Below are 56,353 nucleotides of genomic sequence, written 5' to 3'. Positions count from 1 at the left end.
GGCGCTCGCACGAACGTCATTCGAAGCGGAACAGCGCACGCGCCGAATCGCGCAACACGATGGTACGCAGCGATGCGTCGGGAATCCAGCGGTCGAGCGCTTCGCGCGATGCGCCGTAGTCCATCAGGCTTTGATGTTGCGTGTGCGGCCAGTCGCTGCCCCACACGAGCCGCGCTGCGCCGAATGAATCGAGCAAGGCGGACGTGAGCGTCTGACCGAGCGACGTGCCGGTTTCGCCTTCCACGCTGCGGTAAGCCGCCGATAGCTTGACCCACACGCGGCCGCATTGCGCCGTCGTCAGCAGATAGCGAAAGCCCGGATCGTCGGCGCCAAATGCCGGATCGGGACGGCCGAAATGATCGATCACGATTGTGCAGGCTTGTTCGAGCAATGGCGCGATAAGCATCGGCAAGTCCACGGCATCGCGATGAATCTCGACGTGCCAGCCGAGCGCGTTGACGCGCTCGAATAACGCTCGCCAACGCGCTTCACGCAGATCGGGCAACGCAAGCCCGATCAGATTGAGCCGCATGCCGACGACGCCGAGTGCCGCGAGGCGATACAACTCCGCGTCGCTGATCGAAGGATCGATAACGGCCACACCGCGAAAGCGTTGCGGATAGTGCTGCAGCACATCGAGAAAAAACGAATTGTCGGTGCCGAGAAAACTCGGTTGCACGAGCACCGCATGAGAGACGCCGTTGGTGCGCAAGTGTTCCGCATAGGCATCGAGCGTTGCGTCGTAGTCGGGTGCGTGTCGACGATGCGGTGCCAGCGGCAGGCCGCGCACGAAGACATGCGCGTGACTGTCGATCGCTTCGATGGCGGCAGGCTTCGATTCGAGCCATTGCTCATCGCCGAGCGTGGAATGAAGTGAACGCGTCATGGAAAGTTCAGACATGCTTGGGCGAACGCTCGTTCGACGCAGCTTGACCAGGCACAACAGCAATGCGACGGCCTTTCGTTTCAGGCAAGAGCAACGCGGCCACGACGACGAGTCCATAGGCCGCGCCCGCGTCGATGCCGATTGCCTGTCCGATCGGCATCGAATTGCCCATGTGGCCGACGAGCACCGGAAACGCCGCCGACACGACGCGTCCGAAGTTGTAGCAGAAGCCGACGCCCGTACCGCGCACGCCTTGCGGATAGAGCTCGTTGAAGAGCGCGCCGAGCGTTGCGGGAATGCCCGCGGAGAACAGACCGAGCGGGAAGCTCAATACGAGCATGGCAATATCGCCGATGGGCAGGAACACATAGACGTTGACCGTGACCGCGCAACAGACAGCGAAGAGAATCACGTTCTTCCTGCGACCGATCTTGTCTTGCAGCCATGCACTGACAAAGCATCCGATGATGAATGCCGTAATCACGACAGCCAGATAGCCGCCCGTGCCGAGCACCGACAAATGCCGCTCGGTTTTCAGGTACGTGGGCAGCCATGTGGTAATGGCGTGATAGCCGCCGTGCGCGCCGAGGCCGATCAATCCGCCGACGATCGTCGTGCGCAGCACAGAAGGATGAAAGATTCCAGCGAGAATGGCGAGAGCGCTCTGACGTTGTGCATGTTCCTTTTCGGCAGGTTTCGATTCACGCGGCGGCTCTTCGATATTGCGGCGCATATAAATGACGAGCACAGCCGGAATGAGGCCGACGGCGAACAGCACGCGCCAGGCCCAGTCGGGTGATACCCATGAAAACACGATTGCATAGAGCAGAACCGCACCGGCCCAGCCAAAGCCCCATGCGCTTTGCACGATGCCCATAGCTTTGCCGCGATGTTTCGCGCGAATCGTTTCGCTCAACAATACTGCGCCCGCCGTCCATTCGCCGCCGAAGCCGAGTCCCTGAAGCGACTTGAGCACGAGCAACTGTTCGAAATTCTGCGCAAAGGCGCTGAGAAACGTGAAAAGCGAAAACCAGAGAACCGTGACTTGCAAGGCCTTGACGCGTCCGATTCGATCGGAAAGCACGCCCGCGAAGAGTCCGCCCAATGCGCCCGCGACGAGCGTCGCGCCGCCGATCAGACCGGCTTGTCCTTTTCCGATGCCCCATGTCGCGATGAGTGTCGGAATGACGAGACTGAATAACTGCGTATCGACGCCGTCGAGCGCCCAGCCTGCAAAGCATCCCCAAAGCGTGCGTCTTTCCGCCGTGGAAATTTCACGGTACCAATTCATCTCGCGTCTCCTGTGCTGGCCTCTGGCCGGCTCTTGTTCAATATGCCACTGAATTCTAAAAACGAATCGCGGCCGCGCATACTATGGATACGTTCATCTTTCATAGCATTTTGATATGCTCGCAAGATGGAGACGCGCAACCTCAAATACTTTCTCGCGGTAGTCGATGCAGGCAGCGTCACGCGCGCGGCCGAGGTACTCGATATTGCGCAACCCGCGTTGAGTCAGGCGCTTTCGCGCATGGAGCGCGATCTTGGCGTGAAGCTTTTCGAGCGCACGCGACGTGGCGCGCAATTGACTCCGGCGGGCGACGCAATCGTCGAAGACATTCGATTGAGCGTGGCGCGCATTGACGCGGCATCGCATCGTGCGCGTGAAATCGGTGCGCAGCGCGGCGGCCGCCTGACGATAGGCTTTGCATCGGCGGCACTTTTCAGCCTGTTGCCTCGCGCGATTGCGGCGCTGCGCGAAGAGGTGCCGAACGTCGAACTCATGCTGAGAGAAATGAGCAATGCGGAGCAGGCAAGCGCGTTGGAGAAAGGAACGATCGATATCGGCTTGCTGCATACGCCTGTTGCCGTGGGCGGGCGCATGCGCGAAAAGTTGATCGTGAGAGAGCGCTTGCTCGCGGTACTGCCGATGTCTTTTGTTATTGGCGACGATGGAAAAGTCGGTTTGAAGGAGTTATCCGATGCAGGCCTCGTCTGGTTTCCGAGCGATCAATTGCCGGTAGTTCGCGCGGGCATCCTCAGTGCTTTTCGTAAAGCGGGTTGCGAAGCCAACGTCGTGCAGGACGCGAATCGTTCTCTGACGGTATTGGCTTGCGTCGCGGCCGGATGCGGCGCATCGCTCCTGCCGCAATCCGTGACTGCGTTGCAGTTCGCCGGCGTGCGCTTCTGCGACGTGCGCGACGGCGATAACCTGCCACCATTCGAACTCAGCGCAATATGGCCGATGCGTTCCCGCCCGACGCTCGCGGATCGCTTCGCGGCCTTGCTCGAAGCATGAGCGCATGATCGCATCGCAAGGAGACACGCATGAATGAAACATCGAACGATCTGCCGCTACCGGACGGCATTCGCGCGCGCATGATCGACAATGGCAATGGCCTTTCGATGCATGTGCTCGAAGCCGGATTCGATATCCCCGGTCGGCCTTGCATCGTGCTCCTTCACGGCTTTCCCGAACTCGCTTATAGCTGGCGCAAGATCATGAAACCGCTTGCCGATGCGGGCTTTCATGTCGTCGCGCCGGATCAGCGCGGTTATGGGCGCACTATCGGCGGTATTGCTTCATTCGATACCGATCTCGAAGAGTTCACATTTCCGAATCTGGTCCGCGATGTACTGGGTCTCGTGTCGGCGCTGGGTTATCGCAGAGTCGCATCGGTTATCGGTCACGATTTCGGCTCGCCCGTTGCCGCGTGGTGTGCATTGATTCGTCCCGATGTATTCGCATCGGTCGTGATGATGAGCGCGCCTTTTGCGGGGCCGCCCGCATTCGCCTTCAATACCGCGAACGACGATGCAAGGCTCGCGCGCGTCGAGACGGCGCAATCGCTCATGGCCGAAGCGGTCGCCGGGCTCGCGTCGCTCGATCCGCCGCGCAAGCACTATCAATGGTATTACTCGGGCGCGCAGGCGAATGACGACATGTGGCACCCGCCGCAAGGACTCGCCGCGTTCTTGCGCGCGTATTACCACATGAAGAGCGCGGACTGGCCGGACAATGATCCGCATCCGCTCGCATCCGTTTCTGCCGATCAACTGGCTTTGCTGCCCACGTACTACGTAATGAACGCGGATGCGACGATGCCGCAAACCGTCGCCGAACATTCGCCCGACGCCGATCAAATCGCCGGATGTGCCTGGCTGTCCAACCGCGATTTGAACGTCTATGCGAGCGAATACGCGCGCACGGGATTTCAGGGTGGACTGAACTGGTATCGGTGCGGCACCGATCCGAGTCTTGCTGCTGCACTGCGGATGTGGTCGGGGCGCACTATCGACGTGCCGTCATGCTTTATCGCAGGCGCGAGCGACTGGGGCTATTACCAGCGGCCGGGCGATTTCGAAGCGATGCGCGTGCTGGCCTGCACCGATTTTCGCGCGACGCATCTGATCGAAGGCGCAGGACATTGGGTGCAGCAGGAGCAGCCGAGCACCGTCGTCAGCCGCATACTGCGGTTTCTCCGTCAGAATGCGCCATAGAAATGTATCCATACGTGTATGAAGTTTCTTGTTGTAAGAGTGTCATCTGAATGAGTTGTCCGGCGGAACTTCATTGAAATCGCGGCTGTCCACGAGCCTCGCGGCCTTTTTTGTAGGTCGGCATGAACCGCGAGGAGAGTATCGATGGATAAAGGACGTGTTGCCGCGCTCGACGCTGGCCGGGCGCTCGCGATCGTCGGGGTAGTCGCAGTACACCTGTCGTTTCAGTTTCCCAATCTGCCGGGCACCGTCACGCTCATTGCGCGCATGGGCCAATACGGCGTGCAGTTGTTCTTCGTGATCAGCGCGATCACGATCTTCATGACGCTCGAAGTGGATCACGCGCGCTGCGCGGATGCGCGTCATGTCACGTTGCGCTTCTATATCAAGCGTTTCTTTCGCATAGCGCCGATGTACTACGCGGCGATCGCGGTCTATGGACTCATCAGCTATGGCGCGACGCGCTCGGGCATCGAACGCGCATGGATTCTCGGCGCACATGGGCCGATGGACGTGCTGCTCAACCTGGTCTTTCTGCATGCGCTTTCGCCGACAGCGATCAATAACGTCGTGCCAGGCGGATGGTCGATCGGCGTGGAGATGCTGTTCTACCTGATTGCGCCACTTCTATTTTTTCTCGCGATGAATCGCGCGCGCCTCTTGCTGGCTACGGTGTTGTTGCTCGGCCTCTCGTATGCCGTGATGTCGATGGCCGATTGCAACGGCACGCTCGATTGCAATGTCGCCAATAACACGTTCAGCTATTTCTGGCCGCCCGTGCAGGGTCCGTGCTTCATCGTCGGCATGTGGGCGTGGTATGCATTTCGCTCGCATCTTCTCGGCGCGTCCGACGTGACGGCGCGCGTGTCTTTACTGTATTTTTCACTGGCGCTGGCTTTTGCGCTCACGACCGCAGCGCTCGGCGTGTGGCTCGACAAGGCGCATGCGCTCGCGCCCGTATTCGCGGCATGCAGCGCCGTGGCCTTTCTGCTCTTCGTGTGTTCACGTCATGCCCGCAAGCATCGCGATAACAAGCATGCCGTGCCGCGCATCACACTCGTTCGACGCGCCGCCGCCGCGCTCGGCCGCGAAAGTTATGGTATTTATCTCTGGCACTTCATCTGCGTCTACGTGACGTTTCATTTCTTCGATCGCTCATTCGGACAGAAGAATGGAGAGACGTCGCTCGCGTTGTTCGGCGCGACGCTGATCGCGGTGCTCGTCGTCTCTTATGCATTGTCGCGTGTGTCGGACCGGCTGATTCAAGGGCGTGCTACACGCTTGTCGAGACGCCTGCTCGCATCGGTCGATCGACGCTTTCATCTGACGCGCGACGCCTGATCGCGAGGATAAGCATGAGCGCAGAACGCCTGACGGAAAGCCGGCATGGCTCGGCTTTCCCGCTGTCAAAGTACACGCGCGCGTTCATTCGATTCGCTCGCAAGCGGGGTGGCGTAGTGCTGGATATCGGCGCAGGTTATGGAACCGCGTCCCTGCCTACGTTAAGCAAACGCACGCGCGTGATCGCGAACGACATTTCCCGGGCGCAACTGGAGCAAATCCGGCAGGCTGCACCGGCCGCGTACGTCAGTAATCTCGTCTTGCTGGAAGGCGCGTTCCCGCACTACGAACTCGAAGCCTCTTCTCTCGACGTGATTCTCGCGTCTCACGTACTCCATTTCCTCGCGCCCGATGATTTCCGCACGGGCGTCGCCCGGCTATTCGATTGGCTCAAACCCAACGGCAAGGCATTCGTGCTGTGCTTCACGCCGTATCATCGTTTCATGGCGAAGATGATTTCCGACTACGAGCGGGCGATCGTATCGGGCAATGCATGGCCAGGATTGACGGAGGACTCGGATCGCTATGCACTCGCGCCAAAGCTATTGCCCGCGACAGTCAACCTCATGGACCCGACGATACTCGCCCGCGAATTCATGCTCGCGGGTTTTCGCATCGAGTGCGTGGAATTCACGCCGTGTCCTCGGGGCGTGAATCCGGAATACTTCCCTCTCGATGGCCGCGAGTGGGTCGGACTCGTTGCCTACAAAAGCGCCTGATTCGTCGTCGCTGGCGCGGGCAATTCGAACCGCCTTCCGCGCGTGCGATACAGCACGATGCTCAGAGCCAGCGTCGCAAGCTCGGTGATGGCGACGGTCATCCAGATGCCGCGCGGCCCGAACCATTCGGTCAGAAGCCAGAGCATCGACAAGAGCAGCAGCCAGCTTCGCAACAGGGCGACGATCATCGACGCGAGCGGCGCTTCGATGGCCGTCAGATAGCCGCTGATCGCTACGTTGATCGCGGCAGGCAGGAACGCGAGCGCGCACCACGGCAATGCGTCGCGCAGAAGCGCTTGTGCCGCAGGACTGTCGGGCACGAAGAGCGCCCCGAGCGGTTGCGCGAGCGCGAGGATCGCGAAAGCGGCGGCGAGTGCGAAGCCTGCCGTAACGATGACGCCGATCGAAAACGCGCGCGACACGGCATGCGCGTTGCCCGCGCCGCGCTGAAAGCTCACGATAGGCTGCATGCTCTGTACGAGCGCGACCATCATGACCGACGCGATCATCGTCATGTATTCCACGACTGCGAACGCAACGAGGCCGGTGTCGCCGAGCCAGCGCAATACAGCGTGATTGAACGCGAAGAGCGTGACGCTTGGCGCGATCTCGCCGAGAAACTCCGATGCCCCGTTATAAGCCATGCGCCATGCGTGATCGAGCCGCGTGAAAGCATGGGCAACAGGCCGAACGTGCCGGGCCTTGACGAAGTGGTAGGCGAGCATCGGCATGCAGGCGAGCGCCTGGCTGATGCCCGATGCGAGCGCCGCGCCACGCATGCCCCATTGCATGTGGCTCACCATCCACCATGTCAAGGCGACATCGGCGGTGCCGCCCGCGATCAGGCAGACGAGACCGAACTTCGCCGCGCCTTCGATTCGCAAGAACAGTTCGAGCGCATAACATGCGGTCGGAAACAGAACGAAAGGCGCATAGGCGTGCAGGAAGTCTTTCGCGAGCAGCGCAAGCTCGCCGCGCGCGCCCGTCCATTGCACGAAGGTATCGGCATAAAAATGGATCGCCATCGCGAATGTCACGCCGCATAGACCGAGCAGCCAGAGCGCCTGTGTGAATGCTTCGGCGGCATCGCGTTCGCGCTGCTCGCCGAGCAATCTCGAGACGAGCGTCGATCCGCCGACGCCGATCATCACGCTGAATGCGTAAGGCAGATAGAGCAACGGAACGAGCACATTCAACGCGGCAAGCGCATCTGGGCCGACATGGCGTCCGATGAAGATGCCGCTGATGACCGAGTGCATGCAGTACACCCATGCAGCTAGCACGGTGGGCACTGCATAGTTCGAAAATTGACGAATGAGAGAAGCGTTGTTATTGAAAGCCATGACTGACAACCAGACGTTACTCGCTAGGCACGCCCATAAGAATTCGCGACGCATCATGCGTGCGAATGAATGTTATGGCATGGCGCATTAGCGCAGAATGAGCGCGCCGAAGATACGCAGGCGGGCCGCAAATGATTGAAACGAGACTGCGTAGCGCGGGAGCGCTACGAGAGGAACTGCGACGTGCGTGAGGTACGAATGCGGTGTGAATGCCGCTTCACGCTTTCATGACGCCGTGATTGGAGCGGCGAAGGCGAATGAAGGTTCCTTATTGCCCTTTTAAGCGAATCATGATTCGCGCACCGGTCAGCCGCCTGATGCCTCCAGCGGCCTGTCGGCCTTGGCGCGCAAGCCATAGGCAGTCAACATGCGATACAGCGTGACGCGCGAGATGCCCAGTTCGTCCGCCGCTTCGCCGAGACGTCCGCGATGACGTAACAACGCCACGTCGATAGCCTGTCGCTCGGCTGCTTCGCGCGCTTGTGCGAGCGTCATCGGCGCGGCTTCCGCATATTCGCCCAGTTCGAGATCGCTGGCGAGAATCTGCCTTCCTTCCGACATGACGATTGCGCGACGCACGCGATTGATCAACTCGCGCACATTGCCGGGCCAGCCATAGTTATGCAGCGCTGCAATCGCGCACGGCGCGAAGCCGCGAAGCCGCCGGCTCGCGTCTTTTCTGAAGCGATCGAGCATGTGATTCGCAAGCAGTTCGATATCCTTGCCGCGCACGCGCAGCGGCGGCTCGTCGATCTGCAATACGCACAGGCGATGGTACAAGTCCGCGCGGAAGCGTCCTTCGAGCATGGCCGTCTGCATGTCGACGTGCGTCGCCGAAATGATGCGTACATCGACGTCCGTCGAACCTTGTCCGCCGAGACGCTCGATCTTGCGCTCCTGAAGAAAGCGCAGCAGACTCGCCTGACTTTCGAGCGGCAGATCGCCGATTTCATCGAGAAAGAGCGTGCCGCCGTCGGCCGCTTCAACGCGACCAATCTTGCGTTGATTGGCGCCGGTAAATGCGCCGCGCTCATAACCGAAGAGTTCCGACTGCAACAGATGCGCGGGAATCGCGCCGCAGTTGATCGCGACGAAAGGCCGCTCGCGCCGCACGGATCGCTCGTGAATCGCAACAGCGGTGAGTTCCTTGCCCGTGCCCGATTCGCCGGAGATGAAGACGGGCGCATCGGTCATCGCGACTTTTCGAATCGAGCGATAAAGCGCCTGCATTGCATCGCAGGAACCGACCATGCTGCCTTCCTTGCATTCGTCCTTGCGCGGATCGTTGCTCGCGGCATCGTGCAGCGAAACCATGCCGTATGCGTGTCCCACTGCATCGACGATTCGATCGGCGGTGGACGGCACGGTCACATAATCGAAACAAAAATCGCGAATGAGGCGGCAGATATCGGGGTTATCGACATGCTCGGCGTCGACCGTCGCGACCCAGCCGATCTGATAACTTGCGAGCATCGCGGTGAGCGCGGCCGCGTCCTGTGCAAAACCGCGACTGGTGAGATCGACGATACCCGCCGCTGCGCGTTTGCCGTGTTTGGCGGACTTGGGCGGCTTGGCCGGGTCGATGCGCTCGACGGTCCAGCCACGAGCGCACAAACGCTCGGAGACATCGTCCGATAATGCGCGGCCCACGAAGTAGAGCGTTCTGGCTTCCCCGTACATGGCTTTTTCCCGGCTTTTATAGATATTGCGGCAAGTATGCGCCCTGAGGTCGCAATGTAAAAAGCCTCGCAAACGATAAGCCGTTTTTGAATGTTTACATTGATCGGCGGATTCGATTAAAAACGTCATAGCATTTTTTGCGGGACGCCCGTGCGAAAACCTGCGGAACGAACGTGCTTTATCCGGCCGTGCCCTAAATGACACGGACGGGCGCGCACGGAGCGCTCGGAACAAGTTACTTATTCACTTATGAATATGTCCATGCACGAAAGTATTTGCGGAACAGAAATCTGCGAGCACTGAAATATCAGATAATTAATACCTCCACGCATATCAATTTGCGGCGCACGCATTGCGGGCGTAGAGTTCATAAAGGTGCATCTCGTCTGATGAATGACCGTTCGAATATGGATAAAGCAGAGAACTCCACCTCAACGTACCAGCCGCGTTTGCTTCTCGTCGACGACGACCCGGCGATGATTCGCATCATCGGGGACATGCTCGCGGAGTTCCCCAACCAGCGCTTTGCCACCACTGGCGAAGCGGCACTCGCGCTGGCGCGCGAGTCGACGCCGGATCTGATCCTTCTCGACGCCAATCTGCCCAACATGACGGGCTTCGATGTCTGCGAAATCCTCAAGCGCGATGCGAAGCTCGCGCGCGTGCCGGTGATATTCGTCACCAGTCACGACGCGCCCGCGCTCGAAGTCGACGCCTTCAACATCGGCGCGGCGGATTACGTCATCAAACCGCTGGTCGCGCCGCGCCTGCAGGCACGTGTGCGGGCACAGCTTCGTCTGCGGCATCGCGTGATGGAGGCGCAGGCGCGTCGGCACGAGCAGGGTAAAGCGGCGGCGTCGAAACCTACGGGCGTGCGCGTGCTCGGCATCCTCGGGGACGACACGATCGAGGCGCATCGGCATGCGCTCGAAGGCATCGGCGCACTCGATCTCGCGAAGGATTGCAATGCCGCGCTAGGTCTTGCGCAAAGCAAGGAGCCGGATGCGATCGTGCTGGATGCGCGTTGTTGCGATAACCCTTGCGCGGCGGTGCGCGCATTGTTGTCGGAACTGGCCCACGTACCGATCGTCGTGCTGGCCGATGCGCGCGATGTCGAAACGGAGCAATGCACGCTCGATGCGGGCGCGGCGGATGTCATTGCAAAGCCGGCCAGGTCCGCCGTGTTGCAGGCGCGCGTGCAGGGCGCGCTGGCTTCTGCGCGCAAGGCGCGGGAAGAATTGCGCGCGATGCTGGACTCGGCATGCGGCGCGAACGTCCATCCGTTTCCGGTGTATGTTCGCGATGCAAATGGCCGCTAACGTCTAGCGTTCTCGTTCGGCTCAAACCTGTTCGAGCATATCGCGCGCGATCTCCGATGCGCGCGCGAATTCGAGTGCGCGCACGCACGCGAGAAACTGCTCGAAGTGCTCGCGATACGCGCTCGGCGCATAAGGCGACAAGTTCTCGGATAGCGCGATCGCCTGCAGATTCGATGCATCGAGCAATTCGACGATAGCAGTGAGGCGTGCGCGCCAGTCGTAGTCTTGCAGCGGTGAAACGTTGGAAGTGTTCCGTGCAGGCGATCGGGGCCGACCGAATTCATCGACGAGTTGCGCCACGCTCGATGCAAGCAACTGCTGCATGCGCGGCAACGCCACGCGCGCAGCTTCCAGAAGATGCGCGTCCTTCTCGAGCGTGCTCGCGAGCCGCGCGAGCGCAGCAGCGCCGATCGTGGCCGCGCTGCCTTTGATCGCATGCAGCATCGCCGCGGCGCCGCGCACGTCGTGCGCCGCGAGCGCCGAGGCGAGCATCGCGAGTTGCTTGCCAGTCTGCGCGTCGAGGCCGTCGATCGCCTTGCGGATCAGATCGACGTTGCCGCCGAAACGCGCGACGATCGAATCACGCGGCTCGATGATAGATTCGATATCGGCATTCGCGTGATGTGCATCCGGCGCTTGCAGCGTGCGTTCGGTGTGCGCGCGCAGCACCGCGACCAGCCGCTCCACATCGATTGGCTTGCCTACATGTTCGTTCATGCCGGCCGCTATGCACGCATCGCGATCCGCGCCCGATGCATTGGCCGTCATCGCGATGACGGGCAGCGCGGCGAAGCGGCCGTCCGCGCGAATGAGGCGTGTCGCTTCGAGTCCATCGAGATCGGGCATCTGCACGTCCATGAGCACCGCGTCGAAGCAGGCGTTTGCTGCGATGACCCGATCGACGCCTTCACGGCCGCTTTGCGCAAGCGTGACGGATGCGCCTTCAGCGAGCAGCACGCCTTCGGCAACCTGGCGGTTGAGCGCATTGTCTTCGACGACGAGCAACGCGAGTCCCGCAAGGCGGCGCGCTTTCATTGTCGGCAGCGGCGTGACGGGCCGCGTCGTTTCGGTGTCGCGAGGCAGCGCGGCACGGATTGCCGCCGCGAGTTGCTTCGGCGTCACGGGCTTCGTCAGGAAGCCGGCGAAAGGCGCGTCGCCGCCTTCCTGCGACTCCTTCAACACCTCGCGGCCGAATGCCGTGACGAGCAGCACGAGAGGCGGCGCAGCGCGGCCTTTCATCGCGTGAATCTGCCTGGCGGCGTTGAGCCCGTCGAGTTCCGGCATGCGCCAGTCGAGGAGGGCGATGTCGTAGGGCGCATCGTTCAGCGCAGCTTCGCCGATGCGTTCGACCGCTTCGCGTCCGCTCGTCACGATGTCCGCGCGCCAGCCGAGCGAGCGCACCGTGCGCGCCATGATCTCGCCTGCGATCGCGTTGTCATCGGCGATGAGAATGCGCGCGCCATGTTCGAGGTTCGCGCTTTCGTCATGCGTCAACGCGCTCGCCGTTTCGACGCCAAGCGTGATGTCGAACCAGAAGCGGCTGCCTTCGCCCACACGGCTTTCGACTTCGAGCTGCCCGCCCATCATCGCGACAAGCCGCTTGCTGATGACGAGCCCAAGGCCCGAGCCGCCGTAACGGCGCGAAGTCGATGCCTCCGCCTGCGTGAAGCCCTCAAAGATGCGTTCGAGCTGTGCCTCGCTGATGCCGATGCCGCTATCGCTGACCGTGATACGCAAGCGCACCGCATCGCCGGATGCATCGGGCGAATCGTCGAGCCGATGCACGCTCACGACGATCTGCCCCGCCGACGTGAACTTGAGCGCATTGCCCGCGAGATTGATCAGCACTTGCTGAAGGCGGAAGCTATCGCCGACGAGCACAGTCGGCACGGACGGATCGAGATCGAACAGCACTTCGACATCCTTCGCGCCCTGGTTGCCCGAGAGCACGATGCCGAGCTCTTCCATCAGTTTTTCCGGCTCGAACGGATGGCTGTCGAGCTGCAGCTTGCCCGCTTCGATCTTCGAATAATCGAGAATATCGTTGAGCAAATTCAGCAACGATCTGGCCGCGGTTTCCGCCTTGCTCACATAGTCCTGCTGGCGCGCATTGAGCGCCGTCAGCTGCACGAGATGCAACATGCCGAGCACCGCGTTCATCGGAGTGCGGATTTCGTGGCTCATGTTCGCGAGGAACGAAGACTTCGCCGCGCTCGCGGCATCCGCCTGCTCCTTCGCATTGCGCAGATGGAACTCCAGTTCGTACTGGTCGGTGACGTCGTAGTTCACGCCGGTCATCACGACGGGCGTGCCATTCGCGTTGCGCTGCGTGCGCAGCCCGCTCTGGATGCGCCGCGTCGTCCCGTCTGGCAGGACGATCCGGAACGGCTGCAAGGTCTCGATCTCTCCTGCAGCGGCCGCGCGCAGGTTCGCCATGATCGCGTCGTGATCCTCGGGATGTATGCGCAGGCGCCAGTGCTCGAAGTGCAGCCCGTTATCGAGCATCTCCGGCGGATAGTGATAAATCTCGAACATGCGCGCGTTCCAGTGCAGCTTGTCCGTCACCAGATCCCACGACCAGATGCCCAGTTCGGCAATGTCGGCAGCCAGAAGCAACTGGTCGCGCGCGTGCGCCAGTTCGCTGCGTTCCTTCCGCTGCCTGGAGATATCCGTAATTACAGATACAAAATGCAAAGCGCCATCGAGACGCATCGCGCCCGTCGATACATGCGCAGGAAACGACGTGCCGTCCTTGCGCTGTCCGGCGAGTTCGCAGTCGGCCGTCGCGACGCCGCTTTCCCCCTTGAATTGCATTATGTATTCGTTGTACAAATCCAGATGGGGCGGCGGCACCAGCATCCGGATGTTTTGCCCGATGACTTCGCTCGCCTTATAGCCGAATACCTTTTCGCCGGCCGAATTGAAGGAGCGGACCGCGCCGCGCTCGTCCACGGTGATGATCGGGCTGATCGCGGTGTCGAGGACGGTTTGAGTCGTCGCGAGGCTTCGAGCGAGCGCCTGCTCGATGTGGGTGCGCGCCGTGACCTGACGCACGAGCCGTGCGCCGAACATCGCGATGACGAGCGCGAGCACGGTCGTGACGGAGGCGTGCCAGAGCGTGTCGCGCCACCACGGGCCGAGGATTTCATCTTCCGAAAGTGCTGCGGCGACGAAGAGCGGATAGTCCTGCAATTCCCGCAGGCTGTTCAGACGCGTGACGTGATCCTGCGACGATTTAGTCGTGAACACGCCCGAGCGGCCGTCCAGATGCGAGCGATAAAGCGCCGTGTCGCTCACGTTCTTGCCGACGAAACGATCCTCGAAAGGGCGGCGCACGATCATCGTGCCCGAGTTCAGCACGAGAACCGCCGCGCCCGACTGGCCGAGATCGAGGCTGTCGTAGAAGCGCGAAAAGAAATCGATGTCGATGGTCGCGAGCGCGACGCCCGCGAAGCTTCCATCGGGCGCGTCGATGCGGCGCGATACCGGCACGATCCACTTTCCCGTCGAACGGCTCTTGACCGGCGGCCCGATGTGCGAGCCCTGATCGGTATGCGTGCGGTGATATTCGAAGTACTCGCGGTCCGAGTTATTGAATCGCGAGTCGAGCTTCGCCTGCGAATTGACGATCCACGCGCCGTCCTTGTCGAAGATGAAGAGCCCGTTCAATTGCGGCAACTGCTGCACGCGTGACACGAGCGAGCGGTGCAGGCGCGCGAGGTCGGCCGGCGACGTGCCGTCCTCCTCGACGCGCTCCACCATGCCGATGAGCGTCGTATCGGCTTCCTTGAACGCGTCGTTCGCGTGCTGCGCCATCGCGCGCGCGAGGTTGGACGTCGCCGTCGTCATCTCGTCGATCTGCGCGCGGCGTGCGGCGACGCTGCGCCAGAGATCGGTGCCGATGAGGAGCACGCAGACGACGCCGATGAACACCGTCATCCTGAAAGTGAGCGAGTGGCGACTGTGCAAGCCGTTTGCCTCCGAATGAGCGATTGCGGGACGCAAAGATCGAACGCTGCCGTATCTTATCGCGCCATCCGAAGCGGGCCGGTCTACGGGCAGGCGCGCCGGGCGAAGCGCCTTTCGCGGCAATCAGCCGTATTAACGGCGCGGCGGCGCGAAAGCTTGATCCCATGCGAAGGGAATATTTTCGCGGCCTTTTCCGTATCTCACGCAAGGAGTCGCTTCCGACGAGGTTCGGCGACGTGTTCGACGTCCGCCGTCTTTCCGAAGACGAAGCGTTGGCTCGCGCCCGACACCCGCGTCGGCCTGCGCGCGGCTGATTTCGCCCCGAGCCTTGACTGGCAAGGCATCGGCGAAACTGGCACGGTCGCTGCATTGCATCGACACCCGCCGCCTCAGCGACTCTCCGATTCATCCGTCTTGCACGTTCGCTCAGCCGGCATTTCATGGAAGGTCTCGTTGGTGCAAGTGGAGCGAATCATGTTGGGATACCTAATCAATGTCGGAAAGGACTTCATGCTGCCGCATCTGATCTGCTGGACCGGGATGCTGCTGGAACGTGCGGAGCATAGCCGCCGCGACGCCTATCTCGGATCGTGCGCGGATATCGGCGAGCTCGAACGCCGTATGCGCGCGTGCGACGGCGACGCCTGATCACTCACGAAAGCGAGAACGAACGATGATGGATTCGAACGACGAACACACCGCCGCAGCGGTCATCGCGCTGCACTGCTCGGGCGCGGGCGCGAATCAATGGCGCCAGCTCGGCGAAACGCTCGACGCACTCAACGCGGATCACGCGCGCTACACGTTGATGGCGCCGGAGCACTATGGTTGCGACAGCGTCGGACCGTGGAGCGGCGAGCGCGCCTTCACGCTCGCGGACGAAGCAGCCCGCACGATCGACATCATCGATCGTCAGCGCGGCAAGGTGCATCTCGTCGGACATTCGTATGGCGGCGGCGTCGCGTTGCGCGCCGCGCTGGAACGGCCGCACGGCGTCGCGAGCATCACGCTTTACGAGCCGTCGGCGTTTCATCTGCTGAAGAGCATGGGCGCGCGCGGTGCGACTGAATTCGCCGAGATTCTCGCGATCGCGGCGCGCACGGCGGAGGGCGTCGTCGCCGGCGATCTGCGCGGCGCGGCGCGTTCCTTCGTCGATTATTGGGGCGGACATGGCGCATGGTCGGCGTTGCGGCCGTCCGTACAGGCGATGCTCACGCGCTGGGTGCCGAAAGCGCCGCTCGATTTTCGCGCGCTGATTCACGAGCCGACGCCGGCGAGCGCGTATGCGAAGCTGCGCATTCCCACGCTCGTCATGCGCGGCGAGCACGCGCCCGCGCCGACGCGCCTGATCGCGGAAACCTTGCCCGATCTGATGCCGGCGGCGAAGCTGATCGTCGTGCCGGATGCGGGACACATGGGGCCGCTCACGCATGCCTGTGCGGTGAACGCGGCGATCGCGGATCACATCGCGATGGCGACGTGCGCGCCGCTGGCCTAGCTAGCCGAGCAGACCGTCGCGCGACGACGCGCTTTCTCCCTGACGCTCGATGAGCCGCGCGCGGAACCAAAACGTCCACGCGAGCAATCCGCCGTAGATCACGTAGCTCACGACCGGCGAGACAACCAGATAACGCTCGACCGGCCACGTCCACGCGAACCAGAAGCGCAGCACGGTCTCGAGCGAGAGCCCGACACCCCACACGAGCGTCATCAGCCGCAACGACATGCGCAGCGAAGCGCTCTCGCTCCAGTACGCCTCGAAACGTTTCGCACCGTCTTCCTGCTCGCGAGTGACGGTCGCGCGGGCGAGATAGAAGACGAGCGGGCGCTCGAAAAACAGCGAGATCAGAAAAACGATGCCCGTTGCGCCCGCCGCGAGCGATTCGCGCACGAGCAGGATGCGCGGGCTGCCGCCCATCGCGAGCATGACGATCGATAGCGCGATGCCGAACAGCACGAGCGCGGAAAGCGCATCCACGCGGCGCGAGCGCGCGAATTCGGCGACGCTCCACATGAGCGGCGGCGCGGCCGATGCATACAGCGCGCCGACATCGCCCCAGTAAGGCAGCGCGAGCCGGTACGCAAGCCACGGAAGCAGCAGGTTAGCGACGAGTTCGAGCACGAGACCGGGTTTGATCTTTTTCATGGACTCAGGAATGTGCGCTTTGAATGGCAATGCCTGAGCCAAGTATAAGAGATCGACAATGCGCGGCCGTGCGAACGCGCGCGCCGGTTCGCTGGGAAGGGCTCGGGCCGCTCCCGATCCAACGAGCGGCCCGACGCGCACATGGCGCCTACTTTCTCGGGGGCGCGCCCGCGGCGGCGGGCGTTCCGGGCACGGCGCCGTTTGCCGTATTGCCCGCGTTGGGGTTGTAGTTCGAGTTCGCGTTGTAGTTCGGCGTCGTCGTATTCGCGTTCGGCGTGTTCGGCGTCGCCGGCTTCAGGGGCTTCGGCTGCAGTGTCTGGTTGATGACGCCCATCTGGCCCATCTTCTTCGCGGCTTGGCTGTCCGCGCTGGCCGCCGTGGCGAAGCACAAGCCAGCAGCGCCGGCGATCAACGCAATGTGCAGGGCGCGTCCCTGCGCGCAATTGCGGCTTTTCTTCATGTCGGCCTCCTTGGCTCACGCCGGCCGCGCGGATGCCCGGCCGGCGACATCATTCTGTGCAAGGACGATACCCGGGCGAAAGAGGGTTTTGCCTAGGTGCTTGCAAATGCAATCCGCGGCGGTCTGACACAGCATCGCTTGATATTTGTCTAAGAAAAGGCCCTCTCTGGTCGGTAATATGTACTTCGAATTGCTAATTGTTTATCAACCGGAGGATCAAGCATGTTTCCCGAATATCGCGATCTCATCTCGCGCCTGAAGACCGAAGACGGCCACTTCTCGCGGCTCTTCGAGCGCCACAACGAACTCGATCATCAGATCCACAACATGGAGACCGGTGTCACGCCTGCGGATGGCTTCGCTATCGAATCGCTGAAAAAAGAAAAGCTGCTGCTGAAGGACAAGCTCTACACGGTCTTGCGAAAGGCGCACGAAGCCGCCTGAAGACAAAACGACGTGAGAGACAGAGACTCCGAGCAACAACATCGAGGAAGGAATGAAGTTGATATCGCCAGGTAACACTGCCGAATCGAGCGACGGCGGCGTCGCGGCGCGAACGAAGCCGCCGTCCATCGAACAGGAAGAAACGGGCCGCGCGGTCGAAGCGGCGCATGACCTGCTGACGAGCAGCCTGGACGACATACTGAAGCGCTTCGACGCGCGAGACGGCGCACAAGCTGAATCGCTGGTCGATACCGTCCGAACCTTGATCGGCGGTATGTCGCCGGATGAAGTATCGGCGTTGCGCGCCCATCTTTTCGATGGCGACGCGATGCTGCGGGCCGCCAACGGCACGCCTGATCCCGACGACGAACTGTCGCCGTCGTGGAGAGATGGCGGCTATCCGTATCGGAACCTGATGTCGCGGCGCGCGTATGAGAAGCAGAAGTATCGCCTTCAGGTGGAGCTGCTGAAGTTGCAGGCGTGGGTGCGCGACACGGGTCAGCGCGTCGTCATCCTCTTCGAAGGGCGCGACGCGGCGGGCAAGGGTGGCACCATCAAGCGCTTCATGGAGCATCTGAATCCGCGCGGCGCGCGCGTCGTCGCACTGGAAAAGCCGTCCGAGCGCGAGCGCGGTCAATGGTATTTCCAGCGCTATGTCGAACACTTGCCGACGGCGGGCGAAATCGTGCTCTTCGACCGCTCGTGGTACAACCGCGCGGGCGTCGAGCGCGTGATGGGCTTCTGCTCGCCGCGCGAATACGAAGACTTCATGCAGCAGGTGCCCGCGTTCGAACGGCATCTTTCGCAGAGCGGCACGCACGTCATCAAGCTGTGGTTCTCCGTGAGCCGCGCCGAGCAGCGCCGACGCTTCAAGGAGCGCGAGATTCATCCGCTGAAGCAATGGAAGCTGAGTCCGGTCGATCTCGCGTCGCTCGACAAGTGGGATGCGTACACCGACGCCAAGGAAGCCATGTTCGCGCATACCGATAGCGCGGACACGCCCTGGACCGTCGTACGCTCCGATTGCAAGAAGCGCGCGCGCCTCAACGCGATGCGCTATGTGCTGCACAAGCTGCCCTACGCGAATCGCGATCTCAAAGCGATCGGCGCGGTCGATCCGTTTATCGTCGGGCGTCCGTTCTAGCTTGCGGTTGCGCCGTCCATCAACGTTTCGGCGAGCAAACGCGCGTGCGGCGTGAGCGCGCGGAAGTCGCGGGCACACAGATGCAGACGGCGTGTCGCCCACGGCTCCGATAGCGGCACGACCGCAAGCGTCGGCCGCTCCAGCATCCGCGCCGATGCCTCGGACAGAATCGCGAGTCCGATGCCCGATTCGACGAGCATCCCGACGTTGTCGATACTGCGCATGCGGATTCGGTAGGCAATCTGGCGGCCAAGTCGCGAGGCGCGCTCCGCAAGATGCAATTCGAGCGCGGCATCCGACAGCCCGACGAATGCCTCGCCGACGATTTCCGCGAACGCCACCTCGCTTTCTCCCGCAATCCGATGCGCGCGATTCGCCACGACCACGAGTCGATCCTTCGCGAGCAGATGCGTCTCCAATTGTCCAAGATCGGTCGTGTCCGAGACGACGCCGAGATCCGCGCGCCTCTCCGCGAGCGCCTGCACGATCTCCACACTCGGGCGTTCGTCGAGATCGATCGAAAGATCGGGATAGGCGACGAGAAAACGCGAGAGTCTCGGCGGCAGGAAGGCGGCCAGCGCCGCCGTGTTGGACATCAGCCGGATGCGGCCTTTGAGGCCGGTTGCGAACGAGCGCAGCTCGCCGCGCATCTGCTCGACCTGGCCGAGAATCGCGCGCGCGTGGCGCACGAAGGCATCGCCGGCGGCGGTCGCCTGCACGCCGCGGCGGTTGCGCTCGAGCAGCGGCGCGCCAAGCGCGGCCTCCATGCCCGCGATGCGCTCGCTCGCCGAGGCCAGCGCGAGGTGCATCGCCTGAGCGCCCGCCGTGATGCTGCCGCGCTCGACCACGGTCAGGAAAAGCCGCATGTCGGTCAGATCGAAACGCATCGCGCTTCCTTCGGATTGGCCGAAGCCTCGCATTGGAAATGCCAGATTGTAAGGGGACGGCCGCGTCGCTAGCATCTGTCGCATGGAACCCTTCATTGTCGTTATCGGCGCCGGTTTTCTTGCGGGCGCGATGAATGCGCTGGCCGGCGGCGGCTCGTTCGTGAGCCTCCCCGCGATGATCGCCGCCGGCTTGCCACCGGTTCAGGCGAACGCTTCGAGCACCGTCGCGCTGTTTCCGGGCGGTGTCGTGAGCGCGTGGGCCTATCGCGATGGGCTCGGTCCGGTCGGCTCGGTGTCGATCCGCAAGATGCTCGTGACGACGCTCGCCGGCGGGCTCGTCGGCGCAGTCTTGTTGCTGTCCACGTCGTCGCGGACGTTTTCGTTCGTGCTGCCGTGGCTGCTTCTGTGCGCGAGCTTCACGCTTGCGTTCGGCCGCAAGTTGGGGGAGATGTTGCGGCGGCGCTGGCATATCGGCGCGGCGGCGGTGCTGTCGATCCAGTTCGCGCTCGGCGTGTATGGCGGGTATTTCGGCGGCGCGGTCGGCATCATGATGATGGCCGTCTGGGGCCTGCTCGATTCGCGCGACCTGAAGAGCCTTAACGCGCCGCGCACGTTGCTCGTGAGCGCGGCCAACTCGGTGGCCGTGCTGACGTTCGCGGCGGCGCAGGCAGTGCGCTGGCCGGAGACGATCGCGATGCTGCTCGCGGCGATCGCCGGCGGGTATGGCGGCGCGCAGATCGGCCGGCGCGCGCCGCCGCAGTGGGTTCGCGCGGGCACCTTGATCGTCAGCGCCGGTATCACGATTGCATTTTTCGTAAAGACCTACGGGCCGATGCTCTCGCATCGATGATCGAGTGCGTCGACGTTCAGGGAGACCGACATGATTCCCGCCTTGCTTGAGACTATCGGGGCGCTATCGCTGCTCGTAAGCATCGCGGCGAAGGTCGTCCTGCTGCACGGATCGCGCGAGGAAGACGAGCCCGAAACGCCGAAATCCGCACCGATCAGGCGCGCGCGAATCGGATGTTTTCGCTCGAGAATCCGCGACGAAACACATCGCGCCCGTATGCCGCTCAGTGCGCGTTGCGTTCGATTGGCGGCAGGCCGAGCGGCTTTCTCGCGGACTCGTAGGCACGGATGAAGCGCGGATCGTCGTCGAGTTCGCGCGCCATCCACTTGGACAGATCCGCGCCGCAAGCCGGGTCGGCGATGTCGCGGAAGCACGGCGAATTCGCCGGCATCATGCTGGCGGCCCAGTAGAAGCCGAAGAGCGCCTGCTTTTCAGCTGGGTCCATGGCGATGGCCTGGGGATCGGCGCCCGAAAGCCAGCGATCGAGCCTGGCAGACAAGGACGCTTCGGTTTCGCGGCTATCGTAGGAAAACACGTAACCGCCGCCCGCCTGCGCGGTGCGAAAGTCGTTCATCACAACCTCCGAGACGAAACGCGCGGCATTTTGATTCGCCGCGAACGATTGCGCGCGCGCATCGCAAGTCAGGAACCAAACGAAGACGAGCAATGCTTTTGTTTTGTGCCGAACCAGCGGACGGCATTTTTTCCGATTGCTTGCCGAGTTCACGTGAATCAGAGGAAAGAATTTCGCATTACCGTCAATGAGAACGGCGCTGCAAATACAGTATTTATTCTACTGATTTATTCAAAGGACATGCGCGCCGAGGTCAGTTTGCGCTGGCGCGAAAATCCCGACCATCCGGTAGATAAATAATCTCCGCGTGCACCAATGCAAAAACGGCCCATACGGGCCGTTTCGTGCCTGAGGCGCCAGCGTTGAAACTTACAGCGGCTGGATCGTCGAAGCTTGCTTGCCCTTCGGGCCTTGCTTGACTTCGAAGCTCACCTTTTGATTCTCCTGGAGAGACTTGAAACCCTTGGACTGGATTTCGGAGAAATGTGCAAACAAGTCTTCACCGCCGTCGTCCGGCGTGATGAAGCCAAAACCCTTTGCATCGTTGAACCACTTCACAGTACCTGTTGCCATTTTTCCAAACCCTATTGAGACGAATTACGTTGAAGATGCGCTTCGAATTTCGAGCGGCATAGAGTTTTACCATGCCACAAGTCGGAGTTCAAATAAGCGTTTCTGCTAAGAGACATGACATACACGCGTCATACTCCGCGCTCAGGCGCCGGTCGCGCTGATTTTTTTTGTCGGACATAATGCGCGCGTCCTTTCGATTATCCTCGCCTTCACGGTCACGCAAACGACAAAGGCAAGCTCATATGGCACATACGCTTTCCAGCGGCGCACCGCGCGCCGCGTCCGCTTCCGCACGGCTCGACGCGCCCGGGATCGCCGAAGCGCGCCGGCAGCTTGCAGCCTGCTTCCGGCTGGCGGCGCTGAACGGGTTCGAAGAGGGCGTCTGCAATCATTTTTCCGCGATGGTTCCAGGGCATGACGATCTGTTCTTCGTGAACCCCTACGGCTATGCGTTCGGCGAGATCACGGCGTCGCGTCTGCTGATCTGCGATTTCGACGGCAATGTAATCGACGGCGAAGGCGAGCCCGAAGCGACCGCATTCTACATTCACGCACGCGTGCACAAGCTGATGCCGCGCGTGAAGGCGGCTTTTCATACGCATATGCCGAACGCGACCGCACTGTGCCTGCTCGACGGCCCGCCGCTTCTGTGGCTCGGGCAGACGTCGCTGAAGTTCTACGGCCGCACGGCGGTCGACGAGGACTACAACGGTCTCGCACTCGACAACGCGGAAGGCGATCGCATCGCGCGCACGATGGGCGACGCCGATATCCTGTTCCTCAAGAATCACGGCGTGATGGTTGCAGGCGCAACTATCGCGGAGGCTTGGGACGATCTCTACTATCTGGAGCGCGCGGCCGAAGTGCAATTGCGCGCGATGAGCGCGAACCGGCCGCTCAAGCCGGTGCCGCACGAGATCGCGCAGCGCACGTACGAACAGATGCGCGCGGGCGATGCCGAAAGCGCGCGGGCGCATCTCGCGAGTGGCATGCGCCAGTTGCGCGCGCGAGGCATCGATTTCGAGGCGTGATGACTCCTTCGCGTCGAAGCGCCTGAACCAGCCGCGTTTGCCCATGTCGGTCTGCTGCAGGAATCGCGGCCTGGCCCTGCAAATGAGTGTTTTTGCGAGCCGGTGTGCCTTACATCGAGATGTCGTGCAGGTCTTTCACGATGGGCGGCCCGATCGTGAAGTCTGAGAAATGGACCGTGAGACCGCCGCGCTCGGGCGTGCAACACATCGGGCCGACGAGCCATCGTGCGTTCGCGCTGCTCGATGAGAAAGGCGCGAGACGCATGAGCGTCCAGTTGCGTTCATCGGCGCTGCATTGCACTTTCAGCACGCCTTGCGCGATCGTCACGCGAAGCCGGAAGCGGTTTGCGCCGGCACGCGAGCCGAGCGACCAGTCCGAGAGGTCGTTCGTGAGTACGGTGCTGAACGTGAGCGCGCCGTCGTTGTATTCGGCGCCGGCCTTGATCCAGCGCCCGGGGCTTTCGCGGATCATCAGGCCCGCCTGATCGTATAGCGCGGAGAAATCGCCAGCGACGGCGACTTCCGCCGTAAAGTCGCCTTCCACGCTCGCCGCGAAAATATGGCCGTTGTCGCGCACGAAGCCGTAATGCGTCTTGCGCCAGAAGTCGGTGTTCGTGTCGGTCGTGACGATGAGCGTGTCGTTGTCGACGCGCCATTGCGCGGGCTCGTTGATCCATCGGCATTGCTCGAACATGGCGTCTGGCGTCGCGTGAAGATGGCAGCGCAAGTATTTCACGGCGCGCAAGCCGTCATGCTGCCGCGCGTGACGCAGTGCAGGGCAACGAACGGTCGTAGGAAAACGGTTTTCTGTGTCGAGTGCATTAACATACGAACACTTACCGTCACGCTTTGAATCGAGAGAACGATGGTCAAGCTGATGATGATTCTGCTGGGCGTCGACTATTTGCGCAATCGTTGGCGCAGCCTGACGGTCACGGGCTGGTTGCTTCTGGCCGTCGGCATCGGCGTCTTCATCGATGCCCTCGACGGCGCGCTCGGCTTTCCGGTCGCGTTCGTCGGCTGGCTGCTGCTGATCGAGGGCGCGCTGACATTGTCCGTCGCGTGGGCGGGCGTCGGCGGACAGCGCAGACTGCGCTATGCGAAGGGCATTGCATTCGTTCTTACTGCCGCGTTGATCTTCGAAGGCGATCATCACGGTCACTTCATTCTTTCGATCCTGATTGGTCTCGCGTTTATCTTCGACGGCCTGTTGCAGGCGACATCGGCGCTTGTCGTGCGTTACCGGCGCTATCGTGTCGCACTCGGCTTCGCCATCTTCGAGATCGTCCTCGGCATCTTCATGATTCAACCGTATCCGACGCATTACAAAGGCACGGTGCCGTATTGCATCGGTGCGTTCTTTATCTTCGCGGGCTGGAATCTGATCATGATCGGCATGCGCGTGCGCAAGCTGACGAGCAATCCGGCCGTATGGGGCGATGCAAGCGCGGAAGCGGCGAGCGTTGCGGACAAGGCGCCCGATAACGAAGCGCGCGTCTTGCAAGCCAGCGAATGGGACGGCCCACCCGCCGATAACGAACCGGCGCTCACCGTGCATGTGTGGACGCCGGTCGGATCGTCGAAGGCCGAAACGCAATGGCACCCGATCGTCGATCGTTATATCGCCGCGGTGGATCGCAATGGCGTGATCTCGACGGGACACGCGGCGCTCGAATCGCCGGAAGGCATCTATGTGAGTCTCTATCCCGCGGTTGAAATCGACCGCTCGCCCGATGACTTCGCGCGCCTGCTGCGTGCCACGCGCGAGAACGATGTGCCCGGCGTGTTCCAGCCGAGTTATGCGATCGAATCGAAGGCATGGTGTCCATCGACCGTGCGCGTGCGTATCCGCAATTACGACCCGGCGCGGCTCGATAGTTTCTGGCGCAACTATCGCGCGGATACGACTTATAACCTCACGCACCGCAACTGTTCGAGCAGCGTGTCGCGCGCACTCGACGCCGCGCTCGAAGGGGCGGCAGGGCGCCTTTACGGTTCGCGCGCGGGTTGGGGCGCGCTCGTCAGGATGATCGTGACGCCGGAACTGTGGGTCGCGGCGCAGATACGCAAGCGCGCGGTGACGATGGCCTGGACGCCCGGCCTCACGCTCGACTATGCGCGCGCGCTCAGCATGGTTGCCGATCCGCGTCCCTATGGCTGGCTAAAGGTCGCGCGCATGGCGCTTACGAAGATGCGCAAGTCGCGGCGTGCATGGCGCGAGGAAGGTGCGCTTGCGCAGAACGGCGGATCGAATGCCGATCCGCCCGCACGCGTTTGATGCGCTGCGCCGCTACGCTATAGATCGAGGTCTTCGGCTTCCTTGCGTGCGCGGCGTTCCTCGTTCGCGCGCCGTGCGCGCAAGCGCTGACGCGATAACTGAGCGATCACTTCGCCCGTCGACGCGCCCGGCGGAATTTCATTGCGAATGACCTTCGGCACCATCGGCAATCCCATGCGTTGTCGACGCAGCGCGCGGGCGATGGCGGTGCGGCATTCCTGACCGTGACAGTCCCATTCGTCACGGATTCGCTCGCAGTAGGGACATTTTTCCATCCCTCAAGTCTACCGCGAAACAGTGGCGGCTTCGTGCGTCACACATCCCATACGCCGCTCGCCGCGGCTCGCGTGGCGTAGTCCTCGAACGAGCAGGCTTCGCGATGCAACGCGGCGCGCACGCCATCGGCGGGCTTGTCGTTGGGGCCATCCAGCACGGTCGTTAAGAGATAGAGAATCAGGTCGGTCTCGGGCTTCGGCACGCCAGCCGCGAGCAGAGCGTCGCGAAATGCATCGGGCGGCACGGGCACGAGCCGCACGTCACGTCTCGTCGCTTTCGCGATGCATGCGAGCGCTTCGGCGAAAGTGATCGCGCGACGTCCGGTGAGTTCGTAACGCCGCTTTTCGTGGCCTGGCTGCGTGAGTGCGGCGACGGCTGCATCGGCGATATCTTCCGCATCGACGAAAGGCTCTTTGATATCGGCGACGGGCAGCGCGAGCGTGCCCTCACGGATCGGATCCAGCAGAAAGCTCTCGCTGAAGTTCTGCATGAACCAACTGCAACGCAGGATGGTCCAGCTCGCCCCGGAGCGTTGCAGCGCTTCTTCCGCCGCCTGCGCTTCTTCTTCGCCACGTCCCGACAACAGCACGATGCGTTCGGCGCCGCTCGACAACGACGCGTCGAAGAATACATCGAGATCGCGGAGAGCCGCGCGTGCGGCGCATTGCTGGCGTCGGCGATCCGGCGCGTGATGCCGCGTGCGGACAGCAAGCGCGTCAATGCGCTCGCGTTCCTGATCTGGCAGCTAGGCGAAGAAACAATGCGCCTCGCCGTCGCGCACAAGCGCGGTGAGGGCGCATTGCTCGTCGATGCCTATAAGCGAATGAGCTTGCGCGCCATCGAAGAGGCGTGAAAGGGGGGCCGCGTCATCCGCTCAACTGATTGGACGTGCTCGGCCGCCGCGCCCGCTGATGATGATCGAGGCTGCGGCGCAACACCTTTTTCACGAGGCCCTTGAGGAAGTGGATCGAGCGGTCCGCGCGTACGTTCAGATCGAACGGCTTCAGTTCGACAACCTGACGCTTGCCGCCTTCGGTGAGTTTCTCGCGCATCTTCCGATGATCGACGGCCATGGCCGTGAGCGTCTCGGACGCCTGCTTGAACGAAGCGCGATCGACGCGCGCGCAAACGTGGCACGCACGCTGAAAGAGCTTGTCGAAGACGGTGAGCCAGAAATCGTCCATGTCACTGCCGTCGCAACGTGCGAGCGCTTCCTGCCCTGTGAGGCGCAGATTGTGCATGTCGCGCAGCTTGGCTGTCTGCGTGATGCTGCCGAAGCGCCGCCGATAGCCGATCAGCGGCGCGGGAATCCGATAGATGCTTTTTGCGCGCAGATAAGTCGAGGGCACGAGGGCCATGTCTTCGTAGTTTCGTCCTTCGGGAAAGGGCGCTGCGTCGAACAGGTCGGTGCGATAGACGCGCGCCCACGCAAAGGTATGGAATCGATCGGCAAACTGCTGCAGCGCCGCGCGATCCATCGGATGACCGCCGCTCGTCGCATGGTCGACGAGTTCGATGTTATCGAGCTCGCGGTCGTCGTCATCGATGATCTTGACGTTGTACTCCACCACATCCCACTTGCGCTCGGCGAGCACCGGGATCATCGCTTCGGTGAAGCCCTTCAGATAGATATCGTCGCCGTCCAGGAAGCCGACATAAGGCGTTCGCACCGCCGCGAGGCCGGTATTGCGCGCGGCGCTCAGGCCGCGATTTTCCTGGTGTATCAATTCGATGTGCACGCCGCGATCGCGCTCCACGACCGAGCGCGCTGCCGCATAGGTCTCATCGCGAGAACCGTCATCGACCACGATGATCTTCATCGCGTCGATATGAGGTTGGGACAGCAGGGATTCGAGCGCTTCCTCGATGTATCCCTCGATGTTATAAGCCGCCACGACGATGCTGAGCAGCGGACTGGTGTCTCGCAAGGAGTCACTCTCAAACGGCATGGATGACGCTCTCCGTCGATTGATTGGGCTCTGTCTCTCCGCACGCACCATGCGAAGAGCCGTTGTCGATGTCCCGCCGTGCCGCCGCGCGCAAACGCGCATCACCTTGTGATTGATTGCGGCACGACCGGACATGCAGCTGGTCTGATGGATGAGGCTGGCTCGATCACCGTACAAGACGGGAAGCTCTGGCAGCGCATTATTGTTGGAGCATGTCACGTCATATGGCGGGCCCCGGACACCCCGGCCTGACGTGCATGTCGATGGAACAATCGTTAATAGAGCCGTTTTTGCCGGGCGGGTTCCCCGAGCAACTGCATGCTAGTCCTTCAAAGCAACGAAGCGATGACACTCGCCTCTTTCAGCGTGCAGGCAAATGCAGTCCACCGGGACATACTAGTGGAAAAACGGCCGCGTGAAGCTGGGATTTCATCGCCGCCGCCTCATATCGGCGACGCAGGATGGCTCGCAAACGTTATCGTCCTGAGTCGATGGTCGCAGTTCGGTGCGCTCGGCCACATGCCCGAGCATCTTCAGCATTCAGTCGTGACAAACGGTTTCTGCGTGCAAGCGACTGTAGCAATGCCCTGCATATTTTTCTCATGACTTTGGCGTCATGAGGTCGAAGAAGAAAAAAATACGCATTCGGTTGAAGCGGCACGCTATCAAGCTCAGACGTTCTCCGGCGTATAAAGCTGCGCCGGCAGCGGATACTGGCTGGCCTGCGCTGCTTCGCCCGGCAGCGCTTGCAACGCGCGCAGCATTGCCTGAATGGCCGTCTCGGCGATGCGTTGAAGCGGCGTGTCGATCACGAGATCGATGACGCCTTCGACGAGCGCCCCGTACCGGTCGGGCATCAGGTCGCTGCACACGGTGACGATGCGTCGTCCCGCGGCCTCTTCGCGCAGCGCGCGTATCACGCCGCCCACGCCGCCGCCGGGGATATAGAGGCCGGCGAGATCGGCATGACGGGCGAGCATCGCGAGCGTCGCCTCGTAAGCGAGTTGCTTGTCTTCGAGATTGATCTGCGTATCGAGCACGCGCAATCCGGGCGCATGTTCGCGCAAGTACGAGCGAAAGCTGATCTCGCAGCTTTCCTGACCGAGATAACGCGGCGTGCCGACGAACACGCCAACAGTGCCTTCGTCGCGACGCGTGAGGCGGCTCACGGCCCACGCGGCCGTGCGTCCGCTCTTGCGCGGATCGACGCCGATATAACCCGCGCGTAAGGGCGCACTCAGATCCGATAGCAACGTGACCGTCGGCTTGCCCTGCCCGTGAAGCGTTTCGATTGCGGCGGTCACATGCGGATGGTCCACTGCGACCACGCCGAGCGCATCCACCTGCTCGCCGAGCGTAAGCAGCGTGCGTGCGATGGAAGCCGGATCGAGTTCATCCATGTACTCGATGACGGCGTTGCAATGCTCCGGTTCGTGGCGCGCGGCGGCATCCGTCAGAATGCGCGCGAACGTCTGATAGAAGGGATCCGCACGTTTCTGCAGACAGAAGCCGAGGGCGTAGCGTTCATGGCGCTCGCCGCGTTGCGCGCGCAGACGTTCGCGCATCAAGCCTGCGCCGTGATAGCCGATGCGCTCGGCTGCCTCGATCACGCGCAATGCAGTGCCTTCGCGCACGCTGAGACGTCCGTTGAAGACGCGATCCACTGTTGCCGGACTGACGCCGGCAGCCTCGGCCACGGATTGAAGCGTGGGAAGCTTGCTCATCTTTGATGTAATTGATGGGTTTTCAATTCGCGCGATGATGCCTAAAGATAGCAAATGCGCGTGAAGATTGCGCGGGCGATGCTTCCGCTTTTATCATCGAATCGGCAATGACGAATGATGCAAATCCAATCATCGCTTGAGGTGACATGATGGATTCCGAGCAGGCGCAAGGTGCGGCCGCGCGGGACGGCTATCGCGATTACCGGCTCATCGGCGGCGCAGGCGAGCGTGCGAAAGCGTCGGGCCTGGTCAATGCGGACTGGTACAAGTGCGCGGTGCCGCGGCCGGTCATGAAGAGCCTGATGCAGCGTGGCGATGCACGCGCCATCCGCGACACCTTGCTCTGGTATGCGTCGATCATCGCGAGCGGCGTGCTGGCGTGGTTGGCATGGCAAGCGCATTCGCTCTGGGCGATTCCCGCATTTCTTCTTTACGGCACGCTCTATTGCAGCCCCGCCGATTCGCGCTGGCACGAAAGCGGTCACGGCACCGCATTCAAGACGTCGTGGATGAACAAGGCGCTCTATCAGTTCGCGTCGTTTCAGGTGTTTCGCCGGCCGACGATCTGGCGCTGGAGTCACGCGCGTCATCACACGGATACGCTGGTCGTCGGAAGGGATCGCGAGATTGCCGTGCCGCTGCCGACGGACTGGCTGAGTCTCGCATTGAACGTCTTTGCGCTGAAGCACGCAGCGGGCGAAGTGCCGAAGATCGTTTCATCCGCGTTCGGCAATATCGGAGACGAAGAAAAGACCTACGTGCCGGAATCGGAATGGCCGAAAGTCATTCTTGAAGCGCGCGTGACGCTCGCGATCTATGCGGCGGTGATTGGCGCATGCTTCGTGTCTCATTCGATCCTTCCCCTGCTTTATATCGGCTTGCCGAGTCTGTACGGCGCGTGGCTCTATCTCTTCTTCGGCCTCACGCAGCATGCGGGCATGCCTGAGAACGTGCTCGATCATCGCAAGAACTGCCGCACGGTGATGATGAATCCCGTGTTCCGCTTTCTGTATCTGAACATGAACTATCACGTCGAACATCACATGTTCCCGATGGTGCCTTATTACGCGCTGCCGCGCCTGCACGAAGCGGTGAAGCATGACATGCCGCCGCCTTACACGAGCACGATCGCGGCATATGCAGAGATCATTCCGGCGCTCGTGCGGCAAACGCGCGATCCGTCGTATCACGTCGAAAGACCGATGCCCGCCGCGACGCAGGCATGACCAAGGAGGCCGTTCCGATGACGCAATGGATCGATGCAGCTGCGATGGACGATATCGAAGACGAAGACGTGATGCGTTTCGATCACGATGGCCGCACCTTCGCGATCTATCGTGTGAACGATGCCGTCTATGCCAGCGATGGCCTATGCACGCACGAGCACGTTCATCTGAGCGACGGATTCGTGATGGACCACGTCATCGAATGTCCGAAGCACAACGGACGCTTCGACATTCGCGACGGCCGGCCGCTGTGCGCGCCTGTTTGCGAAAAGCTGCGGACGTATCCCGCGAAAGTCGAGGATGGCCGCATCTTCATCGAGGTCTGATGCCCCGTCGACGATCGACGTCGGTATGTGGCGCGCACGACGACGCGCCACGTCCGCTTGAACCGCTATGAATGCGCGAAGGCTTAAACGCGGAACATGCTGACGACGCGCGCAAGCCGCTCGGCCTGATCGCGCAGTTCGGCGGTGGAATGCTCCGCTTCACCGACGAGCGCGGCGTTCTGTTGCGTCGCTTCGCCGATCAGCATGACCGCGCTGTTCACCTGCTCGATGCCGCTTGCCTGCTCGCGTGACGCAACGCCGATTTCATCGACGATGGCATTCACGCGCGAGACTTGCTCGACGATGCCGCCCATCGTGCTGCTCGCTTCCTCGGCGATCTTGTAGCCGTGCGAGACCTTCGCGGCCGATTCGGCGATCAGCACTTCGATCTCTTTGACTGCGCCCGCGCTGCGTTGTGCGAGCGCGCGCACTTCGGATGCGACCACCGCGAAGCCCTTGCCGTGCTCGCCCGCGCGCGCGGCTTCGACGGCAGCGTTCAACGCGAGAATGTTGGTCTGGAACGCGATGCCTTCGATCGTCGCGGTGATGTCGGCGATGCGTCGCGCCGATGCGTCGATCTCGCCCATCGTCGCGACCACGCGCCCGACTGCATGACCGCCTGCGCGCGCGGCATCGGATGCGGACGCGACGAGCGTCCCCGCCTGCGCCGTATTCGCAGCGTTCTGCTGCACGGTGCTCGTGATTTCTTCCATGCTCGCAGCGGTTTCTTCGACGCTCGCGGCCTGGGTTGCGATGCGCGTGGCGATATCGCTGCTGCCCGATGCAATGCGCGCCGTCCCTTCGTTCATGTCCGCCGATGCGCTGCGCACCTGCGCGACGATGCCCGCGAGTCCGCGCGCGATGCCGTCGATCGCACGCATCAGCCGGCCGATATCGTCCTCGCGCGCGCTGTCGATACGCACGGTCAGGTCGCCCGCGGCGATGCGTTCCGACGCGCGCGTCACGTCGTCGATGGGACGGCCCACGAGTCGCGTGACCGCATAGAGCAGCACGCCGACGAGCAGCGCCACGATGACGAGCCCGAGAACCAGGAAGCGATTGCGGCTCGCGTGAACGTCGGCGAGCACTTCGTCGCGATATGCAATGCCGCCGATCATCCATTGCCATTGCGGCACCGTCATATAGATGATTTCCTTGTTGCCGCCATGCACGCGCGAATCCGCGCCCGCGATATCGGGGCCGTCGAACGAGAGCTCGCCTTCGTGCGTGTCGAGCATCTGCTTGAAGGGCGCAACGCGCTCATCGGCCAGTTCGCCTTTCGAACCAGGATGCACGAGCAGCTTGCCGCGGTTCGGGCTAGTCGATGCATCGACGACGAAGTGATAGCCGCTCGCGCCGATCGCGAGCTTCGCGATGGTGTCCTGCAACGCTGCGAATTCGGATGTCACGTCGACGCCAACGAAAAGTGCGCCGATGATGCGTCCCGATGCATCGGTGACGGGCTTGTACGCGGTGATGTACTGCTTGCCGAAAAGCGCCGCGATGCCGATATAGGGCTTGCCTGCAAGGATCGGCGCATACGCGGGGCCCTTGCGGTCGAGCAGCGTGCCGATCGCGCGCGTGCCGTCCTGCTTCTTGAGCGACGTCGTCACGCGCACGAAATCGTCCCCGGTGCGGGCGAAGATCGTCGCGATGGCGCCGCTTTCCTCGAGGAACGCGTCGGGAATCGTGAAGTCGTTGTTCAGCGCCTTATCGCCCGCGAGGAAAGTCGGCGTGGCTTTACCGTCGATGTCCACGGTGCGGGTTTCATCGAGCGCGAACGTCGAAGGCAAACGATGCGCGAAGATCGTCATGAAGCGCGTGACTTCCGCGCTCACGGCCTTGTCGAAGAGGCCGATCATCGTCGCGATCGAGCGATTCTCGCTTTCGACGCGCGCGAGCGCATGCGTATCGACTTGCTCGCCCGCGCTGCGCGTGACGGCGATGGTGAAGAACGCGACGACGACTGCCGTGAGCGCGCAGGCGAGCACGGCGAATTTGGTCCCGACGTTGGTCCGGGCCAGAACATTACGAAACATGGGGAATCACTGGGCGATAAGAGTTGTGATGATCCTTATCGGCAGATGCTTAAGAAACTTTAATTTGCCGCAGGCATGAAAGCCGATGCGATGGCATCGCGCGCGCCGAGCGGCTCCTGTTTCCCAGGACAATTCCTAGAAAACGATTAACTTTTCGTACGCGTCGATACGGGTGCTGAAAGGGCTTCCAACTCGCCCGTCAGCAACAGTTCTGCCACAGATTAGGGCAAATACTAGGATAGCCAGTAGGCAGCAAACCCACTATTCTTCGAAAAAACGTTTTCCAAAACCTCGGCGAGCTTGCGCTTTTAACCGGCGCAAAGCCATCGCCCACGGCGCTCGTCGCCGTTCACGCAACAAGAAACGCGGCACGACGAGCGCCGCCGCGTCCGGAGACTTACATGAACACTGTCGTTGCCGGCGTCGTGCGTACCGCCAGCCGCTATCGCTGGACCGTGTGCGCGCTGCTGTTTTTCGCCACGGTCATCAACTACATGGACCGGCAGATCCTCGGTCTGCTCGCCCCCATGCTGCAGCACGACATCGGCTGGACGCAGGTGCAGTACGGCCGCATCGTGATCGCGTTCTCGGCTTTTTATGCGATCGGCCTGCTGTGTTTCGGGCGTATCGTCGACTGGCTCGGCACGCGCATCTCTTATGCGCTCGCGATGTTCGTCTGGAGCATCGCCGCGATGCTGCACGCGGCCGTCGGCTCCGTGATGGGCTTCGCCATGGTCCGCGCGCTGCTGGGCATCGGCGAGGGCGGCAACTTCCCCGCGGCCATCAAGACGACCGCCGAATGGTTCCCGCGCCGTGAGCGCGCCCTCGCGACTGGTATTTTTAATTCCGGCGCGAACATCGGCGCGGTCTTCGCACCGGCACTTATTCCCGCGCTCGCGGTGGCCTTCGGGTGGCGCGCTGCGTTCGTGATGGTCGGCGCGATCGGCCTCGTGTGGCTCGTCGTGTGGTTCGTGATGTACCGCCAGCCGGACGGCCGCGCGCACGACGACGAAATCGCCGACGAAGGCGATGACACCAACGCCGCCGACGCGGCCAACGCCAAGGCGCGCGCGCCGGGGTTCAAGGAACTCATCAGGAAGCGTGAGACGTGGGCATTCATCGTCGGCAAGTTCCTGACGGACCCGGTGTGGTGGTTCTATCTGTTCTGGCTGCCGAAGTGGCTCAACGAATCGCGCGGCATGGACATGCAGCACATCGGCTTGCCGCTCGTCGTGATCTACGCGATTACGACCATCGGCAGCATCGGCGGCGGCTGGATTTCTTCCGCGCTGCTGCGCGCGCGCTGGACCGTGAATGCGGCGCGCAAGACGGCAATGCTGATCTGCGCATGCGCCGTGTTGCCGATCGCGTTCGTTTCGCAGGCAGAAAACCTGTGGGTCGCGGTGGCCATCGTCGGTCTCGCCGCAGCGGCGCATCAGGGCTGGTCGGCGAACCTCTTCACGACGGCATCGGACTTGTTCCCGCGACGTGCGGTGGGCGCGGTGGTCGGCATCGGCGGCATGGCCGGTTCGATCGGCGGCGTGCTGTTCTCGGAAGTGATCGGCCAGGTGCTGCAACGCACGGGTCACTACTGGGTGCTGTTCGCGATCGGCGCATCGGCGTATCTCATCGCCTTCGGGATCATGCACTTGCTCACGCCGAAGATGACGCCGGCGAAGCTCGCAGCGTAATTCGTATTAGCGATTATTAGTCAAGACATGCGCCGCGCCGCCCGCACTCGCAACTTGCAGGCAGCGCGGCGTACGTCATGCAGCGGCAGCAGTCGATTCACGCACGATGAGCCGCGGCTCGAACATGGAGTTGCCCGGATCGGGATGACCGGCGAGGGCGTCGATGAGCTTCTGCATCGCGAGTTCGCCCATCTTCTCGCTCTGAATGTCGACGGTCGTGAGTCCCGGCGCGGCGTATGCGCCGTAGGGCACGTTGTCGATGCCGGTCACCGAGACGTCCTGCGGCACGCGAATGCCGAGCGAAGCGGCTTCCTTCATGAAGCCGAGCGCGATCAGGTCGTTGTAGCAGATCACCGCTTGCGGGCGCTTCGGACCGAGCATCACGCGCGAGCAAGCCTGTTCGCCGGCAAGCGACGTTGGCGCATGGGCTTCGTAGATATCGAGTTCGAGGCCCGCTTCGGCGAGACACTCGCGCGCGCCGCGAATGCGTTCATCGTTGATGCGCGCGTGCTCGAAGCCGAGATACGCGATGCGGCGATGCCCGAGATCGAGCAGATGACGCGCGAGCATGTAAGTAGCGAGGCGGCTGTTGATGCCGACGCTCGGAATCGGCAGCTCGGCGTTACGCAGCAGCACGACGGGCTTGTCGAGATCGAGCATCCACTGCGCGTTTTCGTCTGCCAGGCGCGAGCTGACGAGCAGGCCGTCCACGCGTTGCGCGAGCGCTTCGATGAGCGGCCGCTCGCGCGCCTGATTCTCGTCGATATCGACGAGCAGCAGCGTGTAGTCGTGCCGCAGCGCAATGCGGTTCGCGCCTTTCACGACATGCGTGAAGTGCGGATTGCTGATGTCGAGGATCGTGAGACCGATGGTGCGCGTCTTGCCGGTAATCATCGAGCGCGCAAGCGGGTTCGAGCGGTAGCCGAGCGAATCGATGGCTTCCTTGAGCTTGGCCTCGACCGGCGCGGAGAAGCGCTGCGCGCCATTGATGTACTTCGAGACGGTCGCGACGGAGACGCCCGCCGCAGCGGCGACGTCGCGAATGGTCGGGGAAATTTTTTTCATTCGGAGGGTAACGTTTTCGCACTGTTAACGGATTGTCGCAGAAATTCGGGAAACGATGACATCGAAACTTGCGTTTTGCATGCGGCGTTTTGCATGCCAGACGACGATTGACGGCGCGTCGCACTGATCGATATAGTCCCGAAAACGTTTTCTTCCTTATTGCTTTCAACGCATCAGTACGTATTGACAGGAGTCTCGATGAATCAGCCAAACGCAGCGGCCAAGCCGTTCAAGCGTCTGCTTCTGACCGGCGCGGCCGGCAATCTGGGTCGTCAGTTGCGCGGCGCGCTCGCTCAATGGGCCGACGTCGTGAGGCTCTCCGACATCGCGCCGCTCGACGATGCAGCGAGCCATGAAGAGATCAGCGCCGTCGATCTCGCGGATCGCGACAAGGTGATGCAGCTCGTCGAGGGCGTCGACGCGATCGTGCATCTCGGCGGCATCTCGATCGACGCGCCGTTCGACGATCTGATCGAAGCGAATATCCGCGGTACGTACAACATCTATGAAGCGGCGCGCCGTCATGGGGTGAAGCGCATCGTGTTCGCGAGCTCGAACCATGCAATCGGCTTTCATCCAGTCACCGAAGTGCTCGACGCCGATTCGCCCCATCGCCCGGACAGTCTTTATGGCGTGACCAAGTGCTTCGGCGAATCGCTGTCGCGCTATTACTTCGATCGCTTCGGCATCGAGACGGTGAACCTGCGCATCGGTTCGTCGTTCGAGGAGCCGAAGAATCCGCGCATGCTCGTCACGTATCTGAGCTACCGCGATTTCATCGAGCTCGTGCGCTGCTCGCTGTTCACGAATCGCGTCGGTCATGCGGTGGTGTACGGCGCTTCTGACAATCCGGTGAAGTGGTGGGACAACTCGAAGGCGGGCTTCCTCGGCTTCAATCCGCAAGACAGCTCGGCCCAGTTCGACGGGCTGTTTCCGGTGACCGGACCGAGCGCCGATCGCGATGATCCGGCGCAGCGCTTCCAGGGCGGCCCGTTCGTATTGGGCGAGCCGATGGAGCGCAAGCGATGAGCGCCGCCGTGCGCGCGGAACGCATCGACGCGGCCGGGCGCGCGACCGTCGGCGAATGTCCGCTATGGCGCGCGCAAGAGGGCGCGCTGTATTGGGTCGATATTCCCGCGCGACGGATCGTCAGGCTCGAGATCGAAAGCGCGAGACGTACGGAATGGGCGTTCGACGAACAGGTCGCATGCTTTGCGTTCGACAAGGCTGGGCGCGTCGTCGCGGGCATGGAAAGCGGCATGTTCGGCGTGACGCTCGCCGACGAGAACCAGGCGCACGCCGTGAAGCTCGCAGCGCCTTCGTTTCCCGCGACGGGCATGCGCTTCAACGATGGCCGCTGCGACAGGCAAGGGCGCTTCTGGGCCGGAACGATGGTGATGGACATGTCGCTCGCGAGTGCCGTCGGCGCGCTGTATCGCTTCGATGAGCAGGGCGCTTTGTCGGAATCGGTCGTCGATGGTCTGATCACGCAGAACGGCCTCGCATGGTCGCCGGATGGCAGAACGATGTATTTGTCGGACTCGCATCCGCAACGGCGCATGATCTGGGCATTCGACTTCGACCCCGACACCGGCAGGCCGCACGCGCAGCGCGCATTTGCCGATCTGCATCACTACGCGGGCCGTCCCGATGGCGCCGCGGTCGATGCGGACGGCTGCTACTGGACGTGTGCGAACGACGCCGGCCGCCTGCTGCGTTTCACACCGCGCGGCGAACTCGATCGCGAGATCGTGCTGCCTGCGAGCAAGCCGTCGATGTGCGCGTTCGGCGGCAGCGATCTGAAAACGCTCTATGTCACGACTATTCGTCCGGCAATGAATGCCACTGACGACGACGGTCACGTGTTCGCATTGAACCCCGGCGTGCAAGGATTACCGGAGCCGGAGTACGCCGCGCTGTTACCGGTAGCATAAACTTCACGAAAACGGGGCGATCATTCGCCCCGTCCGCATTTTTTTCGCATGATTTGGGACGCAAACGATTCGAGCGCATTTTATTGGCGCGCATCGAAATGATGGACACGTCCCCCTTCGGAACCGATACCAAGCACAAACACCAATGCTGCAAGTCCTTCTGAAAGAGTAGTCTCCGCAGGTATCTCAAGCACCCGCGATCAACAGATTCTCTAATCCGGAGGAGACATTGATGGACCTTGAAGCTCGCACCATGAAGCGCGTGATGGTTCGCCTCGTGCCGTTCCTGATCTTGTGTTACTTCATCGCATATCTGGACCGCGTCAACGTCGGCTTTGCCGCATTGCAGATGAACAAGGCGCTCGGTTTCACTGCGAGCATGTTCGGTTTCGGCGCCGGCATTTTCTTCATCGCCTATTTCTTTTTCGAGGTTCCTTCGAACCTGCTGCTCGAACGATTCGGCGCGCGCCGCTGGATCGCACGCATCATGTTCACGTGGGGCATCCTCGCAGCCGCGATGGCCTACATTCCGCATATCGCGCAGGCGACAGGCCTCTCCAACGCATACGTGTTCTATGGCTTGCGCATCCTGCTCGGCGTCGCGGAAGCGGGCTTCTTTCCCGGCATCATCTTTCTGCTGACCTTGTGGTTCCCGGCGAAGTATCGCGGCCGCGTCGTCGGCTATTTCATGGCGGCGATTCCACTGTCCACCGTGATCGGCGGACCGATCTCCGGCGCGCTCTTGCAGATGGACGGCATCAACGGCATGGCGGGCTGGCAGTGGCTGTATCTGATCGAAGCGATTCCCGCGTTGCTGCTCGCGTTCGTCGTGTACTTCTATCTGACCGACAAGCCTTCCGACGCACACTGGCTTGCAAAAGAAGAGCGTGACTGGCTCGTCGATCGTCAGGCGCAAGAGCGCGCGCATCGCGAATCCGTGCATGCGTTCAGCGTGAAGGAAGCCATCTTCAATCCGCGCGTGCTCGCCATTGCCCTGATCTACTTCGGCGCGAATGCCACGAACTATGGGCTGAGCTTCTTCCTGCCGCAGATCGTCAAATCGTTCGGTCTTTCCAACTTGCAGACCGGCTTCGTCACGTCATTGCCCTATGCCGTGGGCGTGATCAGCATGGTGCTGTGGGGCCGTCATTCGGATCGCAAGCTCGAACGGCGCTGGCATGTCGCGATTGCGTTGATGGTCGCGGCGGGCGGCATCGCGGCATCGGCGGGCCTCGACGATCCGGTGATGAAGATGATCGCGCTGTCGATCGCGGGCTTCGGCATCTTCGGTTGCCTGCCGGTGATCTGGACGCTGCCGGCCTCGTTCCTTTCGGGTGCGGCGGCGGCGGGCGGCATCGCGGCGATCAACTCGCTCGGCAATCTCGCGGGCTTCTTCGGTCCCTATGCGATGGGCTGGATCAAGGACAGCACGGGCGGCTTCGGCGCGGGCCTGCTGTGCCTGGCAGGGGCGGGCATGGTCGGCGTGGCGGCGGTCCTGCTGCTGCATCACGATCAGGCACTGGAGACGATTTCCGGCGCGCATGACGTCGAGGATGGCGAGCCGAACATGGCGCGTTGATGTTGCATCGCGAGGACCGCGCCAACGCGCGGTACTCGCGTATTCATTCAAGCGACGACTGCGCGCGTCGCAATCTCTCCCGGCTGTTGATCAGATGCAGACGCATCGCGGTGCGCGCCGAATCGGCATCGCCGCGTTCAATGGCGTCCGCGATCTGTTCATGCTCGCGATTCACGCGCATCAGGTAATCCGCGTATTGATCGCGCGGAATCGGCGTCGCCGTGATGCGCGTGCGCGGAATCATGCGCGTGCCCAGATGCTCCATGATCTCGACGAAATAGCGATTGCCCGTTGCATGCGCGATCTCCATGTGAAAGCGCAGATCGGGCGATACGGTATCGCTTGCTTCGCCCACGTTCCTTGAAAAGTCCCCGAGCGTCGAGCGCATCGTCGCAAGACGCGCGGCATCGCAACGCATTGCGGCAAGTCCCGCGCTTTCGGTTTCGAGACTAATGCGCAATTCGAGGATGGCGAGCGCATCCATCGAACCGGCGACATCGGCGGGATCGAGGTGCAGAAGAGGCGACATGCCCGCTTCACACACGAACGTACCGATGCCATGCCGCGTTTCCACGAGTCCTGCCGCTTGCAGACGCGACAGCGCCTCACGCACGACGGTGCGGCTCACGCCGAAGCGCTGAACCATTTCCGCTTCCGTCGCGAGCCTGCTGCCGCCCTTCAGTTCCTGTGCATCGATCTGGGCGCGCAAGGCGTCGACGAGTTGCGCGGTCAGACTGCGTCGCGCTTGCGGCGATGCAATCGAGGATGCGTCGGTGCCGGCATGAAGATCGGGCGATAGCGTCACGGTAGTCTCGTTGGCGTGGGTTTTACACACATTGACAAATCGTTCGGCAAATGATGATATGCGTCATGTAGTGATATGACAACGTACAAGAAGACGCGCGCAGGGTAATCCCTAGCGACGACAGCCTTCAGGAGACACAACACGATGGAACAACAAACCAGCACGCCGTCCGCCGACGAAGATGCGCAATTCGATCGTCTGTTGCTGACGGGCGCCGCCGGCGGAATCGGCCGCGCGATCCGGCATCGCGTCGCCGAGTTCGCGCGGCATGTGCGGATCTCCGACTTGCCTGGCGTGTTGCAGGGCGACGCCGCGCCTCACGAAGAGATCGCTCCTTGCGATCTCGCCGACCGCGACGCCGTCGATGCGCTTGCAATGGACTGCGACGCGATCATTCATCTCGGCGGGGTATCGGTCGAGCGTCCGTTCGAAGAGATTCTCGAAGCCAACATCAAGGGCGTTTTCAATCTTTACGAAGCGGCGCGCCGTCAGGGCGTGAAGCGCATCGTGTTCGCAAGCTCGAATCACGTCACGGGTTTCTATCGGCAGGACGAACGAATCGACGCCACTGCGCGCAAGCGCCCCGATGGCTACTACGGCTTGTCGAAGTCCTTCGGCGAGGACATGGCGCAAATGTATTTCGACCGGTACGGCATCGAGACGGTGAGCATTCGTATCGGCTCCGTGTTTCCGGAGCCGAAGGACCGCCGCATGATGGCGAGCTGGATGAGCTACGACGATTTTCATGACCTGTTGCGCCGCAGTCTCTTCACGAAAGACGTCGGCCACACGATCGTCTTCGGCATGTCGGCGAACGCGCATACATGGTGGGACAACCGCTGCGCCGCGCATCTCGGCTTCGTTCCGCGTGACTCGTCCGAGCAGTTCCGCGAAAAGGTTGAAGCGACGCCGCCGCCGGCGCCCACCGATCCGGTGGCGGTGCTGCAGGGCGGTGCCTTCACGACGACTGGCCCGTTCGATCCGGTTTAATGCATGCGAAATGCAGTATCACGGCGCTCGTAGTATGTCGTCATACATCCAGAGCGGGCGCACAGCGTGTTAGCGCCCACACACCTGACAGGAACTCTTGCCGCCATGTTCTCTCTCGATTTTTCACCGCTGCTGCCGTACTGGCCGACGTTCATGCTGGGCGCATGGCTCACGCTCAAGATGACTTGCGTGGCTGTGTTCTTCGGGCTGATTCTCGGCATGCTGGTGGCGTTCGCGAAGCGCGCGAAACTGCCGGTCCTCACGCGCCTGTGCATCGTCTATATCGAGGCGGTGCGCAATACGCCGTTCCTCGTGCAGATCTTTCTGCTGTACTTCGGTCTTGCGAGCATCGGCTTGCGCATGCCGACGTTCGCGGCCGCCGCGCTCGCGATGACGATCAACATCGGCGCATATGCGGCCGAGATCATCCGCGCGGGACTCGAATCGGTGCCACGCGGACAAATCGAAGCGGCCGAATGCCTCGGGCTTCCGAAGTGGCGCATCGGCTGGCATGTGATGTTGCAGCCGTCGATCGAAAAGGTCTATCCCGCGCTGACGAGCCAGTTCCTGCTGATGATGCAGGCCTCCGCGATCGCCTCGCAGATTTCGGCCGAAGAGCTCACGGCGGTCGCGAACACTGTGCAGTCCGATACGTTCCGCTCGCTCGAAACGTACATCGTGGTCGCGGCGCTGTATCTGGCGTTGTCGCTCGTCATCAAGCTCATCGCGTGGGCGGTGGGAGAGCATCTCTTCAAGCGCCGCCGCGCGATCCGGCTTGCTGCTAAACGCGCCGGCAAGACGCCGCCCGATCCGCAGCGCATCGATACGGTCATTCCCGGAGGTGCGGCATGAGCGGCGGATTCACGTCATCGCACCTTGTCTATCTAGTGCAATCGATCGGCTGGACGCTCGTGCTTTCCGCGCTTGCGTTCGTGCTCGGCGGTATCGGCGGCTTTGCCGTGATGCTCGCGCGCATCTCGCCGCGCGCATGGCTTGCGCGCGTGGCGCTCGTGTATATCGAGGCGATTCAGGGCATACCGCTGCTGATCCTGCTGTTCATCGTGTACTTCGGCCTGTCGGTGTACGGCTATCAGGTGCCCGCGCTCGTCGCGGCCGGGCTCGCGCTGATGATCTATTCGAGCGCATATCTCGGCGATATCTGGCGCGGCTGTATCGAAGCGATGCCCAAGCCGCAGTGGGAAGCGTCGGAATGCCTGTCGCTCACGCGCTGGCAGACGCTGCGCCTCGTCATCATCCCGCAGGCGATGCGTCTCGCGCTGCCGCCGACCGTCGGGTTTCTCGTGCAGCTCATCAAGATGACGTCGCTTGCTTCGGTGATCGGCTTCATCGAGTTGACGCGCGCGGGGCAGATCATCAATAACTCGATCTTCCAGCCGTTCCTCATCTTCGGTCTGGTCGGCGCTTTCTATTTCGTCCTGTGCTATCCGCTTTCGCGCTGGAGCCAATCGATGGAGAACAAGCTCAATGTCAGCAATCGTTAAGGTCGGCGATATTCACAAGAGCTTCGGCTCCAATCATGTTCTCAAGGGCGTTTCCTTCGAAGTCAACAAGGGCGAGATGATCGCCGTGATCGGCGCGAGCGGTTCGGGCAAGAGCACGGCGTTGCGTTGCATCGACAGGCTGGAGACGATCGACCAAGGGCAAATCGAAGTGTGCGGCATTCGCGTCGATGATCCGAAGGTCGATCTGCATCTGTTGCGCCGCGAAGTGGGCATCGTGTTTCAAAGCTATAACCTCTTTCCGCATCTGACGGTCGAAGAGAACATCATGCTCGCGCTGCGTCACGTCAAGAAGATGTCGCGCGACGAAGCGCGGCGCATTGCGATGAACGTGCTGGAGCAAGTCGGTCTCGGACAGAAGGCCGATGCGTATCCCGAGCAATTGTCGGGCGGACAGCAGCAGCGCGTGGCGATCGCGCGCTCGCTCGCGATGTCGCCAAAGGTGATGCTGTTCGACGAAGTGACCTCGGCGCTCGATCCGCAATTGACGGGCGAAGTGCTGCGCGTGATGGAAGACCTCGCTGCCGACGGCATGACGATGCTGCTCGTCACGCACGAGATGGCCTTCGCGAAGCGCGTGGCGGATCGCATCATCTACATGCATCAGGGAAAGGTTTGGGAAGTGGGCGACGGCAGCATGCTCGATGCGCCGCGCACACCCGAATTGCGCGCATTCCTCGATAACGGACTTTGATAATCGCAGCATCAATTCAGCAACATTAATAACGACGGAGACGTAACTTGAAAGCGAAATCAATCATTGCACGCGCAACGCTCGCAACGTTGATGATGGCAGGCGCGGTTCACAGCGTGATGGCCGATGAACTCGACGACATCAAGAAGGCAGGCGTCGTGCGCGTCGCGATCGCCATCGGCACGCCGCTCTTCAGCTATGCCGACCAGAACCTGAAGCCCGCGGGATCGGACGTCGATACTGCCGCCGCGCTTGCGAAGGATCTCGGCGTGAAGCTAGAACTCGTGCAGATCACCAACGCCGCGCGCATTCCGACGCTGCAGGCGAAGCGCGCGGACCTCGTGATTTCCTCGCTGTCGGTCACGCCGGAGCGCGCCAAAGTCGTCGATTTCTCGAACCCGTATGCGGTCATCTCGATCATCGTTGGCGGCGTGAAGACGGCGAACGTGAAGAGCTATGCGGATCTCGACGGCAAGACCATCGGCCTCACGCGTGCAACGGTGAACGACACGCTGACGACACAGCAGGCGAAGGGCGCACAGATTCAACGCTATGAAGACGATGCGACGCTCATCACGTCGATGGTCACGGGACAGGTCGACATCTTCTCGAGCACGCCTTCGAACCTGAAGGAGATGCAGGATCGCGCTCCGCAACGCAACATCGAGATGAAGTTCGAGCAGAAGACGTTCGATCTCGGCATCGCGATGAACAAGGACCAGCCGCGCCTGAAGGAATGGGTGAACAACTGGGTCGGCGCGAACATGAAGAGCGGCAACCTCAACACGATCTACAAGAAGTATCACGGACGGGATCTGCCGGAGAACATGCGCAAGGGCGCCTGAGCGCAGGGTCTCGCTTCAGTCATGCGCAACGGCGGCGGGTCATCGATCCGCCGCCGTTGTCGTTTGCATTACGCATACCGGATTCCTTCCGGAATGATGCATTCAAAATACCGCGATCGCCTATCCTGAACGCCCGCACCACGCGGTCTCGACACGGTTCAGGACAAACCGCCGCGCTCCGGCGTACACTCCTTTTGCGTTTTGAATCCTGCATGCATTGAGCCAACACGGATGCGCGCCACGTCATTCCGTGCGCGGCTCCGTCGATCACTGGACATCCTCTCTTCATCACGGGACACATCATGGCCAAGGGCACGATAGCGGACTATCTGGCGAAGACACTGGCGGCGGCGGGCGTAGAGCGAATCTGGGGCGTGACGGGCGACAGCCTGAACGGTTTGGCGTTCAGCCTCGATCGTGTCGGCTCGATCCGCTGGATGCATACGCGTCACGAGGAAGCAGCCGCTTTCGCGGCCGGAGCCGATGCCGCCGCGACAGGCAAACTCGCGGTATGCGCGGGCAGTTGCGGCCCAGGCAATCTGCATCTCATCAATGGTCTTTACGACTGTCATCGCAATCATCAACCGGTGCTCGCCATCGCGGCGCACATTCCATCGACGGAAATCGGCCTCGGCTACTTTCAGGAAACGCATCCGCAGGAATTGTTCAGGGAATGCAGTCACTTCGTGGAGCTGGTGTCGAATGCGTCGCAGTTTCCGCGCGTGCTCGAACGCGCGATGCGTGCGGCGATCGATCAGCGCGGCGTCGCGGTGATCGTGTTGCCGGGCGACGTCGCATTGAGCGAAGGCCCGGCCGTCGAGCCGCGCTGGACCGCGAGCGCGCCGGGCGCGATCGTGCCGGCAGACGCCGATCTCGACAAGCTCGCGAGCCTTCTGAACGGCTGCGAAGCGGTGACGATCATGTGCGGCAGCGGCGTCGCCGGCTCGCACGACGAAGTGGTCGCGCTCGCCGATACGCTCGGAGCACCGATAGTGCATGCGTTGCGCGGCAAGCAGTTCATCGAGTACGACAACCCGTTCGATGTCGGCATGACAGGGCTCATCGGTTTCAGTTCGGGCTATCACGCGATGATGTCGTGCGACACGCTGCTCCTGCTCGGATGCGATTTTCCGTATCGCCCGTTCTATCCGCCGCAAGCGAAGATCGTGCAGATCGACTGGCGCGGCTCGCAACTCGGACGCCGCGCGCCGCTGGAAATGGGGCTCGTCGGCACGATCAAGGAAACGCTCGCGGCGCTCTTGCCGAAGCTCCAACGCAAGGACGAGCGGCGTTTTCTCGAGAACGCATTGAAGCACTATGCGACCGCCCGCAAGGACCTCGACGATCTCGCGACGCCATCCGCGCCGGGACGTCCGATTCATCCGCAATATCTGACGAAGCTCGTCGATGAAATCGCAGCCGACGACGCGATCTTCACCGTCGACGTCGGCACGCCGACACTGTGGGCCGCGCGTTATCTGACAATGAACGGCAAGCGCCAGTTGCACGGCTCGTTCAATCACGGCTCGATGGCAAACGCAATGCCGCAGGCGCTCGGCGCTCAGGCCGCGCGGCCGCAACGGCAAGTCGTTTCGCTATCGGGCGACGGCGGTTTGTCGATGCTGCTCGGCGATCTGCTCTCGGCCGTGCAACTCGATCTCCCGATCAAGGTCGTCGTGTTCAACAACAGCCTGCTCGGTTTCGTGTCGATGGAACTGAAGGCTGGCGGCTATCTCGACACCAACGTCGATCTCAGCAAGACCGATTTCTCGCAGATCGCGAAGGGCGCGGGCATCTGGTCGGTGCGCGTCGAGGAATCGGAGCAACTCGAAAACGCGCTGCGCGAAGCGTTCGCGCACAAAGGACCGGCGGTCGTCGATGTCGTCACGTCGAAGCATGAACTCGCGATGCCGCCGACCATCGAACTGTCGCAAGCGAAGGGCTTCAGCCTCTATATGTTGCGAGCGATCCTGAGCGGGCGCGGCGATGAGATCGTCGAACTCGCGCGCACGAATCTGCGTTGAGCCATGAACGAATCGAACGATACGCTGCCACTCGATCACGTTTTCGAATACGAAGGACAAGCCGTGCGCTACGGCATGATCGGCGAGGGCGCGCCGCTCGTGATGGTGCACGGCACGCCGTTTTCATCGCAGGTGTGGCGACGCATCGCACCGGTAGCGGCGCGTTTGCGGCGTGTGCATTACTTCGATCTGCTGGGCTACGGTGCGTCGGAGATGCGCGAGGGGCAGGACGTATCGCTCGGCGTGCAGAATCGCGTGCTCGCGGCGCTTCTCGCGCACTGGTGCGGTGAGTGGAACGGTGCCTTGCCCGATGTGCTCGCACACGATTTCGGCGGCGCGACATCGCTGCGAGCCGCGTTGATCGACGGCTGCGCGTATCGTTCGCTGATGCTCGTCGATCCGGTCGCCGTCGCGCCGTGGGGATCGCCCTTCGTGCGTCATGTGCGACAGCATGAAGCCGCGTTTGCGGGTGTGCCGCCGTACATGCATCAGGCGATGCTCGATGCATATCTGCAGGGTGCGGCGCATCGGCGGTTGCAGCAAGAGACGCTGCGCGTCTATACGCGGCCGTGGACCGGCAAAGTCGGGCAGGCCGCGTTCTATCGGCAGATCGCGCAGATGGATCAGCGCTACACCGATGAAGTGCAATCGCGCTATGGCGAATTGAAATGCCCCGTATCGATTCTTTGGGGCGAAGAGGACGAGTGGATACCGGTCGAGCGCGGTGTCGAACTCGCATCGCTGATTCCGGGCGCGCGCTTTACGCGCGTGCGCGGATCAGGGCATCTGATGCAGGAAGATGCGCCCGAAGCGATCGTCGGCGAATGGCTGGCGTTCGCGGGCGCAATCCAGTAACGCGATCAGAAGCGCTATCAGAAGCGCGATCAGAAGCGATAAGTGACGCCGACCTTTACGATCGGATAGAAGCGCAACTTGTCCGCCTTGTTCTGCAGATCCTGCTGTTCGGCGTCGATGTTTTCTTGTCCCGCCGCCGCGACGATATCCGCCGGAACGTCGAGCGTGACGCGCGGGCGGCCATACGCGACGCCTGCATCGAAGAACGCGGAGAAGCCTTTCTCGGCAACAGGCGTATGCCCGAAGCCGATGCCGATATACGGACGCACGGCCGGGAACTTAGCCTTGGCGTGAATGCTTTCCCCGAAAGTCGGATAAGCGATGCCGTCGATGGTGTAGGTGCCGTTCATGCTGGTCGCGGTGCCATCGACATGATCGCCGCCGATGAGCGCGCCAGCCGTGATGCGAAAACCGACCGTTCCCGGCGCCGGAAAAAAGTCGAAATAGAAGCCGCCGTGATAGATGCTCGCGGTGCCGTCGTAGTGGAGACCGCCAGCGTCGAAGTTATGCGAGAACTTCAGGCCGTTGAATTCGGCGCGCACGTTGTCGCGCGTGCCGAGCGGTTCCGAGTAGCCGATGCCCACGCCTTCGGTGCCGATCTGACCGTAGATTTCGCGGGCGTGCGAGAGCGGAGCGGCAAGCGCGGCGAGCGTGCCGATAGCGGCCGCGCATGCGGCCAACGACTTCTTCATTGCAGATTATCCGTGGAGGAGATGGACGAGAGGGCGTCCAGGCGAAAGCGGCGAATAGTGCCGGCTGGTGCGGGAGAGCCGTGCGCGACGGAGGCGTCGCTGTTGATGATTGTGTTTACGGAAACGTTTGCTGAAAACTTTAGCTAAATCGTTCCACAAAAATGCGGAACGGAACCGGCAAGAAATGATGACCGGTTCCGCATTCAACATTGCTCGTTTTTAGACCTTGTTCCTTGCGCTTTCAGCACGGAATGCCGCTTCGCCGGCATCGGAGATTTCGACCCATTTTTTATCGGGCGGCGCATCGTCGACATAACTGTCGTGCCAGTTCCACCACTTATAGGTCGGTGTCTGCGGATAGCCTTCAGGCGAGTCTTCCCAGAGTTCCTGTCGGCCGAGCGGCGTGATGTCGAGATAGTTCCAGGTATTGCCCATCTGCTCGTCGCCGCGATTGTTGAGAAAGTACGTGCGAAATGCACGGTCTCCTTCGCGGAAGAACACGTTCGTGCCGTGCCACTCGTCGACGCCGAAGTCGGCATCGAAGCGATCCGTCAGCGTGAACCAGGGAATGGTCCAGCCCATGCGTTCCTTCAGCCGCACGATGTCCTGCTGCGGCGCGCGCGATACGAAGACGAGCGTCGTGTCGCGCGCATTCAGATGTGCAAGATGCGCGACCTGATCCGCGACCAGCGAGCAGCCGCGGCACGCGTGCTCCGGCCATCCGAAGACGCCCGGCTCATAGAACGCGCGATAGACGATCAACTGACGCCGGCCATCGAAAAGATCGAGAAAGCCGATCTTGCCCGCGGGGCCTTCGAACATGTAGTCCGTCTTCACGGCGGTCCAGGGCATGCGGCGGCGTTCAGCGGCGAGCGCGTCGCGCGCGCGCGTCTGGGCTTTCTCCTTCACCAGCAACTGCTGACGCGCTGCTTCCCATTGCTCCTGCGACACGACGGGCGGCGTGCGCATCCCTGTTTCGTCGGATGTAGTCATGGCCTTGCAACCTCCTGAGTTGGACTCTTGCTCGTTGTTTGCCGTGATTCAGTCTGACTCCGATAGCGGAAAACGGAGAGTAACAAGTGTGACGCCATTTGCCCGATCGCGCGTTCCGATGGCCCGACGCGCGACCGCAGCAATCAGGATCAAGCCCACGAAGCGCGCAGCGCGTGCATCGTTTTCCAGTACGTGAAGAAGCGTCCCGCGAAGATGCCCGCGACGATGCCCGACACGGCAGCGTCGATTGCCGCATAGGTCGTGAGCGCGGGCAGATAGGCGACGGTCGCCATTTCGAAGCCGAGCCAGAACTTCGCGATGAACGTCGCGAGGATCAGCAGCATCGGCAACATGGAGCCGGGCAGCATCACGGTTCGCGCGATCGGATCGACGATGAAGCGGCTCTGGCTCGCAAGGAACACGCCGCCGACGATGCCCGCGCCCAGCGTGGCGATCCACACGGCGACGGCCATCCATCCGGCGAGCGGCGACGCGACGAGATGCGCGATGCCCATGCCCGCGAAAATAATCGGAACGATTGCGAGCTTCGACAGCGGGGTGGTGCTGGCCTGCATCGCCTTGATGCCGCGATACAAAAGAAATGCGAGCAGCACCCAGACCCACGTCGGCGTGCCTTGAACGATGGCGATTGGCGTCATGATCATCTCCTTGCAAGTGGTTGTTTGATGCGCATGATGACGCCGGAGAATGAGCCGCGAATGAGTTGGCGAGCGTATGCGCGCGTCGCGGGAATTAAGCGAATTCCGAAAACCCGTCGCGCGACGGGTAAAATGCGGCGCCTGCCCGACGATCGGCTAGAGAGACCGCGCGTGACCCGCGCGCGCCGGCATCGCGGGCAGCGTCCGCCCCACGAGGGCAAGCTTTCGTCCGTCTGCGCCTGTCCGGTCAACCCGCGCACCGCCGCTTTCGCTGAACCACACACGACACGCAACGACATTCGAGGATCGTTTTCATGCTTGCCCGCATCACCCGCCTTTTCCCGCTCTGGGCCGTGCTGGTTTCCATCGCCGCCTATAGTGCGCCTTCATCCGTGACGGGCATCGCGCCGCACGTCACGACGCTTCTCACGATCATCATGCTGTCGATGGGCGTCACGCTTTCCATCGACGATTTCAGGCGCGTGTTCACGCGGCCCGCGCCGGTCATCGCGGGCATCGTGCTGCATTACCTCGTGATGCCGCTCGCCGCGTGGGTCATCGCGAAAGCGCTGCACATGCCGCCCGATCTGATGGCGGGCATGGTGCTCGTCGGCAGCGTCGCGAGCGGCACGGCGTCGAACGTGATGATCTATCTCGCGCGTGGCGACGTGGCGCTGTCCGTCACGATCAGCGCGCTCTCGACGCTCGTCGGCGTGTTCGCGACGCCGCTGCTCACGCGCCTTTATGTCGATGCCTCCATCGCCGTCGACGTGCACGGCATGCTGATGAGCATCGTGCAGATCGTCGCGCTGCCTATCGTCATCGGCCTCGTCGTGAACCATCTGTTCGGCAAGCTCGTGCGCAAGATCGAGTGGATGCTGCCGCTCGTGTCGATGGTGGCGATCCTGCTCATCATCGCCGCGGTGGTCGGCGGCACGCAGAAGAGCATCGCGTCGGTGGGCATGGTCGTCGCGGTGGGCGTGGTGCTGCACAACGGCATCGGTCTATTGGGCGGCTATTGGGGCGGGCGTCTGCTCGGCTTCGACGAAGCCGTCTGCCGCACGCTGGCAATCGAAGTCGGCATGCAGAACTCGGGGCTCGCGGCGACGCTCGGCAAGCTGTATTTCACGCCGATCGCGGCGTTGCCCGGCGCACTTTTCTCGGTGTGGCACAACCTGTCGGGGTCGATGCTCGCGGGCTATTGGGCGGGACGTCCGGCGAAAGGCTCGACGCGCGAAGCCCACGCGCAGGCCGCCGTCGCGCGGCACGGCTGAGCGTGTGAATCGATCGAAAAAAAACGCGCCGATTGTGGCGCGTTTTTTTTCGGACGCGAAATCAACTCGCCGCGAGCGATGCTTCCGCGACCGGCCGGTCATCGATCGGAAAATGCAGCAGCGCCGCGACGAGTCCGGCGATTGCCGTCGCGGCCCAGATCAGCGAGTACGAGCCGGTCGTGTCGAACACGTAGCCGCCGAGCCACGCGCCGAGAAACGATCCGAGCTGATGACTGAGAAACACGACGCCGAATAGCGTGCCCAGATGCCGCGTGCCGAACACCTTCGCGATGAGTCCGTTGGTGAGCGGCACCGTGCCCAGCCACGTCAGGCCCATCACGGCGGCGAAGACGACGACGGATACGCTCGTCGTCGGCAACAGGACGAAGAGGGCGATCGCGCCGCCGCGAATCAGATAGAGCCACGCGAGGACGTGATGCTGCCGCCAGCGTCCGCCGAGCCAGCCGCATCCCCAACTGCCGATCATGTTGAAGAGGCCGATCAGCGCGAGCGCGGTCGCGCCGAGTCCGACCGGCATGTGGCACAGCATCAGATAGCCGGGCAGATGTGTCGCGATGAACGCAAGCTGAAAGCCGCAAGTGAAAAAGCCGAGCGTCAGCAGCCGATAACCGCGATGCCGCGACGCATACGCGAGCGTTTCGCGCAACGGCATCGCGGCGGCTTGCGCGTGCGTTTCGTGCGATGCCGAAGATGCCTTGCTCCGGCGGCTCGCGCGATCGAGCGCGATGCCGAGCGGCGCGGCGAGCAGCAGCACGAAGGTGAGGGCATAGAGCGACGCCGGCACGCCCGCATGCACGCGCACTTCCTGCGCGAACGGCACCATCAGCACCTGGCCGAGCGAGCCGCCCGCGCTGGCCAGGCCCATCGCGACGCTGCGTGTTTGCGGCGACGCCACGCGTCCGACCGTCGCGAGCACGACGCCGAAACTCGTGCAACTGATGCCGATGCCCACGAGCAAGCCGAGACCGAGCACGAGCATCCAGCCGGAAGTCGCGGCGGCGGCGAGCGCGAGCCCGGCGGCGAACGTGGCCGCGCCCGTCGCGACGACCGGCGCTGCGCCGTATCGATCGGCGGCCGCGCCCGCGAACGGCTGCGCGAAGCCCCACACGAGGTTGTGCAGCGCGATCGCGAAGGCGATCAGCGTGACGGGCATGCCGCGATCGAACGAAAACGGCCCGATGAAAAGCCCGAACGTCTGGCGCACGCCCATCGCGGCGCTCAGGATCAGCGCGGCCGCGCCGATGAGCACCCACGTCGTCGCGCGGTGCGTGGCCGATCGTGTGGTCGATAAAGACGACATGGCTCGTTCCTCCTTGCGGCCATCGTCGCAGGCGAACGTCCGTGCTGACAAACGAAAAGATTTCGCCGTCGGATGAGCGCAGTTCAACCGTTATCGACGAAACGGGCCGCTTGTTCGATCAGCCAGTTGCGAAACGCGACGAAATCCGCGCGCGCGCTCGCTTGCGGCGTCTCGCAGAGCCAGTAGGCGGTTTGCGTCTCGACGCTCGTCGCTGACGCTTCGACCAGCGTGCCCGCCGCCAGCTCGCGATCGACGAGCGGACGCCTGCCGATGACGACGCCAAGCCCGGCCGCGGCGGCATCGAAGCCGAGCTGAACGGTATCGAAGCGAAGGCCGCCGTGCAGATCGAGACCGTCGATGCCCGCGCCGTCCATCCACGCTTGCCAGTCCTGACTGGCCGTATCGATGTGAATGAGTGCGGCGCGGGTGAGATCCGGAACGCCGCCGGCGCCGGTCAGCATCGCGCGATAGGCGGGGCTGCACACCGGCACGAGCCGCTCGCCGAAGAGACGTTGCCACGACGATGCGCCATCGACCGGGCCGCGCGAGAGGCGCAGGCCGAAGTCGAAGCCGTCGACGGGAAAGCCCGCCTGGCGGCGCGAAGTGTCCACGGTGACGTCGATGTTGGGCCAGCGCGCGCGGAAATCGGCGAGGCGCGGCACGAGCCAGCGGGCCGCGAGCGTCGGCGCGCACGTAACCGAGATCGCGCGGCGCTTGCGCCTGTCGGGCAGCGACTGCGTGCCGACGACGATAAGCGAAAACGCTTCGGCGATGTACGGCAGATAGTGTTCGCCGGCGGCGGAGAGCGACAGCCCGCGCGGCTCGCGCACGAAAAGCTCGACGCCGAGCATCGCTTCAAGCGCGCCGATGCCGTGGCTCACGGCACCCGGCGTCACGTTGAGTTCGGCGGCCGCGAGCTTGAAACTGCGATGGCGCGCGGCGGCTTCGAAGAGACGCAGGGCGTTGAGCGGCGGGAGGCGCTGAGACATGGTCGCGTGGGAATCGACGAAAGGTGCGCCTATATTGCCATTCCCCGACAGCGAAGAGGTCAGGCCGATGTCTGCCGCCGCGCCTTCCACCAGTCGAGAATGCGCCGCGCGATGAGCGCGAACGGCGGATTGGCGAACAGCACCGCCGCGCTCAACGCGATGCATCCGCACACGAGAAACGTGCCGCGATAGCCGAGCGCGGCCACGAGCGCGCCGGACAGAACGCCCGACAGGATCGATCCGACGCGCGACGCGTTGAAGAAAAGCGCCGTCGCCGATCCGGGGCTTTGCGGCATCAGATCCTGCATGTACGTCATGCCGAGGCACGACGTCACCGAGACGACGAAGGCGTTGAAGGCTTGCATCGGAATGAGGAAGTGGACGTTGGGCGACGCCGCCACCGCAATGAAATAAATCAGATGCACGACGGCGCACGACGCGAGCCATCGCTGCTTGTCGAGACGCGAAGCACGCGCGCCGAGCGCGAGCATCATCGGAATTTCGAGGAATGCGCCGAGGCCCAGCATGATCGATACGTCGATGCGCGTGCCGTGCATGCCGTGCACGACGTAGAGCGGTAGGACGATCATCGTAGCGCTCGCGGCGAGCCCGATGAGCGTCATGGCGACGGTCGCGCGCCAGATCTCGGCGCGAGAGTGCGACGCGCCGGGGTGCGGCGGGACGAGCTCCTCGGTGTCGGGCGCGGTGACTTCGAGCAGCGATGTCGGGTCGCCGGCGTAGTGCGCCGGTGCGCTGTGCGGGTCGCCCCTGGGCGAGCCGTGCATGCGCCAGACGATCGCGCCGCACGCGACGAAACAGGCCGCCGCGAACAGAAACAGGCCGTAGAAGCCGGCGCCGGCTAGCACCAGCGCGCCGACGGAGGGCCCGAAGACCCACGCCATCGAAAGAACGGTTCGCAAGGTGGCGAGCGCGAGGGACCGCTCGGCTTCGTCGTCGACGGGCAACGCGGCGCGCGCGAACGAGAACACGAGCGACATCGCGGAGCCGCCTGCGCCGAGAAACAGCATGCCGATCACGACCAGCGCGGTGTAATTGCGCACGACGCACATCAACAGAAAACCGAGCGATGAAGCAATGAGCGCCGCGAGCAGCAATTCCCGATGATGGCCGTGCCTGTCGGACCATTTTCCGGCAAACGCGCTGGCCACGACGCCGCTCGCGGCGATGACCGTCATGAAGACGCCGAGCTTCAAGGGGCTCATATCCGCCTGTTCGACGCTGAACAGCGACAGATACGGCGCGGTGAACGACATCGCGACGCCGAGCATCAGGGTCGCGCTGGAGAGCGGCAGGAAGAACGGAATGCGGGTGAGACTGAGCAGGCGTGTGTTCATCGGGACGTGGGTCGGCTTGGGGACTCGGGCCGAAAAGGCAGGTCGTGCTTTGAGCGCAAGCGGCGTACCGCTTTGAATGCGGCAACGCGCGGAACTTGCGCAGTTTGCCATCGTTGTCGGAGGATGCGTGTAGCGATTAGTTAATCGTGATTGACATAATGCAAATTAGCGCAGGAATTGATGCCGAGGCTCAATTGAAATGTCGTACTTGGAATTGCGACAGCTAGCGAATCGTCTATCCGTACGTGCCGCGGGGCGCCCGGTCGAACCCGACCGTGCGCGCTTCGGACGGCATTGGCAACGGCCGCGTTCAATGTTCGCTCTTGGCCGACTCCTTGCTGCGTTCCGCCGACTTTGCCCCGTTCTTCTTCTTGCTCGCTGGACCGGACTTGTTTTGTTTCGGCTTCGCTTCGCCCTCGACCTTGGCGAACGTGATCGCGTCCTTGTCCTTGTCGTAGCTCACGTCTACCGTGTCGCCCGGAGCGAGTTTGCCGCCGAGAATCTCCTTCGCGAGCCGGGTCTCCAGTTGCTGGCGGATCTGGCGTTTCAGTTCGCGTGCGCCGAATTCGGGCCGATAACCCACATCGGCAAGATGATCGATGACCGGGTCCTGCACCCTGAGCGTGATGTCCTGAGCCGCCGCCGTGCGCGCGACGCGGTCCAGCTGTATCTGCACGATCGAGCGGATGTTCTCGCGCGAAAGCCCGTGGAACACGATGATTTCGTCGATGCGATTCAGGAACTCGGGGCGAAAGTGGCCTTTCAGCACGGCCATGAGCTTCTCGCGCATGGCTGCCTCGGTGTCGCGGTCCTTCTCGGTTCTCTCGAGGTTGTCCATGATGATGGACGCGCCAAGATTGCTGGTCGAGATGATGACGGTGTTGCTGAAGTCGACGACGCGGCCCTTGCCATCGGTGAGGCGGCCATCGTCGAATACTTGCAGCAGCACATTGTTCACATCGGGATGCGCCTTCTCGATTTCGTCGAGCAAGATCACGCAGTAGGGACGGCGGCGCACGCGTTCGGTCAGCTGTCCCCCTTCGTCATAGCCGACGTATCCCGGCGGCGCGCCGATCAGCCGCGCGACTGCGTGGCGCTCCATGTACTCGGACATGTCGATGCGGATCACCGCCTGCTCGTCACCGAACACGGTCTCCGCTAGCGCCTTCGCAAGCTCGGTCTTGCCGACGCCCGTCGGTCCGAGGAACAGGAACGTCGCGATGGGCCGGTGCGCTTGCCCCATGCCCGCGCGTGACAGCCGCACCGCATCGCTCACCGCGACCACGGCTTCGTCCTGACCGATCACGCGTTCGCGCAGCTTGCTCTCCATCTCGAGCAGTCTTTCGCGTTCTTCCTGCGTGAGTTCGGTGACGGGAATGCCGGTGAGACGCGAGACCACTTCCGCGACCGCTGCAACCGTCACTTCGAGCGTCTCCGATCCGGTCTTGCGCTGCCATGCCTCGGTCAGGTCGTCGAGCTTCGTCTGCTTCTCGTTGATGCGTTCCTCGAAGTTCTTCGCTTCATCGAAACGCTTGCGCGACGAGGCATAGGCCTGCTCGCGCTTCGACTGGGCGATTTCCGCTTCCAGCTCCTGCATTTCGGGCGGGCGCGACTTCGAGCCGATTCGCACGCGCGCCGCAGCCTGATCGATGAGATCGATAGCCTTGTCGGGCAAATAACGTGACGTGATGTAGCGGTCCGACAACTCCGCTGCCGCGACGAACGCTTCATCGGCGAAAGTGACCTGATGGTGCGCTTCGAGTTTGTCGCGCAAGCCGCGCAAAATGACGATGGTTTGCTCGACCGTCGGCTCCGGCACGAGCACCGGCTGAAAGCGCCGCTCGAGCGCCGCATCCTTCTCGATGTGCTTCTGGTATTCGTTGAGTGTCGTCGCGCCGATCAAACTCAGCTCGCCGCGCGCGAGCGCCGGCTTCAGCACGTTCGCGATGTCGAGTCCGCCCTCGCCGCCGCCCTGACCCGCGCCGACTATCGTGTGCAACTCGTCGATGAACACGATGAGTTCATCCTGCTTCGAAGTGATCTCGTCGATCACCTGCTTTGCGCGCTCTTCGAATTCGCCGCGATACTTCGCGCCCGCGACCATCGAATTGATGTTGATCTCGATGAGCCGCTTGTTGCGCAAGTCTTCGGGCACGTCGTCGTTCACGATGCGCTGTGCCAGCCCTTCGACGATCGCAGTCTTGCCCACACCCGGCTCGCCGATCAACACAGGATTATTCTTCTTGCGCCTCGCGAGCACCTCGATGGTACTTTCGATTTCCTGTGCGCGTCCGAGCACCGGGTCGAGCTTGCCTGCGCGCGCCATCGCGGTGAGATCGCGGCCGAACTTGTCGAGCGTCGGCGTGCCGGTCGGCGTATCGAC

The 56,353-nt window shown here is 62.4% G+C and carries 53 protein-coding genes (1 of these 53 cut by a window edge); 28 read left to right on the top strand and 25 right to left on the bottom strand.

Annotation, left to right across the window (positions count from 1 at the left end; genetic code table 11):
• Positions 1-16 precede the first annotated feature (16 nt).
• Positions 17-901 carry an amidohydrolase family protein gene (locus BG60_RS06980; protein ID WP_008347968.1) on the bottom strand — a complete coding sequence of 295 codons (885 nt, stop codon included), beginning with the start codon at positions 899-901 and terminating at the stop codon, positions 17-19.
• Positions 894-2,177: an MFS transporter gene (locus BG60_RS06975; protein ID WP_008347969.1), complete on the bottom strand. Its 1,284-nt coding sequence runs from the start codon at positions 2,175-2,177 to the stop codon at positions 894-896. The genes BG60_RS06980 and BG60_RS06975 overlap by 8 nt, the downstream gene beginning before the upstream one ends.
• 126 nt (positions 2,178-2,303) lie before the next feature.
• On the opposite strand from BG60_RS06975, the gene BG60_RS06970 reads away from it, so the two are divergent.
• The 4 genes from BG60_RS06970 to BG60_RS06955 all read left to right on the top strand — a co-directional run bounded on the left by BG60_RS06970 (position 2,304) and on the right by BG60_RS06955 (position 6,447).
• The gene (locus BG60_RS06970; RefSeq protein WP_008347970.1) at positions 2,304-3,185 is read left to right on the top strand and encodes a LysR family transcriptional regulator; all 882 of its coding nucleotides are present in this window, start codon (positions 2,304-2,306) and stop codon (positions 3,183-3,185) included.
• 29 nt (positions 3,186-3,214) lie between these two features.
• Positions 3,215-4,387, top strand: coding sequence for an alpha/beta hydrolase (locus BG60_RS06965; protein WP_008347971.1), 1,173 nt, complete (start codon positions 3,215-3,217; stop codon positions 4,385-4,387).
• 144 nt (positions 4,388-4,531) lie between these two features.
• Positions 4,532-5,728, top strand: a complete 1,197-nt coding sequence (locus BG60_RS06960) for an acyltransferase family protein (RefSeq protein ID WP_008347972.1) — start codon at positions 4,532-4,534, stop codon at positions 5,726-5,728.
• Between the two features lie 14 nt (positions 5,729-5,742).
• Positions 5,743-6,447: a class I SAM-dependent methyltransferase gene (locus BG60_RS06955; protein WP_008347973.1), complete on the top strand. Its 705-nt coding sequence runs from the start codon at positions 5,743-5,745 to the stop codon at positions 6,445-6,447.
• Here BG60_RS06955 and BG60_RS06950 read toward each other — a convergent pair.
• The gene (locus tag BG60_RS06950; protein WP_235366221.1) at positions 6,432-7,739 is read right to left on the bottom strand and encodes an MATE family efflux transporter; all 1,308 of its coding nucleotides are present in this window, start codon (positions 7,737-7,739) and stop codon (positions 6,432-6,434) included. The genes BG60_RS06955 and BG60_RS06950 overlap by 16 nt on opposite strands.
• Before the next feature lie 357 nt (positions 7,740-8,096).
• Positions 8,097-9,470, bottom strand: a complete 1,374-nt coding sequence (locus BG60_RS06945) for a sigma-54 dependent transcriptional regulator (protein ID WP_008347976.1) — start codon at positions 9,468-9,470, stop codon at positions 8,097-8,099.
• A gap of 389 nt (positions 9,471-9,859) precedes the next feature.
• On the opposite strand from BG60_RS06945, the gene BG60_RS06940 reads away from it, so the two are divergent.
• Entirely contained in the window at positions 9,860-10,789 is a 930-nt protein-coding gene (locus BG60_RS06940; protein ID WP_250488313.1) for a response regulator, read from the top strand.
• 21 nt (positions 10,790-10,810) lie between these two features.
• Here BG60_RS06940 and BG60_RS06935 read toward each other — a convergent pair whose 3' ends face one another.
• Complete coding sequence (locus BG60_RS06935) at positions 10,811-14,881, bottom strand: response regulator (RefSeq protein ID WP_235366223.1); 4,071 nt, start codon at positions 14,879-14,881, stop codon at positions 10,811-10,813.
• Positions 14,882-15,232: 351 nt separating this feature from the next.
• On the opposite strand from BG60_RS06935, the gene BG60_RS06930 reads away from it, so the two are divergent.
• Positions 15,233-15,406, top strand: a complete 174-nt coding sequence (locus BG60_RS06930) for a DUF3563 family protein (protein WP_235366224.1) — start codon at positions 15,233-15,235, stop codon at positions 15,404-15,406.
• A gap of 25 nt (positions 15,407-15,431) precedes the next feature.
• The gene (locus BG60_RS06925; RefSeq protein WP_081851823.1) at positions 15,432-16,256 is read left to right on the top strand and encodes an alpha/beta fold hydrolase; all 825 of its coding nucleotides are present in this window, start codon (positions 15,432-15,434) and stop codon (positions 16,254-16,256) included.
• Here the strand turns inward: BG60_RS06925 and BG60_RS06920 are convergent, their stop codons facing one another.
• Both BG60_RS06920 and BG60_RS06915 read right to left on the bottom strand, forming a co-directional pair.
• Positions 16,257-16,904, bottom strand: coding sequence for a VC0807 family protein (locus BG60_RS06920; protein ID WP_008347981.1), 648 nt, complete (start codon positions 16,902-16,904; stop codon positions 16,257-16,259).
• Between the two features lie 148 nt (positions 16,905-17,052).
• Positions 17,053-17,364: a hypothetical protein gene (locus tag BG60_RS06915; protein WP_008347982.1), complete on the bottom strand. Its 312-nt coding sequence runs from the start codon at positions 17,362-17,364 to the stop codon at positions 17,053-17,055.
• Positions 17,365-17,586: 222 nt separating this feature from the next.
• On the opposite strand from BG60_RS06915, the gene BG60_RS06910 reads away from it, so the two are divergent.
• Positions 17,587-17,808: an HP1242/YdcH family protein gene (locus tag BG60_RS06910; protein ID WP_008347983.1), complete on the top strand. Its 222-nt coding sequence runs from the start codon at positions 17,587-17,589 to the stop codon at positions 17,806-17,808.
• 52 nt (positions 17,809-17,860) lie between these two features.
• Complete coding sequence (gene ppk2, locus BG60_RS06905) at positions 17,861-18,952, top strand: polyphosphate kinase 2 (protein ID WP_008347984.1); 1,092 nt, start codon at positions 17,861-17,863, stop codon at positions 18,950-18,952.
• Here the strand turns inward: ppk2 and BG60_RS06900 are convergent.
• Positions 18,949-19,839, bottom strand: a complete 891-nt coding sequence (locus BG60_RS06900) for a LysR substrate-binding domain-containing protein (RefSeq protein ID WP_008347985.1) — start codon at positions 19,837-19,839, stop codon at positions 18,949-18,951. The two genes, ppk2 and BG60_RS06900, sit on opposite strands and share 4 nt — an antisense overlap.
• Before the next feature lie 82 nt (positions 19,840-19,921).
• Here BG60_RS06900 and BG60_RS06895 point away from each other — a divergent pair, with 82 nt between their 5' ends.
• On the top strand, positions 19,922-20,689 hold the full coding sequence (locus tag BG60_RS06895) for a sulfite exporter TauE/SafE family protein (RefSeq protein ID WP_008347988.1): 768 nt from the start codon (positions 19,922-19,924) through the stop codon (positions 20,687-20,689).
• Between the two features lie 223 nt (positions 20,690-20,912).
• Here the strand turns inward: BG60_RS06895 and BG60_RS06890 are convergent, their stop codons facing one another.
• Positions 20,913-21,263 carry a hypothetical protein gene (locus tag BG60_RS06890; protein ID WP_235366225.1) on the bottom strand — a complete coding sequence of 117 codons (351 nt, stop codon included), beginning with the start codon at positions 21,261-21,263 and terminating at the stop codon, positions 20,913-20,915.
• 30 nt (positions 21,264-21,293) lie between these two features.
• Here BG60_RS06890 and BG60_RS39495 point away from each other — a divergent pair, with 30 nt between their 5' ends.
• Complete coding sequence (locus BG60_RS39495; RefSeq protein ID WP_235366226.1) at positions 21,294-21,563, top strand: hypothetical protein; 270 nt, start codon at positions 21,294-21,296, stop codon at positions 21,561-21,563.
• A gap of 69 nt (positions 21,564-21,632) precedes the next feature.
• On the opposite strand, the gene BG60_RS06885 is transcribed toward BG60_RS39495, so the two are convergent.
• Positions 21,633-21,836: a cold-shock protein gene (locus tag BG60_RS06885; RefSeq protein ID WP_008347993.1), complete on the bottom strand. Its 204-nt coding sequence runs from the start codon at positions 21,834-21,836 to the stop codon at positions 21,633-21,635.
• A gap of 242 nt (positions 21,837-22,078) precedes the next feature.
• Here BG60_RS06885 and BG60_RS06880 point away from each other — a divergent pair, with 242 nt between their 5' ends.
• Entirely contained in the window at positions 22,079-22,867 is a 789-nt protein-coding gene (locus BG60_RS06880; RefSeq protein ID WP_008347995.1) for an aldolase, read from the top strand.
• A 109-nt stretch (positions 22,868-22,976) separates the two neighbouring features.
• On the opposite strand, the gene BG60_RS06875 is transcribed toward BG60_RS06880, so the two are convergent.
• Positions 22,977-23,603, bottom strand: a complete 627-nt coding sequence (locus BG60_RS06875; protein WP_241484850.1) for a DUF1349 domain-containing protein — start codon at positions 23,601-23,603, stop codon at positions 22,977-22,979.
• A 129-nt stretch (positions 23,604-23,732) separates the two neighbouring features.
• Between BG60_RS06875 and BG60_RS06870 the strand changes: the two genes are divergently transcribed.
• On the top strand, positions 23,733-25,145 hold the full coding sequence (locus BG60_RS06870; protein WP_008347998.1) for an HdeD family acid-resistance protein: 1,413 nt from the start codon (positions 23,733-23,735) through the stop codon (positions 25,143-25,145).
• Between the two features lie 17 nt (positions 25,146-25,162).
• Here the strand turns inward: BG60_RS06870 and BG60_RS06865 are convergent, their stop codons facing one another.
• Together BG60_RS06865 and BG60_RS06860 are read right to left on the bottom strand one after the other, a co-directional pair.
• The gene (locus tag BG60_RS06865; RefSeq protein WP_033536198.1) at positions 25,163-25,420 is read right to left on the bottom strand and encodes a hypothetical protein; all 258 of its coding nucleotides are present in this window, start codon (positions 25,418-25,420) and stop codon (positions 25,163-25,165) included.
• A 38-nt stretch (positions 25,421-25,458) separates the two neighbouring features.
• Complete coding sequence (locus BG60_RS06860; RefSeq protein WP_008348002.1) at positions 25,459-25,911, bottom strand: Rossmann-fold NAD(P)-binding domain-containing protein; 453 nt, start codon at positions 25,909-25,911, stop codon at positions 25,459-25,461.
• A gap of 42 nt (positions 25,912-25,953) precedes the next feature.
• Here BG60_RS06860 and BG60_RS06855 point away from each other — a divergent pair, with 42 nt between their 5' ends.
• Complete coding sequence (locus tag BG60_RS06855) at positions 25,954-26,274, top strand: hypothetical protein (RefSeq protein ID WP_008348003.1); 321 nt, start codon at positions 25,954-25,956, stop codon at positions 26,272-26,274.
• A 13-nt stretch (positions 26,275-26,287) separates the two neighbouring features.
• On the opposite strand, the gene BG60_RS06850 is transcribed toward BG60_RS06855, so the two are convergent.
• Entirely contained in the window at positions 26,288-27,370 is a 1,083-nt protein-coding gene (locus BG60_RS06850) for a glycosyltransferase family 2 protein (RefSeq protein ID WP_008348005.1), read from the bottom strand.
• Between the two features lie 671 nt (positions 27,371-28,041).
• The gene (locus BG60_RS06845; RefSeq protein ID WP_034470955.1) at positions 28,042-29,094 is read right to left on the bottom strand and encodes a LacI family DNA-binding transcriptional regulator; all 1,053 of its coding nucleotides are present in this window, start codon (positions 29,092-29,094) and stop codon (positions 28,042-28,044) included.
• 146 nt (positions 29,095-29,240) lie between these two features.
• Between BG60_RS06845 and BG60_RS06840 the strand changes: the two genes are divergently transcribed.
• Complete coding sequence (locus BG60_RS06840; protein ID WP_033536199.1) at positions 29,241-30,320, top strand: fatty acid desaturase family protein; 1,080 nt, start codon at positions 29,241-29,243, stop codon at positions 30,318-30,320.
• A gap of 17 nt (positions 30,321-30,337) precedes the next feature.
• Positions 30,338-30,646: a non-heme iron oxygenase ferredoxin subunit gene (locus tag BG60_RS06835; protein ID WP_008348011.1), complete on the top strand. Its 309-nt coding sequence runs from the start codon at positions 30,338-30,340 to the stop codon at positions 30,644-30,646.
• 83 nt (positions 30,647-30,729) lie between these two features.
• On the opposite strand, the gene BG60_RS06830 is transcribed toward BG60_RS06835, so the two are convergent.
• Complete coding sequence (locus BG60_RS06830; RefSeq protein WP_034470952.1) at positions 30,730-32,685, bottom strand: methyl-accepting chemotaxis protein; 1,956 nt, start codon at positions 32,683-32,685, stop codon at positions 30,730-30,732.
• A gap of 401 nt (positions 32,686-33,086) precedes the next feature.
• On the opposite strand from BG60_RS06830, the gene BG60_RS06825 reads away from it, so the two are divergent.
• Positions 33,087-34,376, top strand: a complete 1,290-nt coding sequence (locus BG60_RS06825) for an MFS transporter (RefSeq protein ID WP_008348015.1) — start codon at positions 33,087-33,089, stop codon at positions 34,374-34,376.
• A gap of 75 nt (positions 34,377-34,451) precedes the next feature.
• Here the strand turns inward: BG60_RS06825 and BG60_RS06820 are convergent, their stop codons facing one another.
• Positions 34,452-35,441, bottom strand: coding sequence for a LacI family DNA-binding transcriptional regulator (locus tag BG60_RS06820; RefSeq protein WP_008348017.1), 990 nt, complete (start codon positions 35,439-35,441; stop codon positions 34,452-34,454).
• Positions 35,442-35,639: 198 nt separating this feature from the next.
• On the opposite strand from BG60_RS06820, the gene BG60_RS06815 reads away from it, so the two are divergent.
• The 3 genes from BG60_RS06815 (at position 35,640) to BG60_RS06805 (ending at position 38,954) form a co-directional block, all read left to right on the top strand.
• Complete coding sequence (locus tag BG60_RS06815) at positions 35,640-36,470, top strand: NAD-dependent epimerase/dehydratase family protein (RefSeq protein WP_008348019.1); 831 nt, start codon at positions 35,640-35,642, stop codon at positions 36,468-36,470.
• The gene (locus tag BG60_RS06810) at positions 36,467-37,375 is read left to right on the top strand and encodes an SMP-30/gluconolactonase/LRE family protein (protein ID WP_008348021.1); all 909 of its coding nucleotides are present in this window, start codon (positions 36,467-36,469) and stop codon (positions 37,373-37,375) included. Before BG60_RS06815 ends, BG60_RS06810 begins: the two co-directional genes overlap by 4 nt.
• A gap of 232 nt (positions 37,376-37,607) precedes the next feature.
• Positions 37,608-38,954: an MFS transporter gene (locus BG60_RS06805; RefSeq protein ID WP_008348022.1), complete on the top strand. Its 1,347-nt coding sequence runs from the start codon at positions 37,608-37,610 to the stop codon at positions 38,952-38,954.
• 43 nt (positions 38,955-38,997) lie between these two features.
• Here the strand turns inward: BG60_RS06805 and BG60_RS06800 are convergent, their stop codons facing one another.
• Complete coding sequence (locus BG60_RS06800) at positions 38,998-39,759, bottom strand: FadR/GntR family transcriptional regulator (protein WP_008348023.1); 762 nt, start codon at positions 39,757-39,759, stop codon at positions 38,998-39,000.
• Between the two features lie 144 nt (positions 39,760-39,903).
• Here BG60_RS06800 and BG60_RS06795 point away from each other — a divergent pair, with 144 nt between their 5' ends.
• From BG60_RS06795 to BG60_RS06765, 7 genes are all read left to right on the top strand, one after another.
• Positions 39,904-40,749, top strand: a complete 846-nt coding sequence (locus BG60_RS06795; protein ID WP_008348024.1) for an NAD-dependent epimerase/dehydratase family protein — start codon at positions 39,904-39,906, stop codon at positions 40,747-40,749.
• A gap of 105 nt (positions 40,750-40,854) precedes the next feature.
• Entirely contained in the window at positions 40,855-41,601 is a 747-nt protein-coding gene (locus tag BG60_RS06790) for an amino acid ABC transporter permease (protein WP_008348025.1), read from the top strand.
• Positions 41,598-42,251 (top strand): amino acid ABC transporter permease, encoded by a 654-nt coding sequence (locus BG60_RS06785; protein ID WP_008348026.1) that lies wholly within the window; start codon positions 41,598-41,600, stop codon positions 42,249-42,251. Before BG60_RS06790 ends, BG60_RS06785 begins: the two co-directional genes overlap by 4 nt.
• On the top strand, positions 42,235-42,963 hold the full coding sequence (locus BG60_RS06780; protein ID WP_008348027.1) for an amino acid ABC transporter ATP-binding protein: 729 nt from the start codon (positions 42,235-42,237) through the stop codon (positions 42,961-42,963). The genes BG60_RS06785 and BG60_RS06780 overlap by 17 nt, the downstream gene beginning before the upstream one ends.
• A 47-nt stretch (positions 42,964-43,010) precedes the next feature.
• Entirely contained in the window at positions 43,011-43,808 is a 798-nt protein-coding gene (locus BG60_RS06775; RefSeq protein WP_008348028.1) for a transporter substrate-binding domain-containing protein, read from the top strand.
• 302 nt (positions 43,809-44,110) lie between these two features.
• Entirely contained in the window at positions 44,111-45,832 is a 1,722-nt protein-coding gene (gene poxB, locus BG60_RS06770) for a ubiquinone-dependent pyruvate dehydrogenase (RefSeq protein WP_033536202.1), read from the top strand.
• 3 nt (positions 45,833-45,835) lie between these two features.
• A complete protein-coding gene (locus BG60_RS06765) occupies positions 45,836-46,687 on the top strand; it encodes an alpha/beta fold hydrolase (RefSeq protein WP_008348030.1) in 852 nt (283 codons plus the stop codon).
• Between the two features lie 29 nt (positions 46,688-46,716).
• Here BG60_RS06765 and BG60_RS06760 read toward each other — a convergent pair whose 3' ends face one another.
• The 3 genes from BG60_RS06760 to BG60_RS06750 all read right to left on the bottom strand — a co-directional run bounded on the left by BG60_RS06760 (position 46,717) and on the right by BG60_RS06750 (position 49,031).
• Entirely contained in the window at positions 46,717-47,379 is a 663-nt protein-coding gene (locus BG60_RS06760) for a hypothetical protein (protein WP_008348031.1), read from the bottom strand.
• Between the two features lie 219 nt (positions 47,380-47,598).
• A complete protein-coding gene (locus BG60_RS06755; protein ID WP_033536203.1) occupies positions 47,599-48,372 on the bottom strand; it encodes a DUF899 domain-containing protein in 774 nt (257 codons plus the stop codon).
• A gap of 149 nt (positions 48,373-48,521) precedes the next feature.
• A complete protein-coding gene (locus BG60_RS06750) occupies positions 48,522-49,031 on the bottom strand; it encodes a DUF6622 family protein (protein ID WP_008348033.1) in 510 nt (169 codons plus the stop codon).
• Between the two features lie 314 nt (positions 49,032-49,345).
• Between BG60_RS06750 and panS the strand changes: the two genes are divergently transcribed.
• Positions 49,346-50,305 carry a ketopantoate/pantoate/pantothenate transporter PanS gene (gene panS / locus BG60_RS06745; protein WP_008348034.1) on the top strand — a complete coding sequence of 320 codons (960 nt, stop codon included), beginning with the start codon at positions 49,346-49,348 and terminating at the stop codon, positions 50,303-50,305.
• A 61-nt stretch (positions 50,306-50,366) separates the two neighbouring features.
• On the opposite strand, the gene BG60_RS06740 is transcribed toward panS, so the two are convergent.
• The 4 genes from BG60_RS06740 to BG60_RS06725 all read right to left on the bottom strand — a co-directional run.
• The gene (locus BG60_RS06740; protein ID WP_008348036.1) at positions 50,367-51,626 is read right to left on the bottom strand and encodes an MFS transporter; all 1,260 of its coding nucleotides are present in this window, start codon (positions 51,624-51,626) and stop codon (positions 50,367-50,369) included.
• A gap of 83 nt (positions 51,627-51,709) precedes the next feature.
• On the bottom strand, positions 51,710-52,615 hold the full coding sequence (locus BG60_RS06735) for a LysR substrate-binding domain-containing protein (protein ID WP_033536266.1): 906 nt from the start codon (positions 52,613-52,615) through the stop codon (positions 51,710-51,712).
• A gap of 59 nt (positions 52,616-52,674) precedes the next feature.
• Positions 52,675-53,970, bottom strand: coding sequence for a sugar efflux transporter (locus tag BG60_RS06730; RefSeq protein WP_008348039.1), 1,296 nt, complete (start codon positions 53,968-53,970; stop codon positions 52,675-52,677).
• 310 nt (positions 53,971-54,280) lie between these two features.
• Positions 54,281-56,353, bottom strand: the 3' portion of a protein-coding gene (locus BG60_RS06725) for an ATP-dependent Clp protease ATP-binding subunit (protein WP_034470948.1). 708 nt of this gene lie beyond the right edge of the window; the window shows 2,073 of its 2,781 coding nt (coding positions 709-2,781); its start codon lies off the right edge, out of view; the stop codon is at positions 54,281-54,283.

The sequence above is a fragment of the Caballeronia zhejiangensis genome, from assembly GCF_000698575.1.
In the GTDB taxonomy this organism is placed as follows: Bacteria; Pseudomonadota; Gammaproteobacteria; order Burkholderiales; family Burkholderiaceae; genus Caballeronia; species Caballeronia zhejiangensis.
This window is presented reverse-complemented; position numbering and strand designations above follow the sequence as displayed.

What these genes read in the sequence shown, in the direction of transcription:
- BG60_RS06900 (WP_008347985.1), bottom strand. Translation starts at nt 19,839, where the DNA reads ATGCGTTTCGATCTGACCGACATGCGGCTTTTCCTGACCGTGGTCGAG.
- BG60_RS06820 (WP_008348017.1), bottom strand. Translation starts at nt 35,441, where the DNA reads ATGAAAAAAATTTCCCCGACCATTCGCGACGTCGCCGCTGCGGCGGGC.
- BG60_RS06960 (WP_008347972.1), top strand. Translation starts at nt 4,532, where the DNA reads ATGGATAAAGGACGTGTTGCCGCGCTCGACGCTGGCCGGGCGCTCGCG.
- BG60_RS06785 (WP_008348026.1), top strand. Translation starts at nt 41,598, where the DNA reads ATGAGCGGCGGATTCACGTCATCGCACCTTGTCTATCTAGTGCAATCG.
- BG60_RS06840 (WP_033536199.1), top strand. Translation starts at nt 29,241, where the DNA reads ATGATGGATTCCGAGCAGGCGCAAGGTGCGGCCGCGCGGGACGGCTAT.
- BG60_RS06810 (WP_008348021.1), top strand. Translation starts at nt 36,467, where the DNA reads ATGAGCGCCGCCGTGCGCGCGGAACGCATCGACGCGGCCGGGCGCGCG.
- BG60_RS06830 (WP_034470952.1), bottom strand. Translation starts at nt 32,685, where the DNA reads ATGTTTCGTAATGTTCTGGCCCGGACCAACGTCGGGACCAAATTCGCC.
- BG60_RS06730 (WP_008348039.1), bottom strand. Translation starts at nt 53,970, where the DNA reads ATGAACACACGCCTGCTCAGTCTCACCCGCATTCCGTTCTTCCTGCCG.
- BG60_RS06920 (WP_008347981.1), bottom strand. Translation starts at nt 16,904, where the DNA reads ATGAAAAAGATCAAACCCGGTCTCGTGCTCGAACTCGTCGCTAACCTG.
- BG60_RS06880 (WP_008347995.1), top strand. Translation starts at nt 22,079, where the DNA reads ATGGCACATACGCTTTCCAGCGGCGCACCGCGCGCCGCGTCCGCTTCC.
- BG60_RS06975 (WP_008347969.1), bottom strand. Translation starts at nt 2,177, where the DNA reads ATGAATTGGTACCGTGAAATTTCCACGGCGGAAAGACGCACGCTTTGG.
- BG60_RS06845 (WP_034470955.1), bottom strand. Translation starts at nt 29,094, where the DNA reads ATGAGCAAGCTTCCCACGCTTCAATCCGTGGCCGAGGCTGCCGGCGTC.
- poxB (WP_033536202.1), top strand. Translation starts at nt 44,111, where the DNA reads ATGGCCAAGGGCACGATAGCGGACTATCTGGCGAAGACACTGGCGGCG.
- BG60_RS06930 (WP_235366224.1), top strand. Translation starts at nt 15,233, where the DNA reads ATGTTGGGATACCTAATCAATGTCGGAAAGGACTTCATGCTGCCGCAT.
- BG60_RS06815 (WP_008348019.1), top strand. Translation starts at nt 35,640, where the DNA reads ATGAATCAGCCAAACGCAGCGGCCAAGCCGTTCAAGCGTCTGCTTCTG.
- BG60_RS06970 (WP_008347970.1), top strand. Translation starts at nt 2,304, where the DNA reads ATGGAGACGCGCAACCTCAAATACTTTCTCGCGGTAGTCGATGCAGGC.
- BG60_RS06925 (WP_081851823.1), top strand. Translation starts at nt 15,432, where the DNA reads ATGATGGATTCGAACGACGAACACACCGCCGCAGCGGTCATCGCGCTG.
- BG60_RS06790 (WP_008348025.1), top strand. Translation starts at nt 40,855, where the DNA reads ATGTTCTCTCTCGATTTTTCACCGCTGCTGCCGTACTGGCCGACGTTC.
- BG60_RS06910 (WP_008347983.1), top strand. Translation starts at nt 17,587, where the DNA reads ATGTTTCCCGAATATCGCGATCTCATCTCGCGCCTGAAGACCGAAGAC.
- BG60_RS06765 (WP_008348030.1), top strand. Translation starts at nt 45,836, where the DNA reads ATGAACGAATCGAACGATACGCTGCCACTCGATCACGTTTTCGAATAC.
- BG60_RS06780 (WP_008348027.1), top strand. Translation starts at nt 42,235, where the DNA reads ATGTCAGCAATCGTTAAGGTCGGCGATATTCACAAGAGCTTCGGCTCC.
- BG60_RS06755 (WP_033536203.1), bottom strand. Translation starts at nt 48,372, where the DNA reads ATGACTACATCCGACGAAACAGGGATGCGCACGCCGCCCGTCGTGTCG.
- BG60_RS06860 (WP_008348002.1), bottom strand. Translation starts at nt 25,911, where the DNA reads ATGCAGAACTTCAGCGAGAGCTTTCTGCTGGATCCGATCCGTGAGGGC.
- BG60_RS06750 (WP_008348033.1), bottom strand. Translation starts at nt 49,031, where the DNA reads ATGACGCCAATCGCCATCGTTCAAGGCACGCCGACGTGGGTCTGGGTG.
- BG60_RS06885 (WP_008347993.1), bottom strand. Translation starts at nt 21,836, where the DNA reads ATGGCAACAGGTACTGTGAAGTGGTTCAACGATGCAAAGGGTTTTGGC.
- BG60_RS06955 (WP_008347973.1), top strand. Translation starts at nt 5,743, where the DNA reads ATGAGCGCAGAACGCCTGACGGAAAGCCGGCATGGCTCGGCTTTCCCG.
- BG60_RS06980 (WP_008347968.1), bottom strand. Translation starts at nt 901, where the DNA reads ATGTCTGAACTTTCCATGACGCGTTCACTTCATTCCACGCTCGGCGAT.
- BG60_RS06865 (WP_033536198.1), bottom strand. Translation starts at nt 25,420, where the DNA reads ATGGAAAAATGTCCCTACTGCGAGCGAATCCGTGACGAATGGGACTGT.
- panS (WP_008348034.1), top strand. Translation starts at nt 49,346, where the DNA reads ATGCTTGCCCGCATCACCCGCCTTTTCCCGCTCTGGGCCGTGCTGGTT.
- BG60_RS06735 (WP_033536266.1), bottom strand. Translation starts at nt 52,615, where the DNA reads ATGTCTCAGCGCCTCCCGCCGCTCAACGCCCTGCGTCTCTTCGAAGCC.
- BG60_RS06890 (WP_235366225.1), bottom strand. Translation starts at nt 21,263, where the DNA reads ATGAACGACTTTCGCACCGCGCAGGCGGGCGGCGGTTACGTGTTTTCC.
- BG60_RS06915 (WP_008347982.1), bottom strand. Translation starts at nt 17,364, where the DNA reads ATGAAGAAAAGCCGCAATTGCGCGCAGGGACGCGCCCTGCACATTGCG.
- BG60_RS06825 (WP_008348015.1), top strand. Translation starts at nt 33,087, where the DNA reads ATGAACACTGTCGTTGCCGGCGTCGTGCGTACCGCCAGCCGCTATCGC.
- BG60_RS06835 (WP_008348011.1), top strand. Translation starts at nt 30,338, where the DNA reads ATGACGCAATGGATCGATGCAGCTGCGATGGACGATATCGAAGACGAA.
- BG60_RS06795 (WP_008348024.1), top strand. Translation starts at nt 39,904, where the DNA reads ATGGAACAACAAACCAGCACGCCGTCCGCCGACGAAGATGCGCAATTC.
- BG60_RS06940 (WP_250488313.1), top strand. Translation starts at nt 9,860, where the DNA reads ATGAATGACCGTTCGAATATGGATAAAGCAGAGAACTCCACCTCAACG.
- BG60_RS06870 (WP_008347998.1), top strand. Translation starts at nt 23,733, where the DNA reads ATGGTCAAGCTGATGATGATTCTGCTGGGCGTCGACTATTTGCGCAAT.
- BG60_RS06740 (WP_008348036.1), bottom strand. Translation starts at nt 51,626, where the DNA reads ATGTCGTCTTTATCGACCACACGATCGGCCACGCACCGCGCGACGACG.
- BG60_RS06895 (WP_008347988.1), top strand. Translation starts at nt 19,922, where the DNA reads ATGGAACCCTTCATTGTCGTTATCGGCGCCGGTTTTCTTGCGGGCGCG.
- BG60_RS06760 (WP_008348031.1), bottom strand. Translation starts at nt 47,379, where the DNA reads ATGAAGAAGTCGTTGGCCGCATGCGCGGCCGCTATCGGCACGCTCGCC.
- BG60_RS06945 (WP_008347976.1), bottom strand. Translation starts at nt 9,470, where the DNA reads ATGTACGGGGAAGCCAGAACGCTCTACTTCGTGGGCCGCGCATTATCG.
- BG60_RS06850 (WP_008348005.1), bottom strand. Translation starts at nt 27,370, where the DNA reads ATGCCGTTTGAGAGTGACTCCTTGCGAGACACCAGTCCGCTGCTCAGC.
- ppk2 (WP_008347984.1), top strand. Translation starts at nt 17,861, where the DNA reads ATGAAGTTGATATCGCCAGGTAACACTGCCGAATCGAGCGACGGCGGC.
- BG60_RS06965 (WP_008347971.1), top strand. Translation starts at nt 3,215, where the DNA reads ATGAATGAAACATCGAACGATCTGCCGCTACCGGACGGCATTCGCGCG.
- BG60_RS06805 (WP_008348022.1), top strand. Translation starts at nt 37,608, where the DNA reads ATGGACCTTGAAGCTCGCACCATGAAGCGCGTGATGGTTCGCCTCGTG.